Here is a 57,671-nt window from a genome sequence, read left to right on the forward strand (position 1 = left end):
CATTATACACCCAAAACTTCCACCTAACCCTTTAAACATTTCTTTATTTTCCCGTAATATACATGCAAATAAGCGTGACAACCTTAAATCAACCTAAAATCCACGTGCAAATTGCGTTACTTTTTCGTGAACGTTCTTTTAAGGATTTATAACATGGGTTAATTATGGCAAATATGATGTTATAGTGTCTGTGTTGCCAGCGAGTGTGCTGGCGGCAAATACTATTTTTTTCACTGAGGAGTGAATGACACATGAAAAATGGGATGAAGAAATCTCTATATTTGGGTTTAGCCGCAGTTTCATTAGTAGCTGCAGGGGCAGCATCTTCTACTACTGCTAGCGCTAAGTCATATGCTACTGTCACATCAAACAAGACCTTAACCACGGCAGCTACTAGCCGTAACGTTACCTTAACTGGGACCAACGCTTTGTACACCAAAGCTGGTACCTTGAAGGGTGCTAAGGTCGTTGCTACAACGACTACTGCTAAGAAGCTTGCTTCTTCTACTAGTGGTAAGAGTAACTTCCGTCCTTACAAAGTAGCCACTACTAACCGTGGTTCCGTTTACTACAAGGTTGTATCATTTGATGGTACATACCGTGGCTGGATCTACGGCGGGAAGTCTACTTCTGCCTTTGCTGGTGGTATCAAGTCATATGACACCACTACATCAGCTACAGCACCATCATCAAGTGCTACTTACAAGTTGAGTGCTACTACTAGCACAACTGCTAACACCTTGTTCTACGCACGACCAGCTTACGCACAATATAAAGTTGGCCGTGCCAAGGTTAGCGGTTCTGTCTTAACTTCAACTGACGCTTACAAGGATTCATCATTTACCTTCGGCGCTGCTGAAAAGACCAGCCGTGAAGGCGACACTTGGTACCAAATTGCTTCCGTTGATGGCTCAACCACTAACGGCTTAGTTGGTGCCTGGGTAAAGGCTTCTAACGTTAGCCAAACTAACGCAGAACCTACAGCAACCTCAGATAACAGCGTAACTGTCGTCTACCGTGATGCTCAAAAGAACATCGTTTCAACGGCTACTAACAAGTTTATCGCTAAAGATGGTACGGCCGATGTCGGCAATAATAACAAAGTCAGTTCAAGCGATACCAACACTGCAGGTTTGACTTTAGCTGAATTTGCTAAGGCTAACTTGCCTTCAGGTTACACTGAAACTACCGACGGTGAATCATACTTGAGCTCAGCTGTTTACGGTGGTACTGCATACGTCACTGTTGCCAAGGGTGCTACTTCAAAAGTTTCATTTGAAAACGCAAACTACAGCAGCTTAGCTTCAACTGACTTTGCCGCTGGGTTCCCAACATTGACTGCTACTCAACAAGGTGCCTTCACTGGTGTTGCTGCTGACACTATCAGTGCATCAGCATTTACTGACACCGATGCTATCGGCTCATTGTTCCAAGGCACTAGTGTAGCAACTTACAGTACTGATGATAGTACAGCAACCACCTCTGGTTCAGAGAATGGTTACTATGGTAAGGCCGCAGCTAACGGTTACTCATACTTCTACACTTATGATGCTACTAAGACTGCCGCAGCTAACACCTCAACTAAGTACGGTGACACGATCAAGTTGGTATTTGACCAAACTTACGCTAAGACACCTACTACAACAACTACTACTGATTCAGGCAACACCGATTACGCTAACTAATTCCCTCAAGATTAGCTAGTAACTTTCTAAGTCATTCGTATTCCAATTCCAAACATATAGCTAAAAATAGTATAAATAGTCGACGATATCAACAGGGTATAAAGAGAGCCTTGCATTTGATAGTTTGACTATGAGCGCCCGAGTTTATGCAAGAACTCGGGCGCTTTTTCTGTGTGATCAGAACTGCAATATCCTAAGCGTGCCTGCCGGTGTATGATGGTAGTGAAACGATGCTGTGCTCTCTTCTTGGGGCACAGCTCGAAGAATCAAGACCAACCAATAAAATGATATAGAAAGGGATTTTAAATCATGGAACTAGCAAAAATCAAAACAATCGGCAACATTGGTGCAGGCACTATGGGCCACGCAACTGCGCTCCAGTTCGCGATGCGTGGTTACCAAGTTAATCTATTAGATACTAGTAAAGAAGCCTTAGAACGCGGAATTGATGGCATTAAGAACGACATCAAGACGTTTCAAGACGCAGGTATGTTGACCGATACAGCAGAAACGGTTTTGGCGCGGATCCACACGACTACGGATTATAAGACCACTCTTGCGGGTGCTGATTTCGTCATCGAATCAGTTGTTGAAGACATGGCTGTTAAACAACTTGTTTGGCAAGAGGCTGAGAAATATGTATCTGATCATACGATCCTGGCAACCAACACATCTGGATTAAGCCCTACCGAGATTCAAAGTGTCCTTAATAAACCAGAACGTTTTGTGGTTGCTCACTTTTGGAATCCAGCCCAACTCATGCCGTTAGTGGAAGTTGTGCCTGGTAAAGCAACATCAGAAGCGACTGTCTCGGACACCGTTGCGCTGATGAACCATATTGGTAAACATGCCGTTCCGCTTAAAAAGGAAAGTCTCGGCTTCGTCGGCAACCGAATCCAATTAGCTGTTCTTCGGGAAGCCTTCCACATTGTTGATGAAGGTATCGCGACGCCAGAAGCCGTTGATGACATCATTAAGTACAGTTTGGGACGTCGTTGGAGTTTAGTGGGACCGATTGCGAGTGCTGACTTAGGTGGGCTGGATGTCTTTAAGAATATCAGTTCATACCTGTACGCTGATTTAGCCGCTGACAAAGGGACGGATCCCCTTCTCGATAAAATGGTCAGTGAGGGTAAATTAGGGCTTAAAACAGGTCAAGGATTCTTCCCTTGGACTGGTGAAGCTGGTGAAACCATTGTTAATGATCGTGATACGCAGTTACTGAAGTTATTGAAGGAAGATTCTGAACAGTAGTCTGTTAAGGCAACGTAGTGTTACTTAAAAAGCATCCGCCAGTTTTGAATAATTAACTGACGGATGCTTTTTCGATTCTTTATATGACTTGTGTTCAATTATTGAGCTGTGTAGCCACCATCAGCAACTAATTCGGCCCCGGTGATATAACTTGATTCGTCTGAAGCTAAGAAATTCATCACGTTAGCCAACTCTTCTGGCCGACCATTCCGGCCTAAGGGTATAATCTTCTTGATTTCATCCTGTTGATCTTGAGGAACCCCATTCAGAATTGGCGTATCAATGGTACCAGGATGAACTGAATTAACACGGATGTTATCATGAGCCAATTCAAGCGCCATGTCTTTTGTCATCCCACGGACAGCAAACTTGCTGGCACCGTACGCAATAGAACCAGGCATCCCAACCAATCCACCAATGGAAGATAGGTTAATAATTGAGCCCTTACCCGCTTTCCGCATACTTGGCAGAATGGTCTTCATGCCGTAGTAAACAGAATACTGATTAACCTTGATTACCTTGTCATACTGTTCTGGGGTGATGTCGTCAATCGTGCCCATGATACCAATACCTGCGTTGTTCACTAATACGTTGATTGGACCAAACTTCTTTTCGCCGTCCGCAACGACCTGTTGCCATTCATCGTATGAACTGACGTCAAGTTTGATAAAGATGGCATTGTCACCTAACATTTCTTGTAATGCTTGACCATCCTTTTCATTCAGATCAGTCATGATCACTTTAGCACCGTGTTCTACGAAATTTTCTGCGGTTGCTTTCCCCATACCACTGGATGCACCGGTAACTAGTGCCGTAACGTTGTTTAAATCTGCCATAATCAATTACTCCTTTATTGAATAGAATCCTGTCTTACCCCTATTCTATCTAAATAAAGCGATTACATAAGGGCCGGATTTAGCGGATGTGTCCCATTTTTCTGATCAAGATAAATTATTACTCTATTTTAGCTGTGTTTAAGGTTCTGGATTTACGATGAACGCAACAATCAAATATTTATGTGCAAACAAAAAGGCCCTCACTGAGGAGGGCCTTTGGAAATCATAGCAAGTTCTTAAACTAAAATGTTTTTAGTTTAAGAAGTTAGTGTTAGTGCTAGTATCTGCTGCTGCAGGAGCAGTTGTAGTTGTATTCTTATCGAAGTACAAGTTGATGTTATTACCGTACTTAGCAGCAACGTTTGCACTGTCACTTTCAGTTCTAGACTGATCGTAAGTGTAGTAAGTGTAAACTGGCTTGCCATCTGCACCAGTTGCAGTAGCCTTCAAGTAGTACTTGTTAGTGCCAAATGCACTTTCCAAAGTCTTGAACAAGGTACCCGATGATACCAATGAAGATGAGTTGCCAGTAAAGTCGGCTTGTTGTGTAGCAGTCAATGCAGGTGCATTACTAAAATCAGCAGCTGTAAGACCAGTTGTACCAACTGAGGTTGGTGTATCAAGACTCAAAAGAGTAGCCTTTGAAGTTGATGCTGCAACAACAGTTACGTTAGCAGTACCGCCAAAGGTAGTCCCAACGTATGAGCCGGTAGCCAATTGATACCCTGCAGGCAAGTTTGCCTTGATGAAGTCGTCAATGGTCTGGCCAGCAGTGTTCTTGATATCATTTGCAGCTTGCCCAGCCTTAGTATTGGTACCTGCAGCGGCGATGAACTTACCAGATGCGGCGCCAACTTGGTTACCATTTGCAGTCTTGTAAACAACGCTAATACTGTTGTCTGAAGTTGCAGCAGGTTCTGCATTACTCTGTGTAACAGCAGAAGCTGGAATCCAGTCGCCAACTAAGCCGCTTTCGTTAGATGCTGAAGCAACCTTGTAGTATAAATCACCGGCACGGTTAGTAGCGGCATCGTTAAAGGTGAAGAAAGTGTCTTTGTACGCATCAGTGGATGCAATGACACTCCCGTTTAACTTAGCACGACCAACTTTATATTGAGCCCATGCTGGTTGAGCATAGATAGCCTTGTTAGATGAAGAACTTACAGCACTGTCAGTTAATTTATAAGTAGCAGTAGTTGCTGGAGCAGTTGCTGACTTTGTGGTGTTATATGACGAAATGCCACCACCAAATTTTGTCGTTGACTTACCACCATAGATCCAACCACGGTATTGGCCATCAAATGAAACAACCTTATAGTATACAGATCCACGGTTAGTCGTTGCCACTTGGTAAGCACGGAAAGTAGCCGCACCATTAGTAGATGAGCTTAAAGACTTAGCGGTTGCAGTTGAAGCAACAACCTTGGCCCCCTTCAAGGTACCTGCCTTAGTATACAATGCATTGCTACCGTTCAAGTTAACGTTACGGCTAGTTGCTGCCGTGGTTAAAGTCTTGTTTGAGGTAACTTTTGCGTATGACTTTGCACTTGCATTAGTAGTTGCAACACTAGTAGCAGCTAAAACTGAAACAGCGGCTAAACCAAAATACAATGATTTCTTTAAACTTTTCTTCATAATGATAAGATATCCCCTTCTATCCTAAAGTTGAGTGACAGTTGTTCTTCACTACAATGTTATTCTACGTAAGCAGTAGATAACCGACCGTATTCAAATCAACTCTAAAATGATTTACGATTACCTCATCAAATAAAATTGGTGAGGTAATTTTTTATGACTGAAAAACCTGATATTGTTCAAATTCGCATGGGTCAAACGCCACAGTCGCAACCAACGGTTACGACGAAAGCAATGCACATCAAAGTCGGCACCAACAAATCTGTCATTATCTACAATCACATTAATGGTTATATTTTAGATGCATTCCTAAAGGCGGTGTTTAGCGATGATAATCGATCAAAATAAGCTTCATCAGATCTTTCTGGTCTGCGGAAAAACAGATTTAAGAAAAGGAATTGATGGTCTAGCTGGGGTGGTTCAAGATCAATTTGATTTGGACCCATATAACAGCGCGTTATATTTGTTCTGCGGGAGTCGTAAAGACCGATTCAAAGCACTGTACTGGGATGGTGACGGATTCCTGTTATTATACAAACGAATTGAGAATGGTCGACTCCAATGGCCAGTTGATCAAGCTGCAATTCGTAAGCTAAATCCCAAACAGTTACTTCGTCTCCTGAGCGGGTGGTCGCTGGAGTCGACCATTCATCAAGTGACCCCACCGGGTCACAAAAAATAGCTTTTAAACCCGTTTAGCGAGTGGTAAACTCATTTCAACAACTCTTATATACGGAAAGGAGTGAATGCGATGGCTAAGCACGTAAAAAATATTGAAGCCGAACTAATTCGACAGAACACTGAGCTAAAACAAGAAGTGCACGAACTAAAACAGACGATTCTACTTCTGGAAGAACAGGTGGCATTTTTAACCAAAAAGATCTATGGCCAAAGCTCTGAAAGAATTAATTCTGATCAATTGTCATTATTCGGACAAAGTGGTGTTTTTACCGAACCAGAGCAAACTGGGAACCAAAGCGAAGAGACCTACCAAGTAATAACCAAGATCAGGTCGAAAAAGAAGACACGCAAACAAACAATCAGTCCTGACCTGCCGGTTCAGGACGTTTTAATTCCATTCGATGCCAGTCAGTGTCCTCACGGACACTCTGACTGGCTCATCGTCGGCAAAAAATTTGTCCGCCAAGAAGTCTGTTACGAACCGGGACGCCTGTACGTTAAAAGAATCTACATAGAAACTGGCACCTGCAGTGAATGTGAAAGACAAACTGGCCTTACTTATATGTTTCAGAGCCAGGCGCCGCATGGTTTATTAGCCCATAGTCCATTGTCAGCATCGCTGGCAGCGCATGTGATCAGTGACAAGTTTCTGTTAGATCTGCCCTTGTATCGACAACAAAGAGCCCTTAAACAGGGCGGCTTTAATGTTTCAGAGGGGACCTTAGCTAATTGGATCATCAAAACTAGCCAACTGATAGAACCATTGTATGGTCTGATCCACCGAGAATTAATTGCCCGTCATCACCTTCAAGGTGATGAAACACCAATCCAAGTTATTAACGAGCCTGGTCGGGCAGCAAAGTCAAGATCTTACATGTGGGTCGCGACCATCCCTTTGAAGCTAACCAATCGGATTGTGTACTATGCTTATAGCCAGACCAGAGCTGGTTCATTCGCGCAGAAACAACTCTATAGCACGTATCAAGGCGTGTTACAATGCGACGGATATGCGGGCTATAATCTGCTTGGTGATCAGGCAATCAAGCGCGTCGGCTGTTGGGCGCACGTCCGGCGAAAGTTCAAAGATGCGTTTGATGCCGATAAACAGTACGTTGAAACACCCTTGCGATTGATCAACAGCATGTTTCGACTCGAAAAGACCTGGCAACACTTTTCTCCACGAGTACGCCAGCGACGTCGGCGTAGTAAAATAAGACCGCTTTTAAAACAGTTCTGGCAGTGGGTCGATCACTATGACGGGCTAGCTAAGTCCCGACTAGGTAAAGCCGTGACTTACGCGGCTGATCAACGCATGTATCTGAGCCGAATCGTGAACGATGGAACCATGGACTGGAGCAACAACACCGCTGAACGAACGATGAAGAGTTTAGTGATTGGTCGAAAGAACTGGCTGTTCAGTACTAGCCCAGAAGGTGCTAGATCAACAGCAATTTGGATGACAATTGTCGAGAGTGCCAAGGCCAATCACATTGATCCGACGAAATATATCGAATATATTCTACTCGGAGTTGCGCAACTACCAACTTTCCCAAAAAAGGAACAGTTAGCAGCTTATTTACCATGGAATTTCAAAGAATCCGATCTTGAGGCAGTCAAAAGAGCGCAAGCTGGAGTACTAATTCCTGATAAGAACGAAGACAAGAACGCATCATAGTAAGAAGCCTGGTATGTCTCAAAGAACGAGACATACCAGGCTTCTTACTATATTTGTGATGAAATCGCAGTATTCAATACGGTCAGTTATCTACTGCTTACTATTCTACCATCAAAGCTCTAAGAAAACTAGTTTCACACGTTTGAATTTTTGTCCTAAATTCAAACATCGAAATTGAATTCACAAAAAAAGAAGCCCCATTTCTGAGACTCCTTTTAGTCAACTAATAATTAGTTGAAAACATCAGCTGTAGTGGTTGTGCTTGCAACAGGTGCCTTGCCAAGTACAACAGTAGCAGTAACGTTTGCAGTCAAGCTATCACCATAGTGAGCTAATTCGTTAACTGTGTTGAAAGTAGCTTTTTGACCTACAGTAAATGTGTAGTGGTACTGAGTACCCTTAGAATTAGTGTAGTTTACGTTACCAGCAGTAGCGTTCAAAGCTGCAGACAATGCATTGTAAACATCGTCAGTTGAAGTAACCTTAACAGTCTTATCACCCTTCAATGCGTTAGCAAGGTTTGCCAATGCAGTACTATCGAAGTTGATAGAACTTGGGTTAACAGTATCGTTAACAGCTAATGCACCAGTAGTATCTGGAGTAAGAGCTGAAGCGTTAGCAATAGCACCAACCTTAAGAGTTAGCTTAGAAGAAGCGGCTTCAGTAACCTTAACGTACTGAGTACCACCAAATGTTGCATCAGTGTTTACAAAGCTTGAGAACTTGTAACCTGAAGGAACATTCAACTTAGCAAAGTCTGATAATGATTGGTTGTCAACGTTCTTGAAAGTAGAAGCAGCAAGTTGACCGGCCTTAGTATCAGTGTTTGTAGTTACAAAGGTTTGATCATATGAGCTTGATAATGCATTGCCCTTAGTGTCAGTGTAAACAACCTTAACACTGTTGTCAGCAGTAGCTGTAGGTGCGGTGTTCTTAACGTTTGAAGCCTTTACCCAAGCGCCAACTAAACCGTTAGTGGTTGAACCATCAACAGAAGCGATTTGGTACCAAGTTTCGCCTTCACGAGAAGTAGTTACAGCTGCTCCAAAAGTAAACTTAGAACTCTTGTAAGCATCAGTACTAGTCAAAGTCTTGCCATCAACAGTGGCACGACCAACCTTGTATTGAGCCCAAGCTGGTTGCTTGTAGAATAATGTGTTTTCAGTTGTGCTAGTTGCAACTGACAGAGTATATGAGTCAGATGCACTTGGGGCAGTAGCAGTCTTAGTAGTATCGTATGATGCTACACCACCAGCATAAGCTGAAGTTGACTTGCCGCCGTAGATCCAGCCACGGTAGTTACCGTCGAATGAAACAACCTTGTAGTAAACTGAGCCGCGGTTAGTAGTAGCGACACGGTATGCACGGAAGTTTGCCTTACCTTGGTTAGACTTGTTAAGAGCTGATGCAGTAGTAGTAGTTGCAACTACTTTAGCACCCTTTAAAGTACCAGCCTTAGTATACAGTGCGTTAGTACCTGTTAATGTGACGTTACGAGTAGTAGCGTCCGTAGTCAAAGTCTTGTTTGATGTGACTTTGGCGTATGAGCTTGCGTTAGCAGTTGTAGTTGCGGCAGCGCCGGCAGCGACAAATGATAATGCAGCTAAGCCCAAATAAAGAGATTTCTTTAAACTTGCTTGTGTGTGATATTCCTCCAAACATATAGTTATGTAACACATCAAGCATAAACAGTATACACAATATCGCTGAGAATGTTAAGTAATATATACAGACAACGATATCGAAGGGTTCCTCAATTGACCCTGAAAAGAAGTATACCGTAAGGGCTTGTGGAAAATCAAGCATAACTAAGGATTGTATTCATTGTGTCATATATTCACACTACTGAAACAATCTGTAATATACGCTTTCAGCCCCGCCCTTATGGTGCTCAGTCAGGGTCTAAGTTCATGATAACGCTATTCAATGTTATGTGCTAATGTTCTGCTTTTTTATTTTGGAAAGGTTAAAAAGGTTAAGAAAGTGGTTTCAATTTCGGGATTTTTATCTGATTTTTTAGGAAATATCGGTTAAATTTGGATACAATCTTTTGATTTTGTTCGATGATTGTTTGGTTTTGGATTTTTATTCGGGTAGGGTTAGTGACTTTATATAGGAAGAAATAAGTGTCTATTGATTTATGATTAGGCTATTTACCTTGATTGGATGAGGTTTGCCCACTATGTTTTTACGAATGGCAAAACTTATAATTCATCTTTTTGCAACGACTCGTCACCTTTACATAATCAGACCATTAAAAAACAGCCACTATAAAGTGATGGCTGCCAATATGATCTCTGTATAGCAGTGACAACATGAAATTACTCATGAGTTCTAATGAACAACGCTGCTAATTTATAGTAAATCCATTTCTCCAAGGTTCGGATGATAACAATACGATAATATTGAACTTTAGCTACAGCAGAAAAAGGCCCTACCAAGCTCCTAAATAATGAGCAATTTTCGCACGATCTAGATCCCGTTTTGAGATTTTCTTCTGCCCAGACTTACTATACATAATATCTGATTTCAGTTTCGAATGAGTTAACCCCATCGCATGTCCAAATTCATGTTCAAGCACACCTTGCAAGTCAGATTTTTCTACTTCTCCGTCTCGAATAAAGACTGACCAAGTAATCGTTTCACCTTTATAATCAATATTGTCGTCCGAATCATACACTCCAACAGCGTCACTAATATCTGCTGGCATCTTACTCCAGTCGTTGAAATCTACCACAAAGCTACGATCACTAGACTTCTGATCTAAAATAAATATCTTTTTTCCCATTGCCTTGTTCCATGCTGCTATCGCTTTCTTCGTTGGCGTTAACAAATTCTTGTCCAGTACTTTAACTTGTGCTTGATGTTTAATAAAGTGGTTAGATACATCTCCGATACCAAAATTGGTCTCAGCATAGTTCAATTGTTTAAAATACTTTACTGGATGCTTCAAACCATTTTTTATAGGAGATTTATTCCCGGCATACTTGTTGAGTAAGGCTAATGATGTGTTCTTATAATTATATGAATTATACGGTAAAGGAATTAACGTAAATTTAGGATGTAACGGGCTTTGTAACCCGATTTTATTAATGTTTTGAGAAGCGGTGTAGATAAAATACGTTGTACCAGAGTTGTACATCATAACTTCTGATAAGCGTTGGGCCTTTTGATTTCCTACCTTAATTAACATTGATTCACTAGTATGCAATGTATACTGTGAATCAGTTGATCCATATTTAACAAAGCTGTTAAGACTAGTCATCTTAGAAGGAATCATTTTTTCTGGATTAAATGATGTTTTCTTTGTATGAAATACGTATCCCTTTGTATTTGGCTTGATGGTGACACTCCAAGAGCTCACTTGTTTCACATTCGAAATTGTGACCTTGCTTGCGTCTACTGAAACTGGCTTTGCTATCAATCCACATATCAACCCTAAAACAATTATTTCTATAACCCTCCACTTTCGCATATAGAGCACTCCCCACTATTTATAATTAGTGCATTGATTTATGTACTAATTATATCATTAATAATATTTTATGATGATAGAATGATAACTTACGATAGCCTAAGCGGGGTAGTTATGACGACCAGGAACATCTTTATGTACTAAATCTGGATCTATTCGTTCGGGCATACTGACTTATCACAATTAAAATATATTCCTGCAGTTTGCTTTCTCCTAAATTTTACATTCCTCTCGACTCTTATCTAGCCGAATTGGGCTACAGAAGGCAGAGGGCTCCTGTGTAAGGCACTTCGACCCAAAAAGTCAGGCCCGGACTTTTTAGGTCAAAGTACCTTACACTCCGCCCTCTAACCGCCTTCTTCCGCACCTTAAGGTAAAAAAAAGACGCCTCTACCGGAAATCGTAGATGCGCCGCGCTGTTTGGACCAGCAACAAGTTAAAGTTTTGATTGTAATAGTTTTAAGTTCTTTTCCTTACAGAAAGGGGCTTGTCACCACCACAATCCATAAATCAATTTATAGGACACTTCTATTATACCTATTATTCCAAGAATTACTAGTAGTTGGAATAATATTTTTGAAAAACTAATTGATAACCTTAGTTAACCTATCTGCCAACAGAGTTCCCAGCCGTTTCATGCCGTCATCTATTTGGGCTGGCGTCAGGCCGGTGAAGTTCAGGCGCATGCCGTTTGTATGATCCTTATACGCATAGAAATTCTTTGACGGCACGTAGGCAATATGCTGGTTCGGCGTTGCCTCGTTATACAGCAAGTCCGTTGTATTGATTGATTCCGGCACCGTCACCCACGTGAAGAAACCGCCCTCCGGCTTCGTTGCCGTCACGCCTTCTGGCATATACGTTGCGATAGCCTTCAGCATGGCCTGCTGTCTGATCAGATATTCCTGATTGAGTTTGGCAATGTGGTCATCCAGACTATTGTTGGCCAGGAAGTTGTTCACGGCTGCCGCTGTCAGGTTCGGCACCTCCAGGTCGGCACCCTCCTTTAGCTTATACAGCTGCTTCAAGACTTTCTCATCCGCCACCAGCCACCCCAGTCTCAGCGCCGGCATCAGCACCTTTGAAAAACTCGACAGGAAGATCACGCGGCCCTCCGTATCAAACGACTTGATGGTCGGCAGCGACTCACCCACATAGCGCAGGTCGCGGTACGGGGTGTCCTCCAGAATCATGAAATCATACTGGTTCGCCAGTTCGACCAAGCGTTGGCGCTTTGCCAGCGACAGGGTCACGCCGCCCGGGTTGTGGAAGTCCGCCACGGTATACAGGAACTTGATATCCGGGTGCGCCCGCAACAGGGTCTCCAGCTGGTCGATAGCCATCCCGTCCGCTTCCAGATTGACTTCGTAGTACGTCGGTTCATACATATCAAACGACGCTAGCGCTCCCACATACGTTGGCGCCTCGACCACCATGGCATCACCCTTGTTCAATAACAGCTTGGCCACGAGGTCGATACCCTGTTGGCCGCCCGCCGTCAGCATCACGTTTTCTGGCTTGGCGTCCGTGATCTTCATCCGTTCCCGCGCGCGTTTTGCCAACCGCTCACGGAGCTCGTACGGCCCTTCCACCGTGTGGTACTGGAAGGTATGGTCGCCCTCCGCCGCCATGGCCGCCAGGTACGCCTGTTTCATTTCATCACTTGGAAACAGGTTCTCTGCCGGGGCACCCGCCGTAAATTTGATTGCGTCATCGTAATCCATCACCGGGAACAGCCCCGCCAAACGAGATGCCGTTTCCGGGTGGACGCGGTCTGCGAATAAGTTTTCCATCTGCTCAACCTCCAGTGTAACCAATTGTTATCGAATTTCTTCCTATGTAGTATGCTATACTGACCCATAACGTTAGTAAAGTTCACATTTTTCACGTATAGATGAATCGTTTTCAACTAAAAAGGACTGATCAAATGCTGCCATTTGCGTACCAAGTCTTCAGCACGGTCGTTTCGGAAGGTACCTTCCAGAAAGCGGCCCTCAAATTAAACGTCACGCCATCCGCCATCAGCCACTCGGTGACCCAGCTCGAATCCGACCTGGGCTTTCCCGTCTTCGTGCGCTCCCGGACCGGCGCCGAGCTGACCCCTAATGGTGAGCTCATTTTACCGATTATTCAAGAAATTCTCAACAATGTTGCCCGCTTACAACAGGAAGCTGACAACATCAACGGTCTAAATTCCGGTCTCATCCGCATCGGCGCGTTCTCGTCCGTCTGCATCAACTGGCTGCCGCCGATCATTCAGGCATTCAAGAAACAGTACCCGCGCATCGACATCTCGGTGAGTCAATCCGGCTTCGACCAGATCGTCCGTGACGTTAAAAACGGCACCCTGGACATCGGCTTCGTCGTCCTGCCCGTCCACGAGGACCGGTTGATCGTCGACAGTCTGATTCAAGATGAGATCTACTGTGTGGCACCAAAGGGCTTCGTCCCCGAGAACCGCCACTCCGTCACCAAGGATGACCTGGCCGACTTCGACTTCATCCTGCAACCCGGCGACTACGACCGGGATACCAAGGCCACGCTGGATTACTACGGGATTCAGCCCAACCTGATCCATTTCTCCATCGATGACCAGTCGATCGTCGCCATGGTGGAAGCCGGCCTCGGCCTGGGCATCCTCCCCGAGCTGGCGCTGCAAAAAATCATCGGCGACGTCGTGGTCTACCCCTTTGAGCACACGTTCTACCGGTCCATCGTGCTGGTCACCTCATCCGTGCAGGCCAAGACCCCATCGACCCAGCACATGCTGAACCAGATCCACACCTACATCGCCGACATGTACCCCGAAGCCCTGTTAACGCGAAATGAAACAAAATAGTAACTTTGATGTAATCGTTACGGTTAGTCTATGGTGCTATACTTCTTATTAGAAATTTAGCGATTTTTAATATCAAGGAGGCTTCAAGCGTTGCGTTGGTCAATCTTTATGATGTTTATTGCGGTAGCGATCGTCTGCAGTAGTTGCGCAGTCATCTTCTATCACCGGAAAAGTTCGGAACGCTGGGAAGCTTATCTGTTTGGCGTAATGGGCGGCAGCGCGGCGGTGCTGGCTGTTGTTCAGTTGGTTATGGTGGTTGTGGGGCATTTTGTGCCGCATTTTAGTTAGAGAGAGCGGAGGAAAACGGGTTGAGGGCGGAGCCTAAGTAACTCCGGCAGAAATGCCTGGGTTTTGGCATTTTTGTCAGAGTTGCTTAGGCAGGAGCCCTCAGTTTTCCGGAGCTCGTTTAGGCTATCTTGCCTAGAAAGACAATAAAGAACGTAAGCCACCCGTAATTAACGGATGGCTTTTTTGTCGCTATCATCCCAGTGCATCATTAGCACAACAGACTATTAGTTCATGTATACTAAACCCTGCAACAAACCGATGATACTGAAACTCCACGTAAAGGAGCAAAAAAATGTCAAAAACACTAGAAAAAAGCTTACATGAATTAGAAGCCTACTTAGATGGCGATAAAAACATCAAAATAGAAACACATTGCTTTATAAATATGCCTGAATTCACACCTGAACGAATTAAGAATATCAGGTCATCAATCCCAGCGACCCAGTTTGTCTTTGCGGCCATGCTAAATGTCTCACCACGAACAGTTTCATCCTGGGAAAGTGGTAAAAGTAACCCAACTGGCAGTGCTAAGAGATTACTCCAATTACTGGATGAAGACCCAAAAGCATTGCACTCAGTAATTGATTTTTAAAAATTAACACCCTTGCAGGCTTTTCCAGTGCAGGGGTGTTTTATTATCTCAAGATTAATTTTCGAATCCTTACCCGTTCAAATTAGGCAAAGTTACCAAAAACGAATTCTCAGTCACTTTAATTTCCGGCCGTAAATCCGATTGCGCATAAGCCTTAACTATCCGTTTTAAGCCAGTCCCATAATTTTCCAAGTAACCCATCTTATCCAGAATATGTACCAACCGAGGATTACGCGCTGCCACTAAACCATTTTCAATATCAGAAATGATCAACCCTTGAGGAATACCGCCTGGTGACAAAATTTCTAACCGATCATCAAATACTTCTACCTTCACGTTTGAATGCAACATGTAATCGCGATGGATGAACGCATTCACGACTGCTTCTCTGATCGCTGTTTCCGGGTAATCTTGTCGCTCGCTGCGTTGCGCTTCACCCGTAATGATGGCTCGTCGGTGGTTTGCTGAATCTAGATAGTTTAAAGTCGCATCAATTTGCGTCACGATTGACCCAGTGTACGCACGTTTGTCCAAGAATTGGTCAACTTCTTTCCCCTCAAATACTGCGACTTTAGTCACTTCTTGGCACTGGTCGCTCAGCAGCAAGGCCGCATTATTGTAATCCTGATCATGAAAGAGCTGTAAGGCTTTCTCGTCGAAAGCGATACTAGACTGAAGGAATTTCATTTTGGCTGCGTCAAACGTCAATTTCTGGTTCAGTGCCACTTCTGAATCAAATTGGCTTCCCACCTGATATACTTGCTGCATTCGTCTCCCCCTTTCGTTTGTTGCTCTGACTGCTGAACTGCCTTCTCAAACTTAACTAAGATCAAATATTTTTTACAGAACAATAAGATTAACGTCCTTAATAATATCAGTTAGAATGATTTTTACCACACTACATTCAAATTAATTTTTTACATGTACTGAATCATAAATTAGTCTTTGCAAAGAATTCCGTTCTCCCAATTTTTTATTACGTAGTTATTGTTGTCAGCAATAATCGACTCAAAATCATTAGAGTTGGCATTTTAGAACTGTTACTGTACAATAACAAGGAGAAAAGGAAATGCATACCGATAACTTGTATCGACAACTCATACCGTTAATCATTAAACAGATTGAATATGATTATGCCACTAAACGCATTGATAGTAATTTGCACGCTAAATCTAGAACCTATCTATCCGCGCATAATGTGACTTATGAAAAAGTTCTGTTTGAAGCTGTCACTCACTTAGAAATGGCAAAATTCTTTCGTGGCCCGCATGCGCATCATTGGCTAAAAAATACTGAGGTTTTTGAATTTGTGGTTTACATTAGTCAAATAGACTTCTATGTGAAATTTGATGTCCGCGAAGGTGGGACTCTAATCGAATCATTTCACCCAACAGAAAAGATGGTAGACGATAGCTGGATAAAGTTAGACGAAAATAAAGGAGAATTCACCAATGATTAACCCAACAACACAAATTAAATATCATAATATTGTAACGGACAAGGATGAACACTACAACGTCATCGAACTAGAAGAAAAGGCACAGGTCGCAGAAGAAACCGTCATGAATACGCATCGCTATTGGGTCCCGATAAACGCTGATATCAGTAATCGCGACAACTATCTGGAGCCGAAAACCGATCCGGATTTCAATATTCACGCAGACTTCGCCGAATATCGCAAACAGTTTAATTTTCTAACACCCGCCGAAATAAAAGCCACTCGTGAGCGAATTGGTCTTTCATTGCGAGAGACTGCGACACTTTTAGGAATGGGTTTTAGCACCTTATCAAATATTGAACGCGATTTAGTGCTTCAGTCATATACCCAGCAGCTTAAACTCGATTATTTAACAGAACCTACTCAATTAAAAAAGCTTGTTAGCATGCATCATAGCCTTATTGAATCCCGTTTTGAAGGACGTGGACTTAATGCTAAGAAAATGTTTCAAACCATAAATACGTATCTTAAAACTCAAAATCTTTAGCACCACTATCTAACTGGAATTTGTTGGGAAAATCGGCGTATACTTTAACTTATGAAACGTAGATTGATTTCAGGGGGAAATTAGTATGAGAAAACGTGTTATCGCGGGTGTTGTTGCAGCAATGGTCTTAGGTCTATCCGTTGCTACCATCAAACCAGTAGACGCCTCGGCAAAGTCTAAAATTACGGATATGCCCAATATTGGCGCTCACTTCGTTGGCAACGGAACGTTTATCAACAACCATTCCAAGAGCTATTTAGCGACCAAGAAAGGTAAAAATGTTTCTATTTCTAAATATAGATATGCCTCACTCGGAGTTTATTACAAGCTAACCACTAGCAAAAACACCTATTACCGAATCAAGGCAATATCGCCCGCGGATGACATTAATGGCTGGGTTTTGGCAAAGAACTTCAAAACAGGTTACCCGTCCCTGCATGTTTCCAGCCTGACAGAAGCAGGTGTGACTGCGCAGGGTAAAATCATCGGTGGTCCGAGTGACATTACTGTCCAAACTTCGACACTTACCAGAAACAAACTAGATCCATATAATGATTTCAGGGCATTTGTCTATAAGAGTGAATCAACCATTTACTGGAAGAAATCCAGTCCAAAATATGCCGTTGATATCGTCTTTAACGGCGAACATGCACCCTCAGCTAACTTCACGAATAACACGAAACATTACAAAGCCTATTTTCTAAAGTCAGATAATAAAACACTGGATGTCAAACCATTTGGAAGCTACAAGTCTTTTAACAAATTGAATGCAACTACGCGTTCGAAGTTTCCTGCCGCTATTCAAATCAATAAAAACTATAACCCGACAAACATCTGGAACGGCGCGCTATATGATCCAGCAACTAAAATTATTCTTTTAAACGGGTATGGCAATAACACATACTCCTATCTGCCTGATTATTACCTTACGAAATAGTAGAAGTTCATGAGTGTTTTGGGCTCATATTAAAAAAAGCGGCTCAGCGTATCTTGCTGAGTCACTTTTTTATTGCAGTTATTCAACGACTTGATAGTCGCTCCCCACCAATTCAAACCGAATTTCATTATCATCGATCTGGTCATGGCCGAGGAAAGTCCCACCCACGTGATAGCGGGTGCCATCTTCAGTGATGACTTCAACCGGCATCCCGTTTTCGTGGTTGATTGCGTTGATCATTTCTGAGCCGTATGGCAACACAATTTCTACTCGGATCTGTTTTGGCATTTTGACGTAGGCGATTTCTTTGCCGTTTAGGGTGCGCTTGCCGACCTCTTCTTTGATGAAGGCGACTTGTGAGGTTGGTTTGAAGCCGTAGACTAGGGCTTTGCCGACTTTGATTGCTTGGATTTGGAGCATTTGTTTTTCTCCTGATTTTTTATTTGCTGGTTTTTAGTTTAGAGGAAAGTTTTGGTTTGGGCAACTTTTTGTGTGGCGTGGGTGGTGTTGCACTCTGTTTTCTAGTTTTTTCTTTGCAAAGGCCCGCTTTACATTGTGCTCCACTTCTATCTAGCCTAAACGTGCTACAGAAGGGCAAAGGGTTGCACCTAGCCGACTTCGACCGAAAAGGCCAAGTTCGGGCCTTTTCGGTCAAAGTCAACTAGGCTCCACCCTTTAAACGCCCTTCTTCCGCACTCTACAAAAAAAGAGAGCTCTCTCGAACTCCCTTCCACATGTTTGGGGACTACTTGTTACTGAAATAAATACAGGGGAAGTATTTCAGTACGCAATGAAGTTAGCATTACAACGACGTATCGTTATAACTGAGGCCTATTATACGCAGATTGATTCTTGAATGCTAATATTCTTACTTCGATTTTTTGAACACTAGTCGCTCGGCGCCCGCACGACAACGTCCACGCTGGTTGCCACCGCACGATTGTTGCGCATCGTTTCCACCGTATACGTGCCGGTATTGTGGGTTTGGCACCGATTCAGCCTGAGCTCATTCTTCACCGCACCGTGAATCGGGTCGTTGTTGAAGTACCACTGGTAGCCCTGGTCGTATTCCGAAGTGCTTCGGACCTTGAGAAACAATGGTGAGTTGACCGGCACCTGATGCAGCGGCTGGTTCGCAAGAATAACCGGCAGCCGCGGCTTGATCGCCAGGGTTGTGGTTGCCGTTGCTCTGAGCTGGCCCTTCTTACTCTCCCGCACCACCACACAACGAAAATGCACGCCGTCTAGTCCCAAAGGCACGTTGGTTAGTTTTATTTTATCCGTTGTCTGGGTAAACAGTTCCTGCTCCCCCATGAACCACTGGAATTGGTCATCGGGATCACTTGGCTAGACAGCCACTGACAGCGTCACAGTCCCACATTCCTGACCATGACCGCCGTGAATCGTGGCCGTTTCAATGGGTTGGAGGTGTAACAATTTTGCCACCCGCTGCGTCAACCGCTCCGACTGGGTCGCAAATTCGCACTGCTGCAAGTTTTGTCGCGATTCGTTAACTCGGTTTTCCATCATGATCACTCCTTCGAGCGTCTGGGGCCGGTTCCGTTAACCTTAGTGTACCAAGAAGATTGGGTGGGAATCGAGGAATACGCTCTTGGGATTCAGGTCAGAATCTTTGTACTATACTACAAAGATTTCTCTTTTTACCAAAAATTTGTGCTGTAATACAAAATTTCTGATTTTTACCGGAAATTTGCACTATAGTAATCGAGTAGGAGGTAATTGATTAATTCAATTACCGACCTCTCACACCACCGTACGTACGGTTCCGTATACGGCGGTTCAATAATTTAAGCACTTTGTATTGACTGGAGTGTCTTGCTCATATTGATGAGTCCAAGGCGTTCCAGTCTTTTGTTTGTCAGAGTATAGGTCAATGTCTTGCTATGCGCAGTTCGCCAATAACCCTTACGGGTATTGGCCATTGTATAAGCACTGGTGCCAGAAAGCCCCAGTTTTACAAGATGATTGACCTTTGTTTTGAGCTTCTTCCACTGTTTCCAAATATACTGGCGAATCCTTGCTCGCAACCATTCGTCTAAGTGACGGATAAAATTGGTCATTTTCCCGACCGAATAGTACTGTAACCACCCACGCATCTTTTGATGAATCTCGTTAAACACCAGGTTTAACGAAACGCCCCGATTGCGCTTGGTCATTTTCCTGAGTGCAGACTTGATGCGTTGCTTGGCCTGCCAAGCAGGTCGCGCATACGCACCTCCTCGACCAACCCCCAAGGAAAATCCCAGGAACTTGGCCCGCAGAGGCGAACTTACTGATGTCTTGTCCTCATTGACGGTGACCTTTAGGTCGCCTTCAAGAAAGCGAGTAACATTAGTCAGAACCCGTTCTCCAGCACGTTTGCTTCGGACATAAATATTACAATCGTCCGCATAGCGGACAAACTTATGACCTCTGGAAGTTAACAGCTTATCCAGTTCGTTGAGATAAATGTTAGCCAAAAGTGGCGATAAGGGGCCACCTTGAGGGGTGCCTTTATCACTTCGTTCAAATAGACCACCATTCATGACACCGCTGGTTAGGAAGCGACGAATGAGATGCAGTATCCATGGATCCGTAATATACTGCTCAATAAATTTAATAAGCAGATCGTGGTTGACCGTATCGAAGTATGCTTTTAAATCGAGATCCACGACATAGTGATAGCCCTGATTGTAGAACTGAACCACTCTATCAATGGCATCTTTAGCACTTCGATTCGGTCGGAACCCAAAACTATTATCTGAGAAGACACGCTCAAATGTTGGCACCATGACTTGCGCCATGGCTTGTTGAACAAGTCGGTCAATCACAGTTGGTATTCCGAGCTTGCGTTTACCACCATTAGGTTTTGGAATTTCAACCCGCTTAACGGGACGAGGCCGATAGGTCTCGTTTTGTAAAGCTTGCAGTAATTCCTGTTTATGTTTCCTCAAGTAGGGCAACAGTTCGTCAACGGTCATTCCGTCTAGTCCTGCTGCACCTTTGTTTCTGCAGACGCGAAGATAAGCCTCGTTCAGGTTATTTCGGTCTAAGACTAACTCTTGAAACTTAGTGCCGTTCATCATCGTATTTTCACCAGAGTCAGTGCTACGCACCCCGACTTGTTCTTGGGCTTCCAGTCCTACTGTCCGCCGGCGGTCAGCTTTTTCTGTATTCTGCGGTTGTTGCACTGTCTCCACCTCCAATATCAATGATGACCTATTATTGTTCAGCCCTTCGTGGCAGATACCACTACTATGGCCTCGGCTGACTCCTGTATCGTTCTGCACCACATCACTGCGATGTTTGTTCCTGTGGCGCTTAGCGCGCCTCTTGTCGGGAACGTACGATACAGGCCTCCCCGGGTAAGAACGCCCACTTTCGTACCATGTCATTGCCAGCTTTACTGCGATGGCCTCGAGTAGTATTGGACTTTGGTTTGTTTGGCAACCTCGTCCGACCAACACAGCCTTATAGCTGATTCTTGTACATCAATGCGGTACTTTGTCGCCGACTTCCTTCAGATTCCACCTCACGATGGACACCCTTGTCATTGACTTGCGGTTCCGACTACTACGGCCCGCAACGGACTTTCACCGTCTAGTTGGCGCCCATGCCGGGCGCACCAAAAAAGCGCCCGGGAATCCCTTCCCAGGCGCTTTTCTATTTCATCGGCCACAATGACAATGCCAGAATAGCCAATTCCATTTGATGTAGTTGCTGCGCCGCCACTAACATCAGCAGGCACAACAACCGTTTTTGTAACAGATGATTCATACCAGGACCCCCTTAAGCCGTCATGCAGATGGTTCAGAAAATGAACGGGGGCCGTGGGTCAGACTTGACGCTTAAACTTCGAAGAGTCCGCGTGTCACTGTGTCAACGTACGCTGCACTGATCACGTTAAGGTAGAGTTGCACCCCATCCTTTTGGAACATGTCAAGTGACGTCACAGTTGCCATCGCTTTGTTCACAGTAGCCTCGTCCAGGTCAGGCACGGCCTTGTTAAAACTAAAGGTGTGTAATTTTTCGTCTTCACCCTTGAAGATCAGTTGCAAAACGCTCTTTGATGAATTCTTAGCCATAGTTATTGTCCTCCTATTATAAAACGATGTCAGAAACGTCGTCGGTCGTGGTTACGATTGCGTGGTCAAAGGTGTTGCCAGTCAACGTTTCAACAACGCCGGCGAAGGTCTTGATCTGGCTGTCGCTAGGTGCTTGTACCAGGTTGTTGAAAGTTTGGCGAATCAACTTATCGTCAGCAGTCCGCATCATCAGGGTCAGGTTGTTTTAGTCCATGTCGTGTTCATATGAGTATCGCTCCTAAATTGGTTTATTTGGTAAGTTGTTGGCCAACGCCTTACACTTATACAAACAAAATCGCAGCCAAATCTGTCAACCAATTTTTAAATTTTCTCGAAAAACTTCTCTTTAGGGCGAAAATTAGGTATCATAGAGACATTAGTTTTAATTCTATAGGAGGCTATTTTTTATGGCTGAGCGTCTAGTATACCCGGTAGTCTTTGATCCAACTGTCGAACTGAACAGAATCCAGATCACCGTCCCCGATGTGCCTGAGGTCAAAGTCCTTGGCATCGACGAAGATGACGCCGTTTCGAAAGCGGCCCACGCCATTGGCGAGGCCCTTGCCACCACGACTGAGATTCCTGTGCCAAGTGCCCCAAGCGAAATCGCGCTGTATGGTCAGCAGCGGTTAAGCTTCATCGTACTTGATTTGGATGAATACAAGGAACAAACCCAAAAGCCTAGCAAGAAACGTGCTAAGGCTAAGAAGTCTAGTAAAAAATAATGGGTTTAAAAACCACTGATGGTTAGCAGTTTTGTTGACTTTTAGTGGTTTTTTTGTGTCTTTTAGTCTCAGTTGATAGTCCGTTGCATTGCGCGATTTAGCACTCCGCTGTGGTGGCTCGCGATGAAGCTAATTCGATTTCTGCTTCGCAGCTCTCGAATGGATCTCCATCGTCTCGCATGGCTCTAAGCGGAGAGACCCCCTCCGCTAAGTGCCATCGACACCACTGCTCCGTGCCAAATCGCTCCATTCCACTAACGTTGAGCTTATTTTTCACCACTAGTTAAGCATTACAATGGTGTTAACCCTAGTTTGTAGAGAATCCGCCCTCGACTGCTTATTATTTTCTTTTTAGCAATGCTTCTCATTCTTTCTGGTAAATGGTTCAAAATCAGTGATCTATTACTGATTTTTGGCCTAAGTTGTATTTCAATGTAGGTCGCTTATTCTTCTGACTGCGCAATATAGGGCCGGTTACTTAAGAAACAATCGGCACTCACCCCAAAAAAAAATCAAACCGACTTTGCCTTTTATCACACAACGTGGTATATTACTTCTATCGTGCACGATAGAAATTAGAGGAGGCCCAACATGAACGACGATATCCAACTGACGAATTTACTGTGTTTTTCGGTTTATAACATGAACCGGTTGTTTAACAAATTTTATCAGCAGGCATTGGCGCCGTTGGGGCTGACTTATGCGCAGTACCTGGTGCTGATGTCCCTGTGGGAACATGACAACCAAACCCTTCACGAGCTGGGTGATGAGTTGAAGCTTAGCAGCAACACCCTCACCCCACTGTTGAAGCGACTGGAGAAGAACGGCTGGTTGACCCGGGTTCGTCCGGAAAATGACCGCCGGCAGTTGATTGTTTCTTTGACTGATAAGGGCAATGACGAACAGGACGCGATCTTTGAAGCGCTCGCCGACTGCATTGCCAACTATCACCTCTCCCCAGAGCAGTACAAGCAAGCGCTGGCATTAAACAACGATCTGATTTCGGCATTTGAAACCGGGCTAGACAATTAATTGATTAAAACGGGATCGCCGTATGGCTGTCCCATTATTTTGGCCATTTCAGTCGTGCACGATCAATTAAACATTTTTAGGAGGAATTCTCATGGACTATGACGTTATCTTTATTGGCAGTGGGCACGCCACCTGGCATGCCGCTGTGGCACTGAAACAGGCTGGTAAGAACGTGGCCATCATGGAAGAAGACACCGTTGCCGGAACCTGCACAAACTACGGCTGTGATGCCAAAATTTTACTAGACGGACCGTTTGAGTTGAGCGAGCAACTGAAACAGTATCAGGGTAAAGGTGTCAATGAACCCGTTAAGATCGATTGGTCGCAACTCATGGCTTACAAGCACGACGTGATCGACCCGCTAAGTGTGCAGTTGACTGGGTTGTTTAAGCAAATGGGCATTGATCTGATGATGGGCCACGCCTCATTAACTGACGGCCACACAGTGACTGTTGAAGGCAAGTCCTATACCGCCGATGCCATTGTGTTAGGCACTGGGCAGCGTCCCGCCAAACTACCAATTGAAGGTGCAGAATACTTGCACGATAGCCGAGAATTCCTTGACCTAGAAACGATGCCTAAGCGAATCACGTTTATCGGTGCAGGAATCATTTCGTTGGAATTTGCTGCAATGGCAGCCGCGTTGGGCAGTGACGTCCACGTCGTCGAATATGGCCCGCGGGCACTAGCAGCGTTTAACACGCAACACGTTGACCAGCTGGTTGCTAAGTTAACGGCCGCTGGTGTGACCTTCCACTTTGGTGAGGGTCTGCAACGTGTTGTGCCGGTGGACGACCATTTTCAAGCCATCACTGACAGCGGATTGACCATCGATACCGATTACGTGTTAGGGGCAACTGGTCGGGTACCAAATGTCGAAAACCTTGGGTTGGAAGACGTTGGTATCGCGTTTAATCGACGCGGAATCGAAGTGGACGACCACCTACGCACGAGCTTGCCATCCGTTTACGCAAGCGGTGACGTTATCGACAAGCCAATTGCGCGTTTGACCCCCACCGCAACGTTTGAATCCAACTGCATTGCCGGTCAAATTCTCGGTAACCCATCACCAATCGATTACCCAGCCATTCCCGCCGTTGTGTTTACCATGCCGCGACTGGCACAAGTTGGCGTTAGTGTGGCAGCTGCCGAAGCTGACCCTGATACGTATTACATTCAAGATATCCCCTATGGTCAACGTCTGGCTTTCCAATACAAGAATGAACTAGATGCCGATCTGAAAGCGGTCTTTGATGCGAACAACTATCTTGTAGGTGCCGAGATTATCGGTAATGACGCACCAGATCTGATCAACCTGTTAACCTTGATCATCAATGGCCGCATGTCAGCGAATGATCTGGGGAAGCAGATCTTTGCGTTTCCTAGTTCATCCGTTGGCATCATTGATCTGTTACAAATGTCGCTCCACCGGGACTAACTTTACCTTTAAATTGACGATAATCTGGACAATCATTTAAAATCACACTAAGAAGATAACTTGTGAAGGACTAACGCTGGGTCCCAGAATGGGGTAGATGCAGATTACTGTATTGAGCAATCCTATGTGCCTGGGGTTATCTTTTTTGACTTTGCAATACTCCAAGATACTGCATTAATAAATGCTATCAGCATAAACAAAGAAGCCCAGATCATCCGACCTGGGCTTCTTCACTAGCTTGCTTGCTGGTCTTCCTGGTCGACAATTTTCCAACCATCCAGCAGCTTGTCACTATTTATATATTGCTCCACGACCCACTTAGGCCGCTTCGTGATCTGGGTAACAGTTTGGATACTGTTCGTCCGGTGAACAATATGTTCGTCTGGTTTAGTGACAACGTAACGCTTAGCCACTATCAATTTCCCCTTTCAAAAATCGAAGAAAACACACAACTCGATATCTTACCGGTACATTTGGTAGTTTAACACTTATTTTCAAATATGACAGCAGTTGGCTGTTAATTTTCATTGTCTTACATGTGTACATGATCTTCAGAAAATGAACAGTTGTTGCAAAAGCACAGCGTTACGAAGGCGTTTCCAGTACATAAAAGATCGTCCCAGGAAAAATAGTGGGACGACTTTTTTCGTAGTTATAACTAGAACAGCATTATTTTTGGTTAATCACGTCAACAAGGTGTTGAAAAATTTTCAAAAACTCAGGGTGCGCTTCAAACATCATTTCCGGATGAAACTGCACGGCAAAAATTTGCTTGTCGGTTGATTCAATGGCTTCCACGATGCCGTCATCACTCTTAGCAACGGCTTGGAGGTTATCGCCCAGTTCATGGATGGCTTGGTGGTGGAACGTGTTCACCAAGAAGCGGTCACCCAACAGCGTGTTGAGCCACGAACCAGTCGTGGTGGTCACGTGCTGCGTTGGAATCTCCCACGACGTCGGCAACTGGTTATGCTTGCCGTTAACACCAGCCTGCACGTAAATATCTTGATAGAGCGTGCCGTTGAGCGCCACGTTAATGATCTGTTCGCCACGGCAGATGCCAAGAATCGGCTTTCCAGCAGCAATCGCCGCCTTCACCAGCGCAATCTCAAACTGGTCGCGATAGATGTCAGTTTCTTCAACCTGCTGAATGGGTTCGTCACCGTAAAGAATCGGCGTGACCCCTTGCCCGCCAGTGAGCAGCAACCCATCAACGGTATCAATGTAGTCGGCAGCGTCTTCAGGCGCCCCAAGCGGAAAAATAAACGGCTGAGCCCCACTCTGGCGAAGCCCATCGACGTACCCAATCTGCACGTAATCAATGTAGTTGGTATCAAATCGCGGGTTAGGATGAATCAAATGATTACTGGCAATCCCAATTTTAGGCTTCATATGAAGGCCCCTTTCTGGTTTAAGGTGTTTGAAATTAGAAATATGATGCTTAAGAGAAAACGTAGTGAATACGTTGCTCACCTTGTCAGCTTCGAACCACAGCGTTCGAATTACTATCAAGCAACGGATTGTTGCCAAGCTTCTCACTGAAGCTGTCGAGCTACCCACGCATCCGCCGAGGGATTCACTGACCATAGTTGGCCTGCAGTCAAGGGCGGATTCTCTAGGAACTAGTTTTAATGCCATTTTGATTTTTAACAAGAGAATCTAGTAAGCAGAACGTAAGTGGAACGGAGTGATTTGGCACGGAACCGTGGTGTCGATAATAGTTAGCGACCGTACTTCGGTCGGTTACTATTATGCGAGACGATTGAGATCCACTCGAGAGCTGCGCAGCAGAAATCGAGTTAGCTCAATCGCGAGCCACCACGGTGGAGTGCCAAATCACGCAGTGCAACGAAATCTACTTCCAGCTTACATATTCATACTTCTGATACCCAATCAAAGGATAACTCAAACCCTTAAGATCACTAGAAACCAAGTGCACCGAAGCGTACTGATAAAGAGGTGTAACCCCTTGCTCCTGGTTCAGAATCTTAGCAGCCTTCTGTTGCAGTTTAACCCGTTGAGCAGCGGTTTGACCGTTGGTGTCGTTGATTTGATCGATGACTTTTTGATACTTGGCATTGGTCCAGTTGGTGAAGTTGATCTGCCCACCTTTGGCAGCAATGTTCAGGTAATCAATTGGGTCAGGGAAGTCGGTGGACCAGCCCAAAGTCCCGAATTGGTAATTGTGGTCAGAGAATGCTGAGATCTCTTGTTCCAGCGGAATGGACTTGATGGAGATGGTCAATCCAGGCAAGACTTTCTGGGCTTGCGCCTGAATGTATTCGCCAACGGCCTTGTAAGCATCCGTATCAGCAGTCAACAACTGAATGGTGATCTTCTTTTTACCCAGTTCCTTTTGCGCCAGCTTGAAGTAGGCCTTCGCCTTGGTTGCGTTGTAAGCCAACCCGTTGCCCACTTGGGTGTTGAAGTCTTTCCCGTTGCTGCCCTTAACTTCGCCAGATGGCACGATCGACTTGGCTGGTTGTGAACCATCCTTCAACACGTCGCTTGCCAACACTTTTCGATTCAGTGAATCGCTAATGGCACGACGCAGGTTCAGGTTCTTCGCAGTCTTATCATAGTTGTTCCAAGTCAGGAAGGCTTGTTGGCCGTACTTCGACACAACGAGGTCCTTCTTATACTGTTTCTTGACCATTGAAACGTAACTCCCGGAGAGTTGGGTCTCTTGAACCTTCTTGCTCTGGAAGAGTCGCAGCCCAGTTTGTGGCGTCTTCACAACTTGGAAGTGGATCTTGTTGATCTTGACGTGACCGGCACCGTAGTAGTTCTTGTTCTTCACAAGGTTCCAGGTATCCTTTGAGGAGTTCCAGTCCTTGATGACGTATGCCCCATTGGCAGCAGCGTACTTGGAACTGGTCCCGTACTTAGTCCCCCACTTGCTCAAATCTTTGCGGTTAACTGGGAACAATTGCGTCGCTAACACGTAGTTATAGTAGGGTACCTTGTGACTCAGTGTAATTTGCAGCTTATACTTGCCCAGCGCCTTAACGCCGAGTTTGTCGGGATTCAATTTCCCTGATGCAACGCCAGAGTAGTTTACGAGGTCTTCTAAATGGGCGGCCCGCTGTGACTTGGTCTTAGGCTCAACTTGACGCCGGAACGAGGCAACGAAATCCTGTGCGGTGACGGCTGACCCATCGCTCCATTTTGTTTGCTTTAAATTAAACGTGTAGACTTTGCCATTATCAGTCGGCTTCACGATCTTCTTTGCGACTGACGGCACGATCTTGCCCTTGTTATTTTGCTTATAGAGCCCCTCAACCGTCTGCGTGACGGCCAGATCTGAGCCAACGTCGGTGACCCGGTTTGGATCGACCGTTTCCACGTTGGCCTGCGCGGTCGTTTGCAGGACCTTATCTGACGATTTGCTTGAACTGTTGCCGCAGCCTGCTAACACTAATGCGATCGCAACTGCCGGCACGGATAACGCAAGAATGCGTTTCTTCATGACACCCACCCCTTCTATACACACAACCAAATTCACCTAACCAAACAAAAAACTTCCGCCCGTTACTAGTCTGCACCAGTAACGGGACGAAAGTTTTCGCGATACCACCCGAGTTTGCGGCCAGCTTGAACTGACTGCCTCACCAACTTCATGTAAAGTTGCGGCCGGTAACGTGGTCTAACGTCCGTTCAGCTTGCACCAAACGAAGGCTCTGGGCTCATCTTCGGCTAACCTGGCGTGGCATCCTCCCATCGCTGGACGCTCGCTTCACAAGCTCGGTTGGCTTAATCTTCCCATCAATGCCGTTCAATTAAGTTGGCTCAATAATACTCACCAAATTTTCATTTGTCAACGCGAAACTATGCCCACCCTTACCCGTTTTGAACCCAATGCGAAACGCTATCCCTGTGATAACAGGCCTTTGACGTCGAAATGGGACAGTTGTGCTGAACTGTCTTAATATCAGGACGCACCCCTTTTATTTGGCGGTCTCCTCATTCTTTAAAGGAAATTCAAACACTTTATTCCAAACTGTCTGCAATTCGCGCTATAATACTGTTAACTACTACACACGGGAGGGACAAAAATGAACGCCCAAACCAATAAAATTCAAGCCGATGCTGACGGCAACTTATTCCTGCAGCTACCCGCAGACCTCGTTAAAGACTTAAAGCTCGCCCAAAACGACGAGATCGACATCATGCCCACCGCGATGGGCTTTGAAGTCCGTAAGATCACCGACATTGACGATAATTTTTGGGACCCATTCTCAGAAACCGTTAACGAATATCAAAAGGCCCTCGAACTCTTAAAGGGTGAAGACACGACCGATAATGAAACGCCTGATACAAAATAATGTAAAAAAGTGTGCCACAGCATTAATGGGTGTGCTATAATTGTTATTGCTGTGATGGCGGTATTGGTGAAGTTTGGTTAACACACCGGATTGTGGTTCCGGCACGCGTGGGTTCGAGTCCCACATACCGCCCTACATATAGTTATGTTACGCAAGGCACTCACTTTGGTGGGTGTCTTTTTTTGTTATTGGCATCATTCAGTTTGGTGGTTAGCCACCGCTGCGTTGCGCCGGTCGGCCCTGCAGGCTGTAGTGGGTCGCTCCGGAGCTATTGAATTTCTTACAGAAATTCAAGGATCTCCTACGTCTCCCGTATTAGTAAGCGAGGAAAGGACCCTCGCAAACTAATACCGACACTACTGCCTGCAATGCCGACCGGCTCCACTCCGCTGATATTTGCGATTCACTGGAGAAAAGTGTTGCCTCCTACTTTGGAAACAGAACGTTACCTGCAGTGAAACTTGAGCGGCAAACTTGCATACAGCAATGATTCCATAACTAGGTTCGCTGTCATTAATGCTTCGCAGTCGAGGGCGGATAATCTTCGAACTGGCATTAATTCCCTTTTCGCTATTTAACCTAAAGTTACAAACATGCTGATTATCAGTGGAATGGAGCGATTTGGCACGGAACCGTGGTGTCGATGTCACTTAATGGCCGTTCTTTGGCCATTTAGTGACATGCGAGACGATGGAGATCCATTCGAGTGGCGCACAGCGACAATCGAATTAGCTTCATCGCGAGCCACTCTCGGTGGAGTGCCAAATCGTGCAATGCAACGGACCTACCAGTATTTCTGGCAACATAGCTGAAACGCGTTCCGACAGGCAGGGGGCTACTACAGAAGTGAGTCTGACCGCAAAAGTCAAACCCGGACTTTTACGGTCAGACTCACTTCTGCTCCGCTCCCTAGGCGCCTGTCTCCACGCTCTGCAACGGAGTGCCAAATCGCGCAATGCAACGGACCTAAACAGCAAAGCTTCAAATAAGTAGATCAACCATTTAACCCATTGTCCTGCCAATAATGTAAGCGGTATAATTACTGTAAAGCAACATACTTTCTGGGGAAGAATGTGATTAAAATGAGGACCATTACTAAAGTTGCAACGACACTCGTACTCACTTCAGGTATGCTTATCGGCGGTCTCAGCCTAAAGGCCGCCACTTCAACTTCCACCGCACAGGCCGCAACCGCCAAGGTGATCAATTGGCGCAAACCGTCGCAGAATAAAGCCTACCCGAGTTTCAAAACGCATAAGGGCACTTGGCTCTACGTCAGCACAAAACGCCAGCGAGTTTACTTTCACTACAAGAATAAAATCACTTATATCATGAACTGTTCTACCGGCAAAACCAGCACGCCGACGCCAAAGGGTACCTACCACATTCAAGCCGAACACGGCCTTCGTTTCGGCGGTCCGCTGGGCGGTGCCCGCTACTACGTTTCATGGAAAGGCCACGGCACTTACCTGTTCCATAGCGTGCCAATCAATGGCAAGGGGCAATACATCACGTCAGAGGCCAAAAAATTGGGTCACAAGGCTTCTCACGGCTGCATTCGACTCGCTATCCCGGATGCGAAGTGGCTGTACACCCACGTACCGGTTGGGACGAAGGTTGTGATCCACTAAAAATCAGTCAAACAAAAAGAGCCGAATTTACTTCGGCTCTTTTTTACGTCGTCCACGCCGCGATTCTTGATGTGCCAACGCTTTTTCAATGGTCGGTTCCCGCCGTTTCAGCAGCCAGGTGTAGGCGTAGCTGGAAATCCCTGAAATCGCCCAAACGTACCAGTCGTAGCTGCTACCGAACTTCATAAAGGTGAATAGGTCTTCTCGCACTTCCTGTCCCAATTCAGAAGCCAATTCAGTCAAACTAAATTTGCCGGCAGGCACCACCCCGACCGCAAAGCCGATCAAGAAAACGGCCGCCCAACCGACCACGTACTGCCAGTTCTTCTTCAATAGGACTTCTGGCCGATGATACCGATCTAATTCACCGGTCACCTTGATTTCCGTTCCAGCGGCTTGAAACCACGCGATGCCAAACGCAACGACTGCCAGAATCGCTAACAAACCAATACTTGGCGCATTCCAGTCCATTGTCACCAGAAACATGATCAGCGAGTACCCCGGGATGATGACCTGTTCCATCCGACTCGTTTTCTCGAATTCAAACGCCTTTCTGGTCACCCGATAAATGCCCCATAATAGGATGACGTACAAGATAAGTCCCATAATTTCTCCTCTTTATTCAAACTCTTTCCTTATTTTGAATGATTGCAACACGGTCTTCACACTTTGACCACAGAATATTAGGAATTTCTTTAAAAAATCGACACAAATCCTTACGATTTCAACGCTATTCTATAACCATTAACGAACCACCGATAAGTTTACCCCAGTGGTGAACGCATTACCAGCAGGTCTCACAAACGCCTACGTAACGCAACTCTAATGGAAACGAGGGATGTCGCATGATGATCATTCTCAGTGTATTGAAGTTTATTGGAATCGCCTTTACTGTCCTGTTACTCATCGATATCAGCGTGATTGGGATGGTCTTTCTGTTACGGAAGATCATCGCCCGCAACCAATACGCGCACCAATATCTGCTGGCCATTCAAGGCGGCCGTTCAATGGAAAAGTATCAAAAACAGCAAAAATAGGTTCACCCCAATAATAAGTAAACCCTTTAGAACGCTATTAATCATTTAATAGTGTTTTTTTATTGCCCTCCTAACGCCAGTATGTCAGGCTTTGCCAGTTATTTTACGAAGAATGGCCAACCCTTATTTTCGATTTGCTGTTGACATGGCCCACAATCATTGTTAAATTGAACAACATTAAAACATAATTAGTTTTCACACACATTCCACATACTACATAGAAGAAGGTTCTACATATGAGAAAATACGGTATTATCGGTGTCGGTCACGTCGGCGCCACAGTTGCTTACACCCTGGTCTGCCAAGGGATTGCTGACGAATTAACGCTGATCGATAAAAATGAGAAAAAGGCCCGCGCTGAGCAATTAGATCTCCAAGACGCTCAAGCGCGCTTGGACTCACACACCACCATCCGCATCAACGACTACTCACAGTTAGCTGACACGGACATTTTGTTTGTCACGTCCGGCAACATTCACGCCCTCGACCACGCCAGCGGCAACCGCTGGGCTGAATTTGAATACACCCGCGAAATCGTCCAAGACATTGCCCCTAAGATCAAAGCGTCCGGCTTCAACGGTGTCATTATTGACGTCATGAATCCGTGCGACTGCATCACCTACTACCTGCAACAGGCCACCGGTCTTCCCACCAACCAAATGCTGGGCACCGGGACCTTCCTGGACACTGCTCGGATGCAAAAGGTCGTCGGCGAAAACTTCAACGTCGACTCGAAGAACGTTTCCGGCTACACGTTAGGCGAACACGGCGAATCACAATTTGTTGCTTGGTCCACCGTCTCCGTTAATGGACTGCCAATCACGCAACTCGCTGAAGAACGCGGATTAGACCTTGAAGAATTAGAATCTCAAGCACGTGGCGGTGGTTGGGCGGTTCACTCCGGCAAGGGGTACACGAGCTACGCCATTGCCACCTGCGCCGTGAAACTCAGCCGCGCCGTTCTGGATGACGCCAACCTCGCCTGCCCTTGCTCATGCTGGAGCAGCAAGTACAACACCTACGTCGGCCACCCCGCCATCATCGGCAAATCCGGTGTCGTCGAAGCCCTCCGCTTACCGATCACCGATGCCGAGGAAGCCAAATTAGCTGAATCAGCCGGCTTTATCCGCGAAAAGTTCGAAACCTTGCCAACCGCTGAAACTGCGGATGTTACTGGGCGTTAATACTGAATTCTCTATTAGAGCACTCATTATGTGGGTGCTTTTTTTGTGCATAACTTTCGCTGCGTTCCGCCGGTCGGCCCTGCAGGCTGTAGGCCAGAGTGTGGAGCAGGCCGGGTAACTCCCGGAGTGTAAGGCGACTTTGCCGGAAATTCCGGGCTGAATTTCTGGCAAAGTTGCCTTACACAGTAGGGAGTTGGCCTGCGGAACACGTTTCCGCAATATAAACTAGAAATTCAAGGATCTCCTCCGTCTCCCGTGTTTGTAGGCGAGGAAAAGACCCTCGCCAACAAACACCGACACTACTGCCTGCAATGCCGACCGGCTCCACTCCGCTTATATTTGCGGTTAATTGCAAGTATGTGCTCATAGATACTCAGCTTATCAGAAGATTCCCCTCATTCAGTAAGTTACCGCGACTCGGTCTGTTCATAATCAACATCGCAAGGTTTGCAGTCATTGGGTAATTCGCAGTCGAGGGCAGATAATCTTCGAACTGGCCTTAATTAAATTTCGATGCTTAACCAAACGTAACAAGTCTGCTGCTTGTAAGTGGAATGGAACGATTTGGCACGGAATCGTGGTGTCGATGTCACTTGATGGCCGTCCTTTGGCCATTTAGTGACATGCGAGACGAATAAGATCCAGTTGTATGGCGCACAGCGACAGACAACTTAGCTTATTCGCGAGCCACTCTCGGTGGAGTGCCAAATCGCGCAATGCAACGAAAAGATACCGCCAAACAAAAAGCCCACCGACAAAAGTAGCCAGTGAGCAAAACGAATTAAATATTCCGTTTCTTAAAGAAGTAATACCCGATCCACAAGAATAAAGCAATGTAAAAGACATTCCCAAAGAACATCTGGGTGTTGGTTAGGTTCAACAATTTCGTGTACGCATCAGGGTCTGAAAGCAGGCTTGGGTAGAGCATCATAGTGAGTGGATTCCACTTGATCCAGTCGTATTCTTGAATGAGAACGACGAGAATCTGCATCACCAGGTTGGCGGCAAGGTAGCCAATGATGCCGACCGACACAGCGGCTGCCGAATTTCGGAAGACGTTTGCCAGCAGGAACACCAGGCTTAGTAACAGCCAAAGGGTGACGAATTTACCGCCATCGACCATGGCCGTGTAGCGAAATACGCTGATGCCGTCCGTTGTCGCATGCAGGTTGATCACGTGCTTGAACATGAATTCCCGCAGCACAAGCGAAACGAAAAAGCTCAGTGCGTACCAATAAGCGCTGTAAATAAACATGCAGACCCATTTGCTGACGAGCACCTGACCGCGGCTGTATTTTCGATACAACAACGCGCGAATCGTGCCGTACTGAAACTCCATGGTGATGATGGTGGCGCAGGCCGCAATCATAAAGTAGAGGATCAGCGGGTTGGCGTAAAACGTAGACTGAAATGCAGCTTCTGGGTTGACCATCTTCGGGTCGTTTTTAGCGAGCACCGCGAAGCCGATCTGCATCACGATCATCAACGCGGTACAGATCCAAGTACTGTGTTTTCGTGATAGTTTAAATAACTCTTGTCGTATTAAATTACCCATTAGTCAGCCACCCGATCTTTCGCCAGCAGGTCCAGCAGTGATGATTCCAAACTGCCTTCCTCACGCTGCATGTCGTTGACGTCGAGGCCGGCATTGATCAGCGTCTTCAGTGCGCTAGCCAAGGTATCATCCGCCCGGTCAATGATCCGAACTTGCGGCCCATCGTCCAATTCAAACGAAGCAGCCTTCAACAAATCGCGTGCCTTCGGGTCGTCGCTCGTTTGCAAGAAGATCGTGTTTCGTCCCTGTGAGACCAGCAGCTGATGCATGGTTGTTGCGCTCACGATTTTCCCTTTGTCGATAATCAACACGTCCTGCGCCAGTTTTTCCAGCTCACTCAGAATATGTGATGAAATCAGGAAACTGGTGCCCTTCTGAGATTCTTCGATAATCAGGTCACGCAGGTCCTTGATCGACTGCGGGTCCAGCCCATTCATCGGTTCATCCAAAATGACCAAACTGGGCTCGTTCACTAGTGCCATGGCCACACCGAGTTTTTGCTTCATCCCGACCGAATAGCCCCGGGCCAGTCGTTTAATAAAATCGTCCATGTTCAATTTTGAAATGATCCGCTGAATGTGGATCAACTGGTGGTCGCCATTGGCAAATAAGTCCAAATGATCCCACCCTGTCAGATACGGGTAAAGTCCAGGATACTCAATCAGCGCACCAACGTTCGCAAGCGCCTCGTGGCTGCTTGGGGTGACCGTCTGGCCAGCAACCTGAATTTCCCCTGACTCATAATTAATAAGTCCTAAAATTGTCTTCATGATTGTCGATTCACCGGCACCGTTTGGCCCGATCAAGCCCACAATGCGCCCTTCGCCAACCGTAAAGTCGACGTCGTGCAGCACGTGCTTGGAGCCAAAACTCTTGTTCAAATTGTGCACGGTTAATATATCGCCCATGGAATACCCCCAATGTTTTGCTACTGTAATTTAATCATAGGTGGCAAGGGTTTGCAAATGCCAGAGTGTGAAGCAAGGCGGGTTAGGGGCGGTGTGTAACGGACGATGACCGAAAAGTCCGGGCCTGACTTTTTGGTCATCGTCCGTTACACGTTAGCCCCGTGCCTTGCGAAACACGTTTCCGCAATGTAGCCAAGAAATTCCGTGCATGTCCCCCGCTGCGTTCCGCCGGTCGGTCCTGCAGGCTGTAGTGGGGTCGCTCTGGGAAGTTATTGAATGTCTTACAGAAATTCAAGGATCTCCTACGTCTCCACTTCGCTGATATTTGCGGTCAATACCAGCAAGAGCTATTGCAGACCCCATAGCAATAAACATTGTCCACTTTCAATCGCAAATACAAAACTCTGTCTTTTCATAGTCACCACAACTGGGTTCGCTGTCAGTCGGTAATTTGCAGTCGAGGGCGGATAATCTCCAAACTGTCATTAATCAAATTTCAATGCTTAACCCAAAGTAATAAGCATGCTGACTATCAGTGGAATGGAGCAATTTGGCACGGAGCAGTGGTGTCGATGTTACTTAATGGGCGTGGGTCTCGGCCATTTAGTAACATGCGAGACGATGGAGATCCATTCGAGAGCTGCGCAGCAGAAATCGAATTAGCTTCATCGCGAGCCACTCTCGGTGGCGTGCCAAATCGCGCAATGCAACGAAAAGCAATAACCAAACAAAAGCTATACGTCAGCACGTCAATACAGCATGGTAAAATAAATATAATGTCAACATTAATAATTGAATTCAGGGGAATCAACATGACTAAACAACAATCTAACAAGGTGTTACGGGTCGCCTTGAAGATCGGCGGATTTGCCATTATTGTGTTTTTTGTCTACTTCTTATTTAAACAGTTAAATGATTTAACAGGCTACGCGGCCGACGACTATCTCTACCACTTCTTCTTTCGCGGCGAGTGACCGACCAAGCACCTCAGCGGCATCCACAATCTATGGCAATTGCTGCACTCCATCCAGATCCATACGCGGATCAACAACGGCCGCTTCGTTGCCCATACCGGCGTCCAGTTGTTTATGCAGCTGCCAAAGGCCGCATACAACGTCGCAAATTCAATCGTGTTCATCCTAGTTGGCCTACTGATTGATATCCACGTTTTCGGCAGTTTCAAAAAATTGCGCGTCAGTTATTTTGCCCTCACCTTTGCGTTGATGTGGTGGTGCCTGCCCGACTACGGAACATCGATTCTCTGGCTATCTGGCGGGTTCAACTACCTTTGGGTGGCGCTCATCTATCTGAGCTATTTACTGCCATACCGGTTCAACTACCACGCAAAACATCCGCGGCTCATACATCCGCGGCTCATGTTTGTGGGTATGCTGGTGCTTGGGTTCCTCGCCGGCGGTACAAACGAAAATACGGCCCCACTCACCATTTTCGTTGCCTTGGCGCTCACTCTTTATGACTGGTCACGCTCAAAGGGCCAACTCGCCTGGAAATGGACGGGTGGCCTGGCCGGTGCCTGCAGTTTCTACACCGTGGTCATGTCGGGCAGCAAACAAATCACCAAACGGGGCTCACAGTTTGAACTCAGCAACATTGTAGCCTTCACGCTGCACTATTCCGGCGCCATCATATTGTTCACCGCGCTGTTTCTGGCCTACATGTACTGGCAGCATCATACCTATGGACACACGTTTAAATGGAAAGATAACCGTAACTATTTCTCAGCTCTCTTCTACTTTATTGGTGGCCTGCTGGGGATCATGGCACTAGTCGTTTCACCAGAAATCGTCAGCCGGGTATTTTTCGGCCCCAATATTTACTTCATCACCGCCATTTTGATCCTGTTTTACGACCACGCCCAGTTGCGGCGGTGGTCACTACTCGATCGCCTCACCCCAGCCCTGGCGGCGGGCGTGATGTTGTTTGCCGGTATTCCGGGCTACAATGCCGCTGTCAGCTCGCTGCGGACTTCATACGGGTACTGGAAGGCTGGCGACACCATTTGCCGGTACGACGCCGCCCACCACATTGCGCACGCCAAGGTGCCGGGGATGCAGCCGGTGACCAACAGCCACAACGTTTACCGGACGCAGACCTACGTGAGTCCCGGCAAGCCGACCAAACAGTGGTTCAACGTCTGGATGGCGGCCTACTACGGCGTGAAAACGGTCACCGTGGACAATGGGCTGCCACCCGCAAAAGTACCTCTGAATAAAAACGGCATTGCCTGGCAAACCCAACACGTGCTCACACTGGCGTACCATGGCTGGACGAGCCTCATCAAGCCGATCACTGCCAAGGCAGCCACGACGGAAAAGGCCACCATCCGCTACGTCACCGCATCCGGCAAGCAAGTTGGCACAGAAACCATTAGTGGCACTGCCGGCAGCAGCTACGATATCAGCCACGCATCAGTCACTGGCTACAAAACGCTAGCCAGCAGTCCCCAGTCTTACACGTTTACGACTGCCAGTAACCAGACCGTTACCGTCACAGTCAAGGATGTGGGCGCCAACGCGACGGCCACGATCCTGTACAAGGTTGAGAAAACGGTTAAAATTGTCGGTCGGGAGCCCATCAACGGCCGAGTTGGCGAGACCTATGACATTAGTAACGGCTCAACGACTGGCTATACGACTAATGAAAAGAACAAAGAATCTTACCGTTTCACCAAGGCGGCCGACCAAACCGTCACGCGCTGGGTGCACCCTGCCTCACAGGAAATCACGATCGACTTCATACACAACGGCAAGGTCGTCCGGACAGCCAAAAAGGCTGCGGAAACTGGCAGCACATTTAGCGTATCAGCACCGTTTGGCTACCGGCTTGCGCCTCACCAACGGTCGCGGTTCACCGTTCCGAAACAGGGACTTGGCACTATTCAAGTTAAGGTGCAACGCCTCAAACTTTGGCTTCGGTTGTTGAAGAATGGCAATCTGCAATTGTTGCTGATTGGCATCATTGCGTTCCTCGTCTGCGATAATTTCGTTGCGATTCGGCAACGGCGGAATAGGGATGATCTAGCGCTGTCGGAAAAACTGTTGGGTGATTTAGAAGATGAACAGGACAAGCTTCGTAAAAACAACTAAAAAACGCCTCATCGTCATGATGGGCGTTTTTTGTTACCTATAGATAATGCACATTCACCCCAGACAGCGCCGCATTCCCGTTCAAATAAACGGTCACAGGATTACCGCCGCTATCGTCTCCCTGGGAAACACCCCCAAGAAACGCTTCAATATTATTGACGACATGCCAGGTATGCGGGAAATAGAGGTCAACGCCGCTCAGATGGGCGTCGATGTTCACGGTGAGGTCACCGGCCACAATCGTTTTATCGAAGTACACTTTGAGGCCGGTCGCATACGCGTAAATATTGACCTGCTTGAGATTATTTGACTGGATGTACCGCACCGAACTGCTCATCCGGCTATCGATATTGACCTCAGCCTGGTCATCCGAAACGGTCTCCTCATCGACTTCATTGCCATAACCGCCGTGATGATGCCGCCGCACCTGCGCTTGGTGGTGCCACTCGCGCCACTGCTGTTGCTGCCAGTGATGTCTTGGATGAAAGATGATCGACAACCCGATCCACAACAGCAGGGCAATGCCCAGAATCGTCCACGGTACCAACTGCGTGATGCCCAGCGGTGTCGCGTACAGGATGCCCAGGAACGCCAGAGAAAACAAGATCCCGCCAATCGACCACATGATCAAACTCTCGATCAAGGCGCCCGCCAGAAACAGGGTGGCGAGAATGCTCCAAAAACTCAAGTGGTAAGAAATCAAATTCAGTTGACTGGCACCCAACAGGATGGCGCCGAGGATGAAGAACGTCCCCCAGAACCAGTTTTTATTTCGTAATCGTTTCATCGTCGTTCCTCCAAACGTGCCTTTAACGGCTTGTAATATTTGCGTGAGACATAGACCTGTTTTTGGGAATGCTGAAATTCCACCAGGCTATTTGAAATGGAGTGGGTCAGCGCGAAGATCTTCGTCGTGTTTAAAATTGCTGACTTGGAGATTCGCATAAAAGTCGCTGGCAACAAATCTTCCAGTTCATACAGGCGGTAGTGAATCTCAAAAATATCATCCACCGTATGCGCATTGATCTGCCGGTCCTCCGTCTCAAAGAAAAGGATGTCGTTGACGTCGAGGTAGTATTCCGTGTCACCCTTAAAAAACCGCAGCTGCGGCTGAACCTTATCAGCCGCCTGAAGCTGTTGCGACAGGCGCTTAACATCAGCGTCATAGACCGGCGTGCGGATCACAATTTCTTTGTCGGTCAGGCGATCATCAATTTCAATGCGGACTCTTGTCATGTGCGGCTCCCCTCCATGGCTCTTATTAAACCCTTTAATTGCGGGCTTGGCAACGATTCTTGCGTAAGTGGGTCAATAGTTATCGTAAGTGGCACGTTTTTCTTGATAACCGTCTGTTTGGAATAATCAAAAAGTGCCCAAGGGAGCTTTCCATTGTTAGGTGATAGTCCGTTACATTCCGCAATTTGGCACTCCGCTGAAGTGGCTCGCCACAGCTCCGTGCCAAATTGCTGCATTCCACTAATGTTGAGCTTACTTTTCAGATAAGTTAAGCATCACATTAGCTTTAAACCAAGTTTGAAGAGAATCCGCCCTCGACTGCTTGTCAGATACTAGGCAGTAATGCTTCTTACGATGGACTGGTTAACAATCACGATTAAGTTACTGGCTTCATATCGCTGCTATGAACGCTTATTTCATATATTCGGGCTTTCAAAGATCGTCGCGTAATGGCGCCATTCTACCTTGTCGAAGCACCCCACCTCGTCTTGCAAGACCAAACAGAGCAACGAAGTAACATGTCAGCACTATTTGAGTCACCAACATTAAAAAAACCTTGTCCAAAACCAACTCACTATTGGTCACGGGCAATTGACACGATTATTCGACTCCAATGTTTAACTTTAGGTGTTTCCTCGAAAACAATCGCTTACAGGTCATCCCAATTCAAATCATCCGCATTAGTAACCCCTGAGTTGTCCTGTTGTCGTTCGAAAACTTTTTGTAACGTCCCATTGTTTGCCAGTGCCAAGGTTTCAGTGATGCTATCCCATTCAGTTTTAGAAATGATTACAGCTGGTTTGGACTCATCCGTTGCTGTTATGAATACAGGGTGTGCTGTTTCATTCACTTGTCTAATAATTTGCAGCAGGTTGTGTTTAGCTTCGAAGACAGTGTAGGTCTGCATGTTATGAGGTCTCCTTTGTTATCCATTCTTCTTTCGATTTTATTGTATCAAACATGTATCGTTCTGGTGATCAGATGACTTGGGTACTACCGTTATTCAATCGAATTTTGTTCTTTTCTACTGATACCATAATAAATATAGTCAGTATCAGTCATTAATTATTAACTGTCCTTTTCTGTAACTATCGTTAAATTCGATGACTGTCATGTAGATTGCAATTCGTAAAATACTGATTCAGCCTTTAATCATCGTCTAAAAATGTGGTTGTATTTGCCCTTTTTAGGCGTTTTTTTGTTGGGGTGTTTGGCATTTTTCTTGGGTAATTTGGGTGATATTTATTTTGTATCTGTGATATTTGGTTTTTGTATCACTGGTTGGTGGAAATGGCGGTATTTCGGGGATCGTGGCGGCCTTTCTTGGCCTCATAGCCTAAACGTGCTCCGCCCCTTAACCGGCTCGCTCCGCACTCTTTCCTTTAAGTTCCATTTAACCTCCAATCGCTATATTACTAACCATCGCAAAACCCTTACCCATATCTACACTTAAAATCACAAAAAACTTATCATCACGACACAAAAACCAACCATGGAGGTGGCCTATGATTTCTACTTCTCAACAAGCTCCACTCACCTTTTTAAACAACACCCTGTTTTACCATGACCTGCCGCTGCTTCGTGAGACGGCCGCTTCGCCGATCGTCTTTATTGGCCGCGGGGACGCCGACGTTGCCATGTACCAAGGTAACTTTGAGCTTAGCGACACGCTGGCCGCTAAGCTGCCGTTGACCCTCACCGATCACCGTGTTACTGAAGACGACATTCAGCTCACGTTTAGTTTTCAGGGCGATGCTTACCTTGAGCTCACCTGTTTTCTCGACGCAGCTGACCGGCTCGTCATCAAACCTACCCTATTAAAGGACGGCTGGAATCGCTTCTGGTTCCGGTTAACGGCCGACAAGGACGAGCACGTTTACGGGTGCGGTGAACAACTGTCGCACCTGGACCTGCGCGGCCGCCACTTTCCGTTATGGACGTCCGAACCCGGCGTTGGCCGCAACAAGCACACGCTGACGACCTTCCAGGCGGACCAGACCCACTCTGGCGGCGACTACTACACCACGAACTACCCAGCGCCCACGTTTATTTCGACCCAGATGTACTACTGTCACGTGGCCAGTTACGACTATGCCGACTTTGATTTTCAAAATGACGACTACCACGAGCTGCAGTTCTGGGGCTTACCGCTGTCATTGACGTTTGATACCGCCCCGACCTTTCCCGAGTTGATTACAAAATTAACCAGCCTGGTCGGCCGCACAACTGGGCTGCCCGATTGGACCAACAACGGGCTCATTCTGGGCGTGCAGGGCGGCACCGACCGCGTTTCGGAGATCACTGACCAGCTCAAAGAAAACGACGTGGCGCTTGCCGGCATCTGGGCGCAGGACTGGGAAGGCATTCGCATGACCAGCTTTGGCAAGCGGCTCTACTGGGACTGGCGTGCCGATGACAACCTGTACCCCAACCTGACGACGTCCATTAAACAGTGGCAGGACCAGGGCATCGCGTTTCTCGGCTACATCAACCCCTACATCGCAAACGACACCCAACTGTTTGCGGATGTGAAGGACCTGGGCTATTTCGCTAAAACGCAGACTGGGGACATCTACCTTGTTGACTTCGGCGAGTTCCTTTGCGGCGTGGTCGATTTCACGAACCCGGACGCGTTTGACTGGTACAAGGACCTCATCAAACAGCGGCTGATCAGCACTGGCATGAAAGGTTGGATGGCTGACTTCGGCGAGTACCTGCCCACCGACGTTGTGTTGTACGACCACTCCGACCCGATGGTGATGCACAACAAGTGGCCAGTCCTTTGGGCGCAATGCAACTACGACGCCGTTAAGGAAGCTGGGTTGACCGACCAGATCATGTACTTCATGCGCGCTGGCGGCACTGGCAGTCAGAAGTACGCGCCGGTGCTGTGGGCGGGCGATCAGAGTGTGAACTGGAGTCTGGACGACGGGCTCGCCGCAACGATTCCGGCCGCCCTGTCCGCTGGTTTGACCGGCAACAGCATTTCCCACAGCGACATCGGCGGCTACACCAGCCTGTACGGTAACATCCGCTCGCGCGAACTCTTCATGCGCTGGGCCGAGATGGCCGCCTTCACCCCACTGATGCGGACGCACGAGGGTAACCGACCGGATCAGAATTTTCAGGTCTACGACGATTACGATGCCTCAGTGCATCTCGCCCGGATGACCCAGGTGTTTAAAGCCCTGACCCCGTACCGGAAAATAATCGCGGCGCAGGCGGTCAGCGAAGGCTTGCCGATGCAGCGGCCGCTGTTCATGCACTATCCAGACGATGCCGGCACCTACGACATCCAGTATGAATACTTACTTGGCCGCGATCTGTTAGTGGCACCGGTGTACCGGCCTGGCAAGCAAACCTGGTCGACCTACCTGCCCGAAGACAACTGGATCCACCTCTGGACCGGCGACCGTTTTACTGGCGGTGACACCGTTGAAGTCAGTGCACCGCTGGGTCAGATCCCCGTTTTCTACCGCGCCGACTCAGAATTTGCGGCCTTATTTGAAAAGATTGGAGCAGAATACTAATGAATTTTAAGATCGTCAACCCCTATACAGGCAAGGAAATTGCCGCCTACCCCGTTAACAGCACCGAGGATATCAGCGATGCGCTGGACCGTGCTGACAAGTACTTCACTTTCCAGCGCCGCCACACGTTTGACCAGCGCGCCCAGCAGTTGGGTGAGATTGCGAAGGCCTTCCACGACAACGCTGAGGTCCTCGCAAAAACGGCCACGGAAAACATGGGCAAGCGCTACACCGAAGCCTTGGCTGAAGCGAACGCTGCCGGCAACATTGCCCAGTACTATGCGGATAACGGCCCCAAGGCGCTGACGCCAAAGCCCTACACCTACTTGGGCGATAAGCAGGCGCAGATGCAGTACGAATCGACCGGAATCGTGTTCGCCATCGAACCCTGGAACTTCCCGTACACCCAGGTCATGCGGGTGTTCGCGCCAAACTTCCTGTTGGGCAATCCGGTCATTTTAAAACACGCCCCGATTGTTGCTGGCTGCGCGGATCAGTTTGAAAAGACCGTCTACAGTGTCATGCACGCGCACGGTGGTTTCCAAAACTTGTTTTTGACCAACGACCAAGCCGCCGCCATCATCGCCGACGACCGCGTCCAGGGCGTAGCGTTGACCGGCTCGACCAAGGCAGGCCGAATCGTCGCCAGTGAAGCGGCCCAAGCCCTCACCAAAACGACATTGGAGCTCGGCGGCAACGATGCGTTCGTAGTCCTGCCGGATGCCGATATTGACCAGGCAGTCGCTGACGGCGCCATTTCCCGCTTGCGGAATGCGGGGCAAGTCTGCACCTCAGCCAAGCGGTACATCGTGACTGAAGCCAACGCGGACGAATTTGTCACTAAGATGAAGACCACGTTTGAGCAACAAGTCCTCGGCGACCCCATGGCGGACGACACCACCATCGGCCCAATGTCCTCCGAACGTGCCCGCGACCAGCTGCAGCTGCAAGTCGACACCGCCGTTGAACACGGTGCTGAGATCCTGGTTGACGGTGGTGCGCAGAAGGACCGCGATGGGTTCTTCTTTAAGCCAATGCTGCTGGGCAATCTGAAGCCCGACAACCCCATGTACGACGCCGAATTCTTCGGTCCCGTCGGCCAGGTGCACATTGCGAAAGACACCGACGAAGCCATCCAAATCGCCAACGACACGCAATGCGGCCTCGCGGGTGCCGTTTATTCCCAAGACCTCGACGAAGCTAAGCGCGTCGCCGACCAGCTCATCACCGGCCAGCTCATCACCGGCCAAATCTTCCTCAACCAACCCTCCAACGGTTACCCTGAACTGCCATTCGGCGGCGTGAAGTCCTCCGGTTACGGACGGGAAATGAGCGATCAGGCGTTGTATGAGTTTGCGAACAAGAAAATGATTGCGCGGGGATAGGGATAGTGATTGAGGCCGTGGCATTCCGTGAATCTGGGTGGTTAAGATTTGCTGTAACTGGCGTTCTGTTCTGTGTGGCTGGTTGGCGTAGTGGGTCGCTACGGAGCTATTGAATTTCTTGGCAGAAATTCAAGGATCTCCTCCGACTCCCATGGTTATAAGCGAGGAAAGAACCCTCGCTAACAACCATCGACACCACGCCAACCAGCCAGATTCACGCCACGTCACTGACATTCAGCACCATAAATTCTTAACTGAAGTATCGAAACTCAGTTAACCCAAGTTCGCAGATTATCCGCCCTCGACTGCCCCGCCACCGCATGTTCCGGTGATGCCTCGGTCATGGTGAGTAAAGGGCACGGCATAAACTGTGTTGACTTGCTCATAGCTATGCATGTCCTTGTTGCACACGCTGTTCACGACAAATAGTGGTAAATCATTCAACACCCAATCTTAAGTAGCATTCATTGCAATCACCATCATCTACGGTAACAGTAGGTATCATATCGTTACCTCACTTCCGATGACTCGCAGTCGAGGGCGGATAATCTATGAACCGGCTTTAATTCCGATTCGATACTTAGTCTCCGTAATTATTATCTTCAAAGTGAGTGGAATGGAGCGATTTGGCACGGAGTTGTGGTGTCGATGTCACTTGGTGGGCGAGGGTTTCGGCCACCTAGTGACATGCGAGACGATGGAGATCCATTCGAGAGCTGCGCAGCAGAAATCGAATTAGCTTCATCGCGAGCCACCACAACGGAGTGCCAAATCACGCAATGCAACGGACTAAAAAGACAATATAAAAACTGAAACCTAAGAGAGAAGGCTACACTTAAATGGATTCTACAGAAACAAAAGCAGCAACGGCGCAGAATGAGACAGCACCAAGAATGGTGACGTTGCGAAATAAGATCGGCTATGCCGTGGGAGATATGGGGAATAACTTCCTGTTTGATATGGGACAGTTGTACCTGTTGAACTACTTTACAGATCAGGTCGGCCTGCCAAGTGCCGCTGCTGGGACGGTGTTCCTGGTGGCAAAGATCTGGGACGCGTTTGCCGATATGGCAGTGGGGACGTGGATCGATAATCGAACCAACATTACGAAACGGGGCAAGTTCCGACCGTTTCTCCTGTGGGCTGCGATTCCCCTGGCGCTGTTGCTGATTGCTAACTTCAGTACGCCAAACTTCTCAGTGACCGGTAAACTCATCTGGGCCTACATCGCCTACATGCTGTTTGGGACCTGTTACAGTATTTCAAACGTGCCGTTCGGGTCGATGATCCCAACGATGACGCGAAATAGTCAGGAGCGGTCGGAACTAGCGTCCTGGCGGCAGGCTGGCTCCAACATGGGGCTGATGATTGCCACTATCGGGTTTATGCCGATTGTTGAAGCGCTGCCGAACCAGAAGATCGGCTACTCGATCGCCGTCGTCATCTTCGCCATCGTCGGCGTGCTGGCGCAGTGGTATTCCTACGCCAACATTAAGGAAAATTATTCGGCGCCTAAGAAGGAAAAGGTCAGCAAGGCCGAGCTCAAGAAATCATTTAAAGCCCTCCTGCGTAACAAGCCGCTGATCACGCTGAGTTTCGTGAACCTGTTTACGTTCTCCGCCTTTAACCTCAAGCTCACCGTCCAGGTCTACTACTGTAAGTACATTCTCAAAGATATGACCGCTGAATCTTGGCTCGGCTTCTTCAGTATCGGCATGGTCTTCGTGTCCGTGCTGCTGGCACCCATTTTAACGAAACGGTTCGATAAAAAGTACGTCTACATGATGGGCTGTGCCATCTGGGCCATCGCGGACATTCTCGGCTTCTTCTTCGCCAGCAACACCTTCCTGCTGGTCTTCTTCACCAGCATCGCCTACCTTGGCGACGGCTTCACGAGTGCGCTGAACTGGGCACTTGTGTCCGACTGCGTGGAATACGGCGAGTGGCAATCCGGGATTCGGACTGAAGGCATGGTCTACTCATTCTTCACCTACTTCCGGAAACTCTCCCAAGCCATTGCTGGGTTCCTGCCCGGCATCGTGCTGGCCTGGGTCGGCTACGTGCCAGGTGCAACACAGACCGCAACCGCGCTCATGGGGATTCGGGGGCTGATGTTCATTTACTCGGCTGTGCTATCGATTGCCACCATCATTTTGATGTACTGGGCCTACTCCCTGACTGAAAAGAAGTACAGCAAGATCGTGACGGACCTGCTGAAACGTCGCGGTTCCGAGCAAATTGCCGAACCCGTTATCGAAGAATCCAACTAAATTGTCTTCACTGTTTTTAAAACTTGAAAGAAGGATCATTACTAATGAAATACTTTTTAGATAGTGCCAAGTTAGACGAAATCAAAATTGCTTACGAGCAATACGGCTTTGACGGTGTGACCACCAATCCAAAGCACATCATGAACAGTAGGAAGCCGTTTAAAAAAGCCATCCAAGACATCGCAGACTACGTGGCTGACAAACCAGACTTCCCCGTATCTGTGGAAATTAACCCGCACCTGGACAACGCCGACGACATGGTTGCGTATGCCAAGGACATCAGCGCCATTTCAAAGAACTTTGTCATTAAAATTCCAACCAACAAACAAGGCATCATTGCGGCCCGCCGGTTGGAAGCGCAGGGCATCCGCACCAACATGACCCTTGTGTTCTCAGCAGCGCAGTCGATCATGCCCGGCAAACTTCACGCCAAGTACGTTTCCCCATTTGTCGGCTGGCGCGAAGATTACGGTGACGACGGGTTATCCTACGTGAAGGACATCGTGGACATCTATAAGACTTACAACTTTGACACTGAAATTATCGTTGCCGCAATTCGGACCGCTAAGCAGTTGGGACAGGCCGCCATTTAGGGTGCCGACATCGTCACCTGCGCTCTGTCCGTTTACGAGACCAGCTTTACCAACCCGTACACCGACCTCGGCCTCAAGACATTCCAAGACGCCTGGGACAACACGAAAACGGAGTAGCCTATGACAACACTATCTGACCTGCAACACACCAACCCTGACGTGACGATCAAAACCGTCACCGACCCAGAATTTTCCCAATTTGGCCAAGTCATCGACCTGCCCTTTCAAGCCAACCTGTTAAATACGTTAAACACGCAAACGGTCATTCCGGCGACCGGCAACCAATACGCGAGAAATGACCCGCAGTTCTTAAATGACACCCAGCGCCAACAGATCGCGCGAAATTTCTACGGCGAGCAGCCCATCGAAATTGGCTACTGCAACGGTCACAGCAACCAGCTCAACGCGTTTGAGTTTCACAACTGTTCCGAACTCAACTTAGCCGCCACCGACTTCGTTTTGTTTTTCGCTGAACGCCAGAACCTCGTTGACAAACGATTGAAGTCCAGTAAGGCCCACGCCTTCTTCATTCCGCAAGGTACCGCTATCGAAGTCTACCCCACCACGATGCACTTCGCACCATGCGCGGTCGACTCGGCCGGTTTCAAGTGCCTTGTCGTTTTAACTGACGGCACCAACAGCCCACTTGCTTCCAAACGCAAACCAGACGACCTGTTATTCCAACGTAACAAGTGGCTGCTGACCCATCCGGAGAACTTACGGATGGTGAACAACGGTGCGTTTGTTGGGCTTTCTGGGATTAATACGACGATCAACCCAGTTGTCGAAGATAGACTGTAACGTTCGCTGCGTTGCGCCGGTCGGCCCTGCAGGCTGTAATGGGTCGCTCCGGAGCTATTGAATTTCTTACCAGAAATTCAAGGATCTCCTCCGTCTCCCGTGTTTGTAGGCGAGGAAAGGACCCTCGCCAACAGACACCGACACGACTGCCTGCAATGCCGACCGGCTCCACTCCGCTAATACTTGCTGAATTAGGCACCTATCAGTTAACTCTACGTTAGATCAACAAGAATATCGCATCCTGTATATTCACCGCGTTATCCATTCGCACAAGTCATTAGGTTAACTGCTGATAGTTAACCAGCAGTCGAGTGCGGATAATCTGCGAACCGGCTTTAATTCATATTTGATACTTAACCTATTTAAGCAGATAGCCCAACGTGAGTGGAATGGAGCGATTTGGCACGGAACCGTGGTGTCGATGTCACTTGATGGCCGTTCTTTGGCCATTTAGTGACATGCGAGACGATGGAGATCCATTCAGATGGCGCACAGCGACAGCTGAATTAGCTTCATCGCGAGCCACCACAACGGAGTGCCAAATCGCGCAATGCAACGGAATACTATCCAATCTAAAAAATTTAAAACGAGAAGAGGAGTACTCAATCAATGTCTCAAATCTTATATTTACCAGTTGTCCGGCGAAAGTTTGATGCTAAGTCGGCGGAAACGATTATGGCAACAACGAAGAAGATTCTTGCTAAGTATGATGTGCTTGAACCGAAAGATGCGCTGGGCGACCCAACGGAACTGAGCAGCTACCTCGGTAGTATCCACGATAAAGCAATTAGCGGTATCATTTTCCAAAACACAACGTTTACCGATGCTGAATTTATCCAGCTGGTTCACCGGTACTACCCAACGACGCCAATCTTACTCCTGGCGCCGCGCGAACCAAGCGTCCACGGCTGGCTACGGTTTAACGCGCTGACTGGCATCATGAGTTCTGGCAACTATCTGGCAAGTCAGCATCATCCGTTTGAACACCTCTACGGCAACCCAGATGAATCGGCCGTCCAAAATAAGATCAAGGTGTTCGTCGAAGCTGCCCAGGTCAAATCAGATCTGGCTGCGTTAAACATTGGTGTGGTCGGCACCTACCCGCCTGGTTTCTTCTTCTCAGACGCCAATGCAGACGAACTCGCGCAAACGTTTGGTACCACGCTGAAACATTACAATATCGACGACGCGTTCGACGCTGCCGAAAAAGTCACCGGCGAGGATTACGACGACCAGCTAGCGTACGCCGACGCGCACTTTGACGGATTGGACACCAAGGCGGATGAAACCACCCGCTACGTCAAGTTTGCGACCCTGATGCGCCGTTATCAGAAACAGGATAACCTCGGTGCCCTGGCTTCCCGCTGTTGGCCAGACTTTTTCGACAAGTATCACAGTGCGCCCGGTGCCGTGTGGTCCCAGCTTTGTGACGAGCAATTGCCAACGGCGATGGAATGTGATATTCACGGTGCGCTATCGATGTACGTCCTGCAACAGCTGACACCGAACCGCGATGCCGTTTTCCTTGGCGACCTTTCCAGCATGGATCCCGAGGACAACTCCATCACGACTTGGCACGACTACGGCGCCTTCTCGCTGGCGAACCCAAAGTACGGCGTGAAGGCCAGTGTTCACCCGAACCGCAAAATGCCGGTCAGCCCGGATATGGTATTGAAACCGGGTCAGGTCACCATGTTGCGGGTGCACTGGAACGCCAAGGACGGCTACTCGCTGGCCATTACCAGTGGCGAGGCCGAGGACGTGGAACCGCAGTTTAATGGCGCTTCCGGCCGAATCAAAATGACCGAGGATGTGACTGACCTTGTTGACCAGTTTGTCAGCCACGGTTATGAATCCCACTTCGCGCTGGTCTATGGCGATTATCGGGATGATCTGGTTCAACTGGCGAAGTTGTTGAATTTTCCTTACGATTTGTATTAAATGCAAAAAAAATGGAACTGCTCTCTGCAGATTCCGTTTTTTTGTGCATTTTTTCTTTGATATTCTCAATAAGATAGTCAACAAGGTATTTATAATTTTGGCATACACCTTTCAAGTGAATTCAATCAGGTCATTCCCTATGATTAACCTTTTCCAAACAAACAGCAGGTCGCCCCTGTCGCAATTGACTTGTGAACCACAATATATGGGCGTGTTTCATTGAAGTAATAGCGGTAATTGATTATAATAAGTGTTATTAATTTATAATTATTCTATATTATTTTACTGAATCAGGGGGGAATCATTTCATGAGTAAAAATATCGTTGTCATCGGCGCCGGATTTGCGGGGGTCTTAGCAACCAAGAAGTTGGCTAAGCAGTTCAAGTCTAACCCCGACGTGACCATTACCTTAATCGACCGTCACTCCTACTTCACTTATCTGACCCAGTTACACGAAGTTGCCACAGAGCGGGTCCAGCCCGATGCTGTGCAGTATGATTTGGAAAACCTGTTCCATAAGCAACGCAACGTTCAACTGGTCACCGACACCGTGTCACAGATCGACACTGATAAGAAACTCGTGATTGCCGAAAACGACACCTATCCATTTGACAGTCTCGTCATCAGTCTTGGTGGTGAACCAAACGACTTCGGCACCCCTGGTGTTGCTGAAAACGGGCTGACGTTGTGGTCCATGGAAGACGCTATCAAACTGCGTGACCACATCAACACCATCATCCGCGAAGGTGCCATCGAACGCGATCCTGTGAAGCGCGCTGCAAAACTAACGCTGGTTGTCTGTGGGTCCGGCTTCACCGGTGCTGAAACGGTCGGCGAGCTTATCGATTACCGCAAAGTTTTGGCAAAAGAAAACAAACTGGATCCAGACGAAATCAAGATCATCATGGTCGAAGCTGCGCCAACCATCACCAACATGTTGGACCGCACCAACGCCGCCCATGAAGAAGCTTACCTGAAGAAAAACAATGTTGAAATCCGGACAGAATCCATGATTACTAAGGTCAACCCAGACTCCGTTGAGATCAAGGACCAAGACCCAATCCAAACGAACACGCTGATCTGGACGGCCGGTGTGAAGACCAACCACATCGCTGATGAATTCGGCATTGAAGCTGGTCGTGGCGGCCGGTTAGTCGTCAACCACTTCCTGCAAGCACAGGGGCTAGAAGACAAGAGTGTCTACGTCGCCGGTGATGACGCCAACGCAACGGAAGACGGTGCTGAACGGGCCGTCCCACAGACCGCACAAGAGGCTGAAAACGAAGCCCTGATCATCGCTAAGAACGTTGCGGCTGACATCAACGGCACCCAAAACTACACCATCTTCACCGACAAATCGATGGGCTTGGCTGTTTCCTTCGGTGCCCGCTACGGTATCGCGCAGGTTTTTGGCGGCAAACGTGTTCGTGGGTGGTTTGCAACGATCATTAAGCACTGTACAAACTTCCTCTATCTCATGCGGATCGGCTCTGGCTACTACTTTTTCAAGTACCTGTTGGATGAATTCTTCCGCACAGCAAACGGCCGGACAGTTTTCGGCTACCACACCTCACGGCAATCTAACGTACTGTGGTCAGTACCGTTGCGGTTATTCTTTGGACTTGGGCTGTTCATTGATGGCCTCGCCAATGTCAACGGCACGATGCCGTGGCTCATTTCCGGACAGGGATGGATTGCCTACTGCGAACTGATCCTCGGTTGTCTCATCTTCCTTGGCTTAGGAACTTGGACCGCGAACCTGCTGATCATCATCGGCTTCTTCGTCTTCCTGCACACCTGGGCCACCAGCTGGGTCCTCTTCGTCGCCCTCGCCTTAATGAACGGCTCCGGCCGCAGCATTGGCCTGGACTACTGGTTCGTCCCGTGGTTACAAAAAACTTGGGCTCGCAGTCGTTATGGTGAACCAAAATCAATTTACAAGAAATAATCGATATTAAGAAGAACCTGAGAAATCATTTCTCAGGTTCTTCTGTTTTCTATTGCCACTTCGTTCCGCCGGTCGGCCCTGCAGGCTGAGGCAAAAGTGTGGAGCAGGCCGGGTAACTCCCGGAATGTAAGGCGACTTTGTCGGAAATTCCGGTCTTGAATTTCTGGCAAAGTTGCCTTACACAGTAGGGAGTTGGCCTGCGGAACACGTTTCCGCAATGTGAACTAGAAATTCAAGGATCTCCTACGGCTCCACTACGCTAACAGTTGTGGTGAATATTACGTGATGTCGAATTCCCAAAGTTTGTCCCATCGTTGGTGAATCACTATTAGTGATCTTCAACACCAATTCAGCAGACCTAGGTTCGCACAATATGATTGACCTGCAGTCGAGTGCGGATAATCTAGGAACTGGCATTGACTGTATTGCAATACTTAGCAAGTATCAATAATGAGCTCACAGTCAGTGGAATGGAGCGATTTGGCACGGAGTTGTGGTGTCGATATCACTTGGTGGGCGCGGTCTTCGGCCACCTAGTGATATGCGAGTCGAATGAGATCCACTCGAGAGCTGCGTAGCAGAAATCGAGTTAGCTCATTCGCGAGCCACCACAACGGAGTGCCAAATCGCGCAATGCAACGGACTAAACAGTATTTCTCGGCAACATAGCTGAAACGCGTTCCGGAAAACTGAGGGCTACTGCCTAAGCAATTCTGACAAAAATACCAAACCCGGGTATTTCTATCAGAGTTGCTTAGGCTCCGCCCTCAAACCGTTTTCCTCCACGCTCTACAACGGAGTGCCAAATCGCGCAATGCAACGAACACAGAACGCAAACAAAAACCCCTGCCAAATTTGGCAAGGGGTATTTCATATCAATTATTGGTTCCGCGTCAGCAGCCACCGCGTTAACCGGTCAATGTCCTGTTTGACAGGAACATCAGGTAAACTGCTGATGAGGTCAAGGGCCTGTTCGGTGAACTCGGTTGCCCGGGCTTTGGCCAGTTCGACACCTTTGTTTTCAATGACAAGCCGCTGCACTTCAAGCACGTCGGCATCCGTCATGTCTTGTTTCTTTTTCAATAATGGCTTAAAGACCTTTGGTGACTGTTGTAGTGCCAGAATCAAAGGCAGTGAGTAAACACCCGACTTCAGATCTTCCAAGACAGGTTTGCGCGTTGCCTTCTCGTCGCCATCGTAATCCAAAATGTCATCCATGATCTGGTAGGCGCGGCCGATAGTCAGCCCAATTTGGCCAGCCAGCGTCGCCACGGCCTCCGAAGCCCCCGCTATAGCGGCCCCTTGATGACAGCTTAACCAGAACAGTACCGCCGTCTTACCCGTGATCTCGTTTAAATACTCGCCCTCGCTCACGTTGAACCGGTAGTTAAGATCCATTTGATCAAGCTCGCCCGTTAGGATCTCGCGCATGCTGTTGATCTGAAGCTTCAACACTGCCGGATCAGACGAGGCCTTCAAGACTTCATTGAAGTACGCGGTGAACAAATAATCGCCAGCGTAAATGGCATTTCGTGAACCGTACTCCGTTTGAATCGTCTTCACACCACGCCGTAACGGTGACCGGTCGATGACATCATCGTGAATCAACGTTGCCACGTGCAGCAATTCAAGCGACGCTGCGCCTGCGCGAAGCCGGTCATCGTCATGCTCATCGCCAAACTCACTAAATAAGTAGAAGAATCCCGGTCGCAGCAGTTTACCCCCAGCTGACAGCAATTGGGTAATCTTCACGTGAATGCGTTGGTTCGGTAAGGTAATCACCTTTAATAAGTATGGTTGAAGTTGTGTGAGTTCTTTTTGCACCTGTGGAAACTGGCGCCAAAGTTTACGAACCATGGTGCACCCCTCTTACTCTCGTTATACACGATTCACCATCGCGGCAGCTCGTGTTTTGACTCCTAGTTTAGTTTGCAGCCTCACAAGATAAGGCCGCCTGGAAAGTATAAAATAATAATTCAAGTTTAACATATTTTCAGAATATTTATGGCAGTTGTGTGTGACTCTGGCAAAAAAATATTTGGTGGTGTCGGTTTTTGTTGTGGGCAGTAAAAAAGGAGGGCTGGCCTCCCGGGTTTGGTGCGGTGTTTTGAGTGTTTTTGATTTGGGTGAGGTGTTTGCAGAATACTCCCTTGCGGCGTGCTTTGAGTTCACATTGCTGAAATGTGTTCCGCAAGGCGAGACTAACGTGTAACCGACTCTGGTCTATAAGTCAGACCCTGACTTTTCTGCTGCTTGGCCTTCGAGTAATTTTGGCGACGTGCTCCACTTTCACCGTGCCGAAACGTGTTCCGCAAGGCTGAGGGCTACTGCGTAAGCAACTTCCGGCACAAAATCCAGGACCGGGATTATGCTTTTGGTCCTCCAAGTAGTTCTTGCGACGTGCTTTGATTTCACATTGCCGAAACGTGTTCCGCACGGGGCTAACGTGTAAGGGACTCTGACAAAAAATCCAGGCCCGGGATTTTCCGTCAGAGTCCCTTACACACCGCCCCTAACCCGCCTTGCTACACACTCTGCTCCTCAAAACTCTCAATCTTCTCAATCAACTTATAATTATGATTCAACCTCGAAAACGCCTTGGCGTCATTCAACTCTTCAATGATCTGCGCCTCGTCGCCATTTCTTGCCTTCAAGTTTTGCGCCCTCAGGAAGCAGATCTTTGCGATGTAGTACGTGACGCGCTTATCTGAGCACACGTCATAGCCGTAGTTCAGCAAACCGTCGCTCGTTTTGTAGTCGCCGATTCGGTTATAGTATTCCGCCGTGTAATAGATCATGTTTAGCGCGCGCCAGATGGCCTTGTTGCTATTTAAAAGGAGCTTTTGCAGGTCATCAAAGACCTTTTGGAAATAAAATTCCGCCTTTTCGTTCTCATTGTTGCGACTGTACGCGACCCCGCTGCCCGTATAAGCAAGCTGGGAGTAAATCGTTCGGTGCTCGTTATCCAGATCATTTAAGATCATATTGAAGTAGTACAACGAATCGGAAATGGGCTCATCCGTTAACGCCGTCAGATACCCCTTGATAAAGAAGTACTGCATTTTGCCTTCATCTGATAAATGGTCAAAACTAATTCCATCCAGGTCAGCCAAGGGACTCTCGTATTCACTTGTAATCAACTTAAATTCAGCTGTGTCTAAAATATGGTGGACTTCCAATTTAGCCGGTTGGTTGATTGGGAACACATCATCGAGTTTTAAACCCAGACGTGCGCACAGTTGTACCAAAATTCTAACAGCTGGTGTGCGGCCGGAGCTCTCAAACTTGCTTAACGTTGCCTGGGTACAAATACCCTCGCACAGTTCGGCCTGGGACATGCCTAACGCCTTACGTGCGTTAATAAACCGTTCAACATTCATTTTATTCACCATTCCATTTTTAGTTTAAATAGTCGTCCGCCGTATATTTTGTCGGCTAATTATTCCTTATCCACTGTCTATTTTAACAAATCGGGCACGAAAAATGCCATGTAGTCCACCCTTCAAGTCAATTTTTCTTAACTATTGAGTATCACTAGAACTGCATCGCATCACGATTCGGCACCCACTTCGTTTTCCGCAACTGTTATTCTTATCACAATTCTTTATATAATTCAGAATTATTACCACGAAAAAACTATGCCAATAAAGTATCTAGTGTTAACATACCGCACTTTTAAATGAAATAAAAGCCTATTATACTGCTTGTTAAATATATTCCATTTATCTATATTTAGGGCAATTCCCTAGTGTCTAAAATGGGGATATTGGAATATAATAGATACTAATTATTTGAATACTAACCAGATTTTAATTTAATGGTGGATCACTGGAGGCATATGACGATGGAAGCACTCTCCGAACTAAAGAACCGCGGCAAATACATTATTATTCAGGTCTTAGGCGACAAGAAGCTCGTTCGGCACTTATCCGAAATGGGCATGATTGCCGGTAAAGCCGTTACCGTGGTCTCTGTTTCCGCTGAATCTTCCGGCATGGTCATCTTCTTTCAGGGTCAGCGCTTAGCCATCAGTCTCGACATTGCCCAACGTATCGTTGTTCGCAGCGTTAACGAAAGTGATCCGGCCAAACTCAAGCCGCTCGCTGAATTCAAGGTCGGCATGTCCGGCATCGTCCGGAAAATGGTCGGTGACCGGGCGTTACGGCGCCGGCTCATGGACATGGGGCTGACCAACAACACCATGATCAAAATCAACCAAGTTGCTCCGCTGGGCGATCCAATCGAATTGCTTGTGCGCGGATACAAACTCAGTCTCCGGAAAGCCGATGCCAGCTGTGTGTTACTAGAAGAGGTGTAACGATGGAAATGGACATGAACATGGATATGAAGATGGACAAGACAGACCTCGCCCTCATTGGCAACCCTAACAGTGGCAAAACCACGCTGTTCAACGCGTTAACGGGCACCAATCAGCACGTCGGTAACTGGCCGGGCGTCACGATCGATCGCAAGAGCGGCAAGCTCAAGCATGATGAAGATTATGACATTCAAGATCTCCCGGGCATCTATTCCCTGTCCCCTTACAGTTCAGAAGAGATCATTACCCGAAACTACCTGCTGGAAGAACATCCCGACGAAGTCTTAGACGTCGTGGATGCCACCAATCTAGAACGTAACCTCTACCTCACACTGCAAGTCATGGAAACTGGCACCCCGCTTATCATCAGCCTGAACATGATGGACCTGTTAAAAAAACAGGGTAACCGGACCATTAATTTAAAGAAACTTTCCTATATGTTGGGCGTACCAGTGGTCAGCATCAGCGCCCTGCGGAAAGAACATATCGATAAACTGGTCAATAAAGTCAAGGACGCAAAGGAACATCCGATCTGTTACAGCTATCCAAAGTACGATGCCCGGCTCGAGTCCGCCATCGACATGATCACCAAACAGATCAAGAATGTCGTTTCCGAATCCCAGCAGCGCTGGTTCGCCATTAAGCTGTTTGAGCGTGACGAAGAAATCGGTAACCTCATCGAACTCACCGATGCGCAACAAGCCGAAATTGACGGCATCATCAAAGACACCGAGAAAAT

52 protein-coding genes and 1 tRNA gene (1 of these 53 cut by a window edge) are annotated in these 57,671 nt (G+C 47.4%); 30 read left to right on the top strand and 23 right to left on the bottom strand.

Going from position 1 to position 57,671, the window contains the following annotated elements; genetic code table 11:
• Window positions 1-263 precede the first annotated feature (263 nt).
• Window positions 264-1,685 (top strand): S-layer protein, encoded by a 1,422-nt coding sequence (locus tag AYR61_RS01830; RefSeq protein ID WP_191982269.1) that lies wholly within the window; start codon window positions 264-266, stop codon window positions 1,683-1,685.
• Window positions 1,686-1,994: 309 nt separating this feature from the next.
• Window positions 1,995-2,939, top strand: a complete 945-nt coding sequence (locus AYR61_RS01835) for a 3-hydroxyacyl-CoA dehydrogenase family protein (RefSeq protein ID WP_054712689.1) — start codon at window positions 1,995-1,997, stop codon at window positions 2,937-2,939.
• Window positions 2,940-3,037: 98 nt separating this feature from the next.
• On the opposite strand, the gene AYR61_RS01840 is transcribed toward AYR61_RS01835, so the two are convergent.
• Together AYR61_RS01840 and AYR61_RS01845 are read right to left on the bottom strand one after the other, a co-directional pair.
• Complete coding sequence (locus AYR61_RS01840; RefSeq protein ID WP_054712692.1) at window positions 3,038-3,775, bottom strand: SDR family NAD(P)-dependent oxidoreductase; 738 nt, start codon at window positions 3,773-3,775, stop codon at window positions 3,038-3,040.
• Window positions 3,776-4,027: 252 nt separating this feature from the next.
• The gene (locus tag AYR61_RS01845; protein WP_065901348.1) at window positions 4,028-5,410 is read right to left on the bottom strand and encodes a hypothetical protein; all 1,383 of its coding nucleotides are present in this window, start codon (window positions 5,408-5,410) and stop codon (window positions 4,028-4,030) included.
• A 156-nt stretch (window positions 5,411-5,566) separates the two neighbouring features.
• Between AYR61_RS01845 and AYR61_RS01850 the strand changes: the two genes are divergently transcribed.
• From AYR61_RS01850 to tnpC, 3 genes are all read left to right on the top strand, one after another.
• Window positions 5,567-5,758: a hypothetical protein gene (locus AYR61_RS01850; protein ID WP_065901350.1), complete on the top strand. Its 192-nt coding sequence runs from the start codon at window positions 5,567-5,569 to the stop codon at window positions 5,756-5,758.
• Complete coding sequence (gene tnpB, locus AYR61_RS01855; protein ID WP_054712984.1) at window positions 5,739-6,092, top strand: IS66 family insertion sequence element accessory protein TnpB; 354 nt, start codon at window positions 5,739-5,741, stop codon at window positions 6,090-6,092. Before AYR61_RS01850 ends, tnpB begins: the two co-directional genes overlap by 20 nt.
• 69 nt (window positions 6,093-6,161) lie before the next feature.
• Complete coding sequence (tnpC, locus tag AYR61_RS01860; RefSeq protein WP_225356493.1) at window positions 6,162-7,766, top strand: IS66 family transposase; 1,605 nt, start codon at window positions 6,162-6,164, stop codon at window positions 7,764-7,766.
• 230 nt (window positions 7,767-7,996) lie between these two features.
• On the opposite strand, the gene AYR61_RS01865 is transcribed toward tnpC, so the two are convergent.
• From AYR61_RS01865 to AYR61_RS01875, 3 genes are all read right to left on the bottom strand, one after another.
• Complete coding sequence (locus AYR61_RS01865) at window positions 7,997-9,379, bottom strand: hypothetical protein (protein WP_083220021.1); 1,383 nt, start codon at window positions 9,377-9,379, stop codon at window positions 7,997-7,999.
• Between the two features lie 821 nt (window positions 9,380-10,200).
• On the bottom strand, window positions 10,201-11,241 hold the full coding sequence (locus AYR61_RS01870) for a matrixin family metalloprotease (RefSeq protein ID WP_065901354.1): 1,041 nt from the start codon (window positions 11,239-11,241) through the stop codon (window positions 10,201-10,203).
• A gap of 584 nt (window positions 11,242-11,825) precedes the next feature.
• Window positions 11,826-13,034 carry an aminotransferase-like domain-containing protein gene (locus tag AYR61_RS01875; RefSeq protein ID WP_065901355.1) on the bottom strand — a complete coding sequence of 403 codons (1,209 nt, stop codon included), beginning with the start codon at window positions 13,032-13,034 and terminating at the stop codon, window positions 11,826-11,828.
• Window positions 13,035-13,168: 134 nt separating this feature from the next.
• Between AYR61_RS01875 and AYR61_RS01880 the strand changes: the two genes are divergently transcribed.
• The 3 genes from AYR61_RS01880 (at window position 13,169) to AYR61_RS01890 (ending at window position 14,960) form a co-directional block, all read left to right on the top strand.
• The gene (locus AYR61_RS01880; protein ID WP_056987592.1) at window positions 13,169-14,080 is read left to right on the top strand and encodes a LysR family transcriptional regulator; all 912 of its coding nucleotides are present in this window, start codon (window positions 13,169-13,171) and stop codon (window positions 14,078-14,080) included.
• A gap of 90 nt (window positions 14,081-14,170) precedes the next feature.
• Window positions 14,171-14,368 carry a hypothetical protein gene (locus tag AYR61_RS01885; RefSeq protein ID WP_054710352.1) on the top strand — a complete coding sequence of 66 codons (198 nt, stop codon included), beginning with the start codon at window positions 14,171-14,173 and terminating at the stop codon, window positions 14,366-14,368.
• A 292-nt stretch (window positions 14,369-14,660) separates the two neighbouring features.
• Window positions 14,661-14,960 (top strand): helix-turn-helix domain-containing protein, encoded by a 300-nt coding sequence (locus AYR61_RS01890; protein WP_065901357.1) that lies wholly within the window; start codon window positions 14,661-14,663, stop codon window positions 14,958-14,960.
• A 69-nt stretch (window positions 14,961-15,029) separates the two neighbouring features.
• Here the strand turns inward: AYR61_RS01890 and AYR61_RS01895 are convergent, their stop codons facing one another.
• Window positions 15,030-15,728 (bottom strand): ATP-binding protein, encoded by a 699-nt coding sequence (locus tag AYR61_RS01895; protein ID WP_056987591.1) that lies wholly within the window; start codon window positions 15,726-15,728, stop codon window positions 15,030-15,032.
• Window positions 15,729-16,029: 301 nt separating this feature from the next.
• Here AYR61_RS01895 and AYR61_RS01900 point away from each other — a divergent pair, with 301 nt between their 5' ends.
• The 3 genes from AYR61_RS01900 (at window position 16,030) to AYR61_RS01910 (ending at window position 17,882) form a co-directional block, all read left to right on the top strand.
• On the top strand, window positions 16,030-16,419 hold the full coding sequence (locus AYR61_RS01900) for a hypothetical protein (protein ID WP_054710340.1): 390 nt from the start codon (window positions 16,030-16,032) through the stop codon (window positions 16,417-16,419).
• Complete coding sequence (locus AYR61_RS01905; RefSeq protein WP_054710337.1) at window positions 16,412-16,945, top strand: helix-turn-helix domain-containing protein; 534 nt, start codon at window positions 16,412-16,414, stop codon at window positions 16,943-16,945. The genes AYR61_RS01900 and AYR61_RS01905 overlap by 8 nt, the downstream gene beginning before the upstream one ends.
• Before the next feature lie 85 nt (window positions 16,946-17,030).
• The gene (locus tag AYR61_RS01910) at window positions 17,031-17,882 is read left to right on the top strand and encodes a hypothetical protein (RefSeq protein ID WP_065901360.1); all 852 of its coding nucleotides are present in this window, start codon (window positions 17,031-17,033) and stop codon (window positions 17,880-17,882) included.
• A 78-nt stretch (window positions 17,883-17,960) separates the two neighbouring features.
• On the opposite strand, the gene AYR61_RS01915 is transcribed toward AYR61_RS01910, so the two are convergent.
• From AYR61_RS01915 to AYR61_RS15100, 6 genes are all read right to left on the bottom strand, one after another.
• Window positions 17,961-18,302 carry a hypothetical protein gene (locus AYR61_RS01915; protein ID WP_065901363.1) on the bottom strand — a complete coding sequence of 114 codons (342 nt, stop codon included), beginning with the start codon at window positions 18,300-18,302 and terminating at the stop codon, window positions 17,961-17,963.
• A gap of 468 nt (window positions 18,303-18,770) precedes the next feature.
• Window positions 18,771-19,196, bottom strand: a complete 426-nt coding sequence (locus tag AYR61_RS01920; protein ID WP_065901366.1) for an immunoglobulin domain-containing protein — start codon at window positions 19,194-19,196, stop codon at window positions 18,771-18,773.
• A gap of 33 nt (window positions 19,197-19,229) precedes the next feature.
• A complete protein-coding gene (locus AYR61_RS01925; protein WP_156319309.1) occupies window positions 19,230-19,412 on the bottom strand; it encodes a hypothetical protein in 183 nt (60 codons plus the stop codon).
• A 278-nt stretch (window positions 19,413-19,690) separates the two neighbouring features.
• The gene (gene ltrA, locus AYR61_RS01930; RefSeq protein WP_065900954.1) at window positions 19,691-21,073 is read right to left on the bottom strand and encodes a group II intron reverse transcriptase/maturase; all 1,383 of its coding nucleotides are present in this window, start codon (window positions 21,071-21,073) and stop codon (window positions 19,691-19,693) included.
• Between the two features lie 657 nt (window positions 21,074-21,730).
• Window positions 21,731-21,967 carry a DUF2922 domain-containing protein gene (locus AYR61_RS01935; protein WP_054710322.1) on the bottom strand — a complete coding sequence of 79 codons (237 nt, stop codon included), beginning with the start codon at window positions 21,965-21,967 and terminating at the stop codon, window positions 21,731-21,733.
• Window positions 21,968-21,983: 16 nt separating this feature from the next.
• Window positions 21,984-22,157, bottom strand: a complete 174-nt coding sequence (locus AYR61_RS15100) for a DUF1659 domain-containing protein (protein ID WP_156319308.1) — start codon at window positions 22,155-22,157, stop codon at window positions 21,984-21,986.
• A gap of 217 nt (window positions 22,158-22,374) precedes the next feature.
• Here AYR61_RS15100 and AYR61_RS01940 point away from each other — a divergent pair, with 217 nt between their 5' ends.
• The 3 genes from AYR61_RS01940 (at window position 22,375) to AYR61_RS01950 (ending at window position 25,162) form a co-directional block, all read left to right on the top strand.
• Window positions 22,375-22,692, top strand: coding sequence for a hypothetical protein (locus AYR61_RS01940; RefSeq protein WP_065901367.1), 318 nt, complete (start codon window positions 22,375-22,377; stop codon window positions 22,690-22,692).
• Window positions 22,693-23,283: 591 nt separating this feature from the next.
• Entirely contained in the window at window positions 23,284-23,724 is a 441-nt protein-coding gene (locus AYR61_RS01945) for a MarR family winged helix-turn-helix transcriptional regulator (RefSeq protein ID WP_054710316.1), read from the top strand.
• Window positions 23,725-23,815: 91 nt separating this feature from the next.
• On the top strand, window positions 23,816-25,162 hold the full coding sequence (locus tag AYR61_RS01950; protein WP_065901369.1) for a dihydrolipoyl dehydrogenase family protein: 1,347 nt from the start codon (window positions 23,816-23,818) through the stop codon (window positions 25,160-25,162).
• 233 nt (window positions 25,163-25,395) lie between these two features.
• On the opposite strand, the gene AYR61_RS01955 is transcribed toward AYR61_RS01950, so the two are convergent.
• The 3 genes from AYR61_RS01955 to AYR61_RS01965 all read right to left on the bottom strand — a co-directional run bounded on the left by AYR61_RS01955 (window position 25,396) and on the right by AYR61_RS01965 (window position 28,631).
• On the bottom strand, window positions 25,396-25,575 hold the full coding sequence (locus AYR61_RS01955; protein ID WP_056987589.1) for a hypothetical protein: 180 nt from the start codon (window positions 25,573-25,575) through the stop codon (window positions 25,396-25,398).
• A 256-nt stretch (window positions 25,576-25,831) separates the two neighbouring features.
• The gene (locus AYR61_RS01960; protein WP_065901372.1) at window positions 25,832-26,554 is read right to left on the bottom strand and encodes a gamma-glutamyl-gamma-aminobutyrate hydrolase family protein; all 723 of its coding nucleotides are present in this window, start codon (window positions 26,552-26,554) and stop codon (window positions 25,832-25,834) included.
• 463 nt (window positions 26,555-27,017) lie between these two features.
• A complete protein-coding gene (locus AYR61_RS01965; RefSeq protein WP_065901374.1) occupies window positions 27,018-28,631 on the bottom strand; it encodes a peptide ABC transporter substrate-binding protein in 1,614 nt (537 codons plus the stop codon).
• 586 nt (window positions 28,632-29,217) lie between these two features.
• Between AYR61_RS01965 and AYR61_RS01970 the strand changes: the two genes are divergently transcribed.
• From AYR61_RS01970 to AYR61_RS01980, 3 genes are all read left to right on the top strand, one after another.
• Window positions 29,218-29,487, top strand: coding sequence for a hypothetical protein (locus AYR61_RS01970; RefSeq protein WP_056987587.1), 270 nt, complete (start codon window positions 29,218-29,220; stop codon window positions 29,485-29,487).
• Window positions 29,488-29,544: 57 nt separating this feature from the next.
• A tRNA-His gene (locus tag AYR61_RS01975) sits at window positions 29,545-29,619 on the top strand.
• A gap of 950 nt (window positions 29,620-30,569) precedes the next feature.
• Window positions 30,570-31,118, top strand: a complete 549-nt coding sequence (locus tag AYR61_RS01980; protein WP_054710303.1) for a L,D-transpeptidase — start codon at window positions 30,570-30,572, stop codon at window positions 31,116-31,118.
• A 27-nt stretch (window positions 31,119-31,145) separates the two neighbouring features.
• Here AYR61_RS01980 and AYR61_RS01985 read toward each other — a convergent pair whose 3' ends face one another.
• Complete coding sequence (locus AYR61_RS01985) at window positions 31,146-31,724, bottom strand: hypothetical protein (RefSeq protein WP_054710300.1); 579 nt, start codon at window positions 31,722-31,724, stop codon at window positions 31,146-31,148.
• A 239-nt stretch (window positions 31,725-31,963) separates the two neighbouring features.
• Between AYR61_RS01985 and AYR61_RS01990 the strand changes: the two genes are divergently transcribed.
• Together AYR61_RS01990 and AYR61_RS01995 are read left to right on the top strand one after the other, a co-directional pair.
• Window positions 31,964-32,155, top strand: a complete 192-nt coding sequence (locus AYR61_RS01990; RefSeq protein WP_054710295.1) for a hypothetical protein — start codon at window positions 31,964-31,966, stop codon at window positions 32,153-32,155.
• A 236-nt stretch (window positions 32,156-32,391) separates the two neighbouring features.
• Window positions 32,392-33,339 carry an L-lactate dehydrogenase gene (locus tag AYR61_RS01995; RefSeq protein WP_065901377.1) on the top strand — a complete coding sequence of 316 codons (948 nt, stop codon included), beginning with the start codon at window positions 32,392-32,394 and terminating at the stop codon, window positions 33,337-33,339.
• A 781-nt stretch (window positions 33,340-34,120) separates the two neighbouring features.
• Here the strand turns inward: AYR61_RS01995 and AYR61_RS02000 are convergent.
• Both AYR61_RS02000 and AYR61_RS02005 read right to left on the bottom strand, forming a co-directional pair.
• Entirely contained in the window at window positions 34,121-34,894 is a 774-nt protein-coding gene (locus AYR61_RS02000) for an ABC transporter permease (protein WP_065901380.1), read from the bottom strand.
• Window positions 34,894-35,802 (bottom strand): ABC transporter ATP-binding protein, encoded by a 909-nt coding sequence (locus AYR61_RS02005; RefSeq protein WP_065901383.1) that lies wholly within the window; start codon window positions 35,800-35,802, stop codon window positions 34,894-34,896. Before AYR61_RS02005 ends, AYR61_RS02000 begins: the two co-directional genes overlap by 1 nt.
• 812 nt (window positions 35,803-36,614) lie before the next feature.
• On the opposite strand from AYR61_RS02005, the gene AYR61_RS15105 reads away from it, so the two are divergent.
• Entirely contained in the window at window positions 36,615-36,776 is a 162-nt protein-coding gene (locus tag AYR61_RS15105) for a DUF6056 family protein (RefSeq protein WP_156319307.1), read from the top strand.
• Between the two features lie 21 nt (window positions 36,777-36,797).
• Window positions 36,798-38,909 carry a DUF6056 family protein gene (locus AYR61_RS02010; RefSeq protein WP_225356527.1) on the top strand — a complete coding sequence of 704 codons (2,112 nt, stop codon included), beginning with the start codon at window positions 36,798-36,800 and terminating at the stop codon, window positions 38,907-38,909.
• Between the two features lie 37 nt (window positions 38,910-38,946).
• On the opposite strand, the gene AYR61_RS02015 is transcribed toward AYR61_RS02010, so the two are convergent.
• From AYR61_RS02015 to AYR61_RS02025, 3 genes are all read right to left on the bottom strand, one after another.
• Window positions 38,947-39,696, bottom strand: a complete 750-nt coding sequence (locus AYR61_RS02015; protein ID WP_054710275.1) for a LiaF transmembrane domain-containing protein — start codon at window positions 39,694-39,696, stop codon at window positions 38,947-38,949.
• Complete coding sequence (locus tag AYR61_RS02020; RefSeq protein WP_056987459.1) at window positions 39,693-40,145, bottom strand: LytTR family DNA-binding domain-containing protein; 453 nt, start codon at window positions 40,143-40,145, stop codon at window positions 39,693-39,695. Before AYR61_RS02020 ends, AYR61_RS02015 begins: the two co-directional genes overlap by 4 nt.
• A 649-nt stretch (window positions 40,146-40,794) precedes the next feature.
• Entirely contained in the window at window positions 40,795-41,052 is a 258-nt protein-coding gene (locus AYR61_RS02025; RefSeq protein WP_054710272.1) for a type II toxin-antitoxin system Phd/YefM family antitoxin, read from the bottom strand.
• A 598-nt stretch (window positions 41,053-41,650) separates the two neighbouring features.
• Between AYR61_RS02025 and AYR61_RS02030 the strand changes: the two genes are divergently transcribed.
• The 7 genes from AYR61_RS02030 (at window position 41,651) to AYR61_RS02060 (ending at window position 52,614) form a co-directional block, all read left to right on the top strand.
• Entirely contained in the window at window positions 41,651-43,675 is a 2,025-nt protein-coding gene (locus AYR61_RS02030) for an alpha-glucosidase (protein ID WP_065901388.1), read from the top strand.
• Window positions 43,675-45,060: an aldehyde dehydrogenase family protein gene (locus AYR61_RS02035; protein WP_065901391.1), complete on the top strand. Its 1,386-nt coding sequence runs from the start codon at window positions 43,675-43,677 to the stop codon at window positions 45,058-45,060. The genes AYR61_RS02030 and AYR61_RS02035 overlap by 1 nt, the downstream gene beginning before the upstream one ends.
• Window positions 45,061-45,899: 839 nt before the next feature.
• A complete protein-coding gene (locus tag AYR61_RS02040) occupies window positions 45,900-47,330 on the top strand; it encodes a glycoside-pentoside-hexuronide (GPH):cation symporter (RefSeq protein WP_065901392.1) in 1,431 nt (476 codons plus the stop codon).
• Between the two features lie 44 nt (window positions 47,331-47,374).
• On the top strand, window positions 47,375-47,923 hold the full coding sequence (locus AYR61_RS02045; protein WP_225356503.1) for a transaldolase family protein: 549 nt from the start codon (window positions 47,375-47,377) through the stop codon (window positions 47,921-47,923).
• A 120-nt stretch (window positions 47,924-48,043) separates the two neighbouring features.
• Window positions 48,044-48,724, top strand: a complete 681-nt coding sequence (locus tag AYR61_RS02050) for a DUF4867 family protein (protein ID WP_065901394.1) — start codon at window positions 48,044-48,046, stop codon at window positions 48,722-48,724.
• Window positions 48,725-49,333: 609 nt separating this feature from the next.
• A complete protein-coding gene (locus tag AYR61_RS02055; RefSeq protein WP_065901397.1) occupies window positions 49,334-50,665 on the top strand; it encodes a hypothetical protein in 1,332 nt (443 codons plus the stop codon).
• Between the two features lie 308 nt (window positions 50,666-50,973).
• The gene (locus tag AYR61_RS02060; protein ID WP_054710256.1) at window positions 50,974-52,614 is read left to right on the top strand and encodes an NAD(P)/FAD-dependent oxidoreductase; all 1,641 of its coding nucleotides are present in this window, start codon (window positions 50,974-50,976) and stop codon (window positions 52,612-52,614) included.
• 879 nt (window positions 52,615-53,493) lie between these two features.
• Here the strand turns inward: AYR61_RS02060 and AYR61_RS02065 are convergent.
• Together AYR61_RS02065 and AYR61_RS02070 are read right to left on the bottom strand one after the other, a co-directional pair.
• Window positions 53,494-54,471, bottom strand: coding sequence for a polyprenyl synthetase family protein (locus AYR61_RS02065; protein WP_065901398.1), 978 nt, complete (start codon window positions 54,469-54,471; stop codon window positions 53,494-53,496).
• A 668-nt stretch (window positions 54,472-55,139) separates the two neighbouring features.
• Entirely contained in the window at window positions 55,140-56,006 is an 867-nt protein-coding gene (locus AYR61_RS02070) for a helix-turn-helix domain-containing protein (protein ID WP_056987462.1), read from the bottom strand.
• 452 nt (window positions 56,007-56,458) lie between these two features.
• On the opposite strand from AYR61_RS02070, the gene AYR61_RS02075 reads away from it, so the two are divergent.
• Entirely contained in the window at window positions 56,459-56,932 is a 474-nt protein-coding gene (locus AYR61_RS02075) for a FeoA family protein (RefSeq protein WP_054710245.1), read from the top strand.
• A gap of 32 nt (window positions 56,933-56,964) precedes the next feature.
• Window positions 56,965-57,671 carry the 5' portion of a ferrous iron transport protein B gene (gene feoB / locus AYR61_RS02080; RefSeq protein ID WP_054710361.1) on the top strand. Its footprint extends 1,414 nt past the window's final position, so 707 of the gene's 2,121 nt are visible here — the first part of the coding sequence; its start codon is at window positions 56,965-56,967; its stop codon lies off the right edge, out of view.

It is taken from the genome of Secundilactobacillus paracollinoides, assembly GCF_001702155.1.
GTDB lineage: Bacteria > Bacillota > Bacilli > Lactobacillales > Lactobacillaceae > Secundilactobacillus > Secundilactobacillus paracollinoides.

Coding starts and splice junctions, on each gene's coding strand:
- AYR61_RS01880 (WP_056987592.1), top strand. CDS start 13,169: ATGCTGCCATTTGCGTACCAAGTCTTCAGCACGGTCGTTTCGGAAGGT.
- AYR61_RS01950 (WP_065901369.1), top strand. CDS start 23,816: ATGGACTATGACGTTATCTTTATTGGCAGTGGGCACGCCACCTGGCAT.
- AYR61_RS01915 (WP_065901363.1), bottom strand. CDS start 18,302: ATGCTCCAAATCCAAGCAATCAAAGTCGGCAAAGCCCTAGTCTACGGC.
- AYR61_RS01835 (WP_054712689.1), top strand. CDS start 1,995: ATGGAACTAGCAAAAATCAAAACAATCGGCAACATTGGTGCAGGCACT.
- AYR61_RS02000 (WP_065901380.1), bottom strand. CDS start 34,894: ATGGGTAATTTAATACGACAAGAGTTATTTAAACTATCACGAAAACAC.
- AYR61_RS01870 (WP_065901354.1), bottom strand. CDS start 11,241: ATGCGAAAGTGGAGGGTTATAGAAATAATTGTTTTAGGGTTGATATGT.
- AYR61_RS02040 (WP_065901392.1), top strand. CDS start 45,900: ATGGATTCTACAGAAACAAAAGCAGCAACGGCGCAGAATGAGACAGCA.
- AYR61_RS01940 (WP_065901367.1), top strand. CDS start 22,375: ATGGCTGAGCGTCTAGTATACCCGGTAGTCTTTGATCCAACTGTCGAA.
- AYR61_RS01830 (WP_191982269.1), top strand. CDS start 264: ATGAAGAAATCTCTATATTTGGGTTTAGCCGCAGTTTCATTAGTAGCT.
- AYR61_RS01900 (WP_054710340.1), top strand. CDS start 16,030: ATGCATACCGATAACTTGTATCGACAACTCATACCGTTAATCATTAAA.
- AYR61_RS15100 (WP_156319308.1), bottom strand. CDS start 22,157: ATGATGCGGACTGCTGACGATAAGTTGATTCGCCAAACTTTCAACAAC.
- AYR61_RS01970 (WP_056987587.1), top strand. CDS start 29,218: ATGAACGCCCAAACCAATAAAATTCAAGCCGATGCTGACGGCAACTTA.
- AYR61_RS01840 (WP_054712692.1), bottom strand. CDS start 3,775: ATGGCAGATTTAAACAACGTTACGGCACTAGTTACCGGTGCATCCAGT.
- AYR61_RS02060 (WP_054710256.1), top strand. CDS start 50,974: ATGAGTAAAAATATCGTTGTCATCGGCGCCGGATTTGCGGGGGTCTTA.
- AYR61_RS02020 (WP_056987459.1), bottom strand. CDS start 40,145: ATGACAAGAGTCCGCATTGAAATTGATGATCGCCTGACCGACAAAGAA.
- AYR61_RS02015 (WP_054710275.1), bottom strand. CDS start 39,696: ATGAAACGATTACGAAATAAAAACTGGTTCTGGGGGACGTTCTTCATC.
- AYR61_RS01905 (WP_054710337.1), top strand. CDS start 16,412: ATGATTAACCCAACAACACAAATTAAATATCATAATATTGTAACGGAC.
- AYR61_RS15105 (WP_156319307.1), top strand. CDS start 36,615: ATGACTAAACAACAATCTAACAAGGTGTTACGGGTCGCCTTGAAGATC.
- AYR61_RS02005 (WP_065901383.1), bottom strand. CDS start 35,802: ATGGGCGATATATTAACCGTGCACAATTTGAACAAGAGTTTTGGCTCC.
- AYR61_RS01920 (WP_065901366.1), bottom strand. CDS start 19,196: ATGGGGGAGCAGGAACTGTTTACCCAGACAACGGATAAAATAAAACTA.
- AYR61_RS01965 (WP_065901374.1), bottom strand. CDS start 28,631: ATGAAGAAACGCATTCTTGCGTTATCCGTGCCGGCAGTTGCGATCGCA.
- AYR61_RS01935 (WP_054710322.1), bottom strand. CDS start 21,967: ATGGCTAAGAATTCATCAAAGAGCGTTTTGCAACTGATCTTCAAGGGT.
- AYR61_RS01845 (WP_065901348.1), bottom strand. CDS start 5,410: ATGAAGAAAAGTTTAAAGAAATCATTGTATTTTGGTTTAGCCGCTGTT.
- AYR61_RS01910 (WP_065901360.1), top strand. CDS start 17,031: ATGAGAAAACGTGTTATCGCGGGTGTTGTTGCAGCAATGGTCTTAGGT.
- AYR61_RS02065 (WP_065901398.1), bottom strand. CDS start 54,471: ATGGTTCGTAAACTTTGGCGCCAGTTTCCACAGGTGCAAAAAGAACTC.
- AYR61_RS01895 (WP_056987591.1), bottom strand. CDS start 15,728: ATGCAGCAAGTATATCAGGTGGGAAGCCAATTTGATTCAGAAGTGGCA.
- tnpC (WP_225356493.1), top strand. CDS start 6,162: ATGGCTAAGCACGTAAAAAATATTGAAGCCGAACTAATTCGACAGAAC.
- AYR61_RS02055 (WP_065901397.1), top strand. CDS start 49,334: ATGTCTCAAATCTTATATTTACCAGTTGTCCGGCGAAAGTTTGATGCT.
- AYR61_RS01985 (WP_054710300.1), bottom strand. CDS start 31,724: ATGGGACTTATCTTGTACGTCATCCTATTATGGGGCATTTATCGGGTG.
- AYR61_RS01995 (WP_065901377.1), top strand. CDS start 32,392: ATGAGAAAATACGGTATTATCGGTGTCGGTCACGTCGGCGCCACAGTT.
- AYR61_RS01875 (WP_065901355.1), bottom strand. CDS start 13,034: ATGGAAAACTTATTCGCAGACCGCGTCCACCCGGAAACGGCATCTCGT.
- AYR61_RS01960 (WP_065901372.1), bottom strand. CDS start 26,554: ATGAAGCCTAAAATTGGGATTGCCAGTAATCATTTGATTCATCCTAAC.
- AYR61_RS01925 (WP_156319309.1), bottom strand. CDS start 19,412: ATGATGGAAAACCGAGTTAACGAATCGCGACAAAACTTGCAGCAGTGC.
- AYR61_RS02050 (WP_065901394.1), top strand. CDS start 48,044: ATGACAACACTATCTGACCTGCAACACACCAACCCTGACGTGACGATC.
- AYR61_RS02030 (WP_065901388.1), top strand. CDS start 41,651: ATGATTTCTACTTCTCAACAAGCTCCACTCACCTTTTTAAACAACACC.
- AYR61_RS01850 (WP_065901350.1), top strand. CDS start 5,567: ATGACTGAAAAACCTGATATTGTTCAAATTCGCATGGGTCAAACGCCA.
- AYR61_RS02035 (WP_065901391.1), top strand. CDS start 43,675: ATGAATTTTAAGATCGTCAACCCCTATACAGGCAAGGAAATTGCCGCC.
- AYR61_RS02075 (WP_054710245.1), top strand. CDS start 56,459: ATGGAAGCACTCTCCGAACTAAAGAACCGCGGCAAATACATTATTATT.
- AYR61_RS01945 (WP_054710316.1), top strand. CDS start 23,284: ATGAACGACGATATCCAACTGACGAATTTACTGTGTTTTTCGGTTTAT.
- tnpB (WP_054712984.1), top strand. CDS start 5,739: ATGATAATCGATCAAAATAAGCTTCATCAGATCTTTCTGGTCTGCGGA.
- AYR61_RS02045 (WP_225356503.1), top strand. CDS start 47,375: ATGAAATACTTTTTAGATAGTGCCAAGTTAGACGAAATCAAAATTGCT.
- AYR61_RS02070 (WP_056987462.1), bottom strand. CDS start 56,006: ATGGTGAATAAAATGAATGTTGAACGGTTTATTAACGCACGTAAGGCG.
- AYR61_RS01890 (WP_065901357.1), top strand. CDS start 14,661: ATGTCAAAAACACTAGAAAAAAGCTTACATGAATTAGAAGCCTACTTA.
- AYR61_RS01980 (WP_054710303.1), top strand. CDS start 30,570: ATGAGGACCATTACTAAAGTTGCAACGACACTCGTACTCACTTCAGGT.
- AYR61_RS01990 (WP_054710295.1), top strand. CDS start 31,964: ATGATGATCATTCTCAGTGTATTGAAGTTTATTGGAATCGCCTTTACT.
- AYR61_RS02025 (WP_054710272.1), bottom strand. CDS start 41,052: ATGCAGACCTACACTGTCTTCGAAGCTAAACACAACCTGCTGCAAATT.